This is a genomic window from Undibacterium sp. SXout20W, assembly GCF_049340285.1.
In the GTDB taxonomy this organism is placed as follows: Bacteria; Pseudomonadota; Gammaproteobacteria; order Burkholderiales; family Burkholderiaceae_D; genus Undibacterium.
The window spans coordinates 1-57,671 of record NZ_JBMPPH010000012.1; the positions used below are offsets into that span (position 1 = coordinate 1).

53 protein-coding genes and 1 tRNA gene are annotated in these 57,671 nt (G+C 44.2%); 34 read left to right on the plus strand and 20 right to left on the minus strand.

The annotated features are described in order from the left end of the window. Nucleotides 1–788: 788 nt before the first annotated feature. The gene (locus tag ACO0K1_RS08395) at nt 789–1,031 is read right to left on the minus strand and encodes a hypothetical protein (RefSeq protein ID WP_423024630.1); all 243 of its coding nucleotides are present in this window, start codon (nt 1,029–1,031) and stop codon (nt 789–791) included. Between the two features lie 463 nt (nt 1,032–1,494). Further along, on the minus strand, nt 1,495–1,848 hold the full coding sequence (locus tag ACO0K1_RS08400) for a CZB domain-containing protein (protein ID WP_423024632.1): 354 nt from the start codon (nt 1,846–1,848) through the stop codon (nt 1,495–1,497). Nucleotides 1,849–2,322: 474 nt separating this feature from the next. Here ACO0K1_RS08400 and ACO0K1_RS08405 point away from each other — a divergent pair, with 474 nt between their 5' ends. From ACO0K1_RS08405 to ACO0K1_RS08450, 10 genes are all read left to right on the plus strand, one after another. After that, nucleotides 2,323–4,245, plus strand: coding sequence for a SurA N-terminal domain-containing protein (locus ACO0K1_RS08405; protein ID WP_423024634.1), 1,923 nt, complete (start codon nt 2,323–2,325; stop codon nt 4,243–4,245). A 283-nt stretch (nt 4,246–4,528) separates the two neighbouring features. Next, entirely contained in the window at nt 4,529–5,968 is a 1,440-nt protein-coding gene (gene ccoN, locus ACO0K1_RS08410; protein WP_423024636.1) for a cytochrome-c oxidase, cbb3-type subunit I, read from the plus strand. Nucleotides 5,969–6,009: 41 nt separating this feature from the next. Next, nucleotides 6,010–6,627, plus strand: coding sequence for a cytochrome-c oxidase, cbb3-type subunit II (ccoO, locus tag ACO0K1_RS08415; protein WP_423024638.1), 618 nt, complete (start codon nt 6,010–6,012; stop codon nt 6,625–6,627). A gap of 45 nt (nt 6,628–6,672) precedes the next feature. Continuing rightward, nucleotides 6,673–6,819 carry a cbb3-type cytochrome oxidase subunit 3 gene (locus tag ACO0K1_RS08420; protein ID WP_186914101.1) on the plus strand — a complete coding sequence of 49 codons (147 nt, stop codon included), beginning with the start codon at nt 6,673–6,675 and terminating at the stop codon, nt 6,817–6,819. A gap of 2 nt (nt 6,820–6,821) precedes the next feature. Next, nucleotides 6,822–7,826, plus strand: coding sequence for a cytochrome-c oxidase, cbb3-type subunit III (ccoP, locus tag ACO0K1_RS08425; RefSeq protein WP_423024640.1), 1,005 nt, complete (start codon nt 6,822–6,824; stop codon nt 7,824–7,826). A gap of 33 nt (nt 7,827–7,859) precedes the next feature. After that, nucleotides 7,860–9,272 (plus strand): cytochrome c oxidase accessory protein CcoG, encoded by a 1,413-nt coding sequence (gene ccoG / locus ACO0K1_RS08430; RefSeq protein ID WP_423024642.1) that lies wholly within the window; start codon nt 7,860–7,862, stop codon nt 9,270–9,272. 8 nt (nt 9,273–9,280) lie between these two features. Further along, nucleotides 9,281–9,817 (plus strand): FixH family protein, encoded by a 537-nt coding sequence (locus tag ACO0K1_RS08435; RefSeq protein WP_423024644.1) that lies wholly within the window; start codon nt 9,281–9,283, stop codon nt 9,815–9,817. Nucleotides 9,818–9,979: 162 nt separating this feature from the next. Further along, entirely contained in the window at nt 9,980–10,237 is a 258-nt protein-coding gene (locus ACO0K1_RS08440) for a hypothetical protein (RefSeq protein ID WP_423024646.1), read from the plus strand. Between the two features lie 16 nt (nt 10,238–10,253). Then, nucleotides 10,254–11,657, plus strand: coding sequence for an oxygen-independent coproporphyrinogen III oxidase (hemN, locus tag ACO0K1_RS08445; protein WP_423024648.1), 1,404 nt, complete (start codon nt 10,254–10,256; stop codon nt 11,655–11,657). A 5-nt stretch (nt 11,658–11,662) separates the two neighbouring features. After that, a complete protein-coding gene (locus ACO0K1_RS08450; RefSeq protein ID WP_423024650.1) occupies nt 11,663–12,430 on the plus strand; it encodes a sulfite exporter TauE/SafE family protein in 768 nt (255 codons plus the stop codon). A 47-nt stretch (nt 12,431–12,477) separates the two neighbouring features. Here ACO0K1_RS08450 and ACO0K1_RS08455 read toward each other — a convergent pair whose 3' ends face one another. The 9 genes from ACO0K1_RS08455 to trpS all read right to left on the minus strand — a co-directional run bounded on the left by ACO0K1_RS08455 (nt 12,478) and on the right by trpS (nt 21,543). Then, nucleotides 12,478–12,804, minus strand: coding sequence for a flagellar basal body protein (locus tag ACO0K1_RS08455; protein WP_423024652.1), 327 nt, complete (start codon nt 12,802–12,804; stop codon nt 12,478–12,480). Between the two features lie 108 nt (nt 12,805–12,912). Continuing rightward, on the minus strand, nt 12,913–14,853 hold the full coding sequence (locus ACO0K1_RS08460; RefSeq protein WP_423024654.1) for an MASE3 domain-containing protein: 1,941 nt from the start codon (nt 14,851–14,853) through the stop codon (nt 12,913–12,915). Nucleotides 14,854–15,187: 334 nt separating this feature from the next. Further along, nucleotides 15,188–16,027, minus strand: a complete 840-nt coding sequence (locus ACO0K1_RS08465; protein ID WP_423024656.1) for a universal stress protein — start codon at nt 16,025–16,027, stop codon at nt 15,188–15,190. Between the two features lie 132 nt (nt 16,028–16,159). Beyond that, nucleotides 16,160–17,044 (minus strand): helix-turn-helix domain-containing protein, encoded by an 885-nt coding sequence (locus ACO0K1_RS08470; protein ID WP_423024658.1) that lies wholly within the window; start codon nt 17,042–17,044, stop codon nt 16,160–16,162. A 32-nt stretch (nt 17,045–17,076) separates the two neighbouring features. Further along, entirely contained in the window at nt 17,077–17,460 is a 384-nt protein-coding gene (locus ACO0K1_RS08475) for a response regulator (RefSeq protein WP_423024660.1), read from the minus strand. 158 nt (nt 17,461–17,618) lie between these two features. Continuing rightward, a complete protein-coding gene (locus ACO0K1_RS08480; protein WP_423024662.1) occupies nt 17,619–18,260 on the minus strand; it encodes a response regulator in 642 nt (213 codons plus the stop codon). A gap of 117 nt (nt 18,261–18,377) precedes the next feature. Then, entirely contained in the window at nt 18,378–18,824 is a 447-nt protein-coding gene (locus ACO0K1_RS08485) for a universal stress protein (RefSeq protein WP_423024664.1), read from the minus strand. A gap of 265 nt (nt 18,825–19,089) precedes the next feature. Further along, nucleotides 19,090–20,328, minus strand: coding sequence for a winged helix-turn-helix domain-containing protein (locus tag ACO0K1_RS08490; protein ID WP_423024666.1), 1,239 nt, complete (start codon nt 20,326–20,328; stop codon nt 19,090–19,092). A gap of 192 nt (nt 20,329–20,520) precedes the next feature. Next, nucleotides 20,521–21,543: a tryptophan--tRNA ligase gene (gene trpS / locus ACO0K1_RS08495; RefSeq protein WP_423024668.1), complete on the minus strand. Its 1,023-nt coding sequence runs from the start codon at nt 21,541–21,543 to the stop codon at nt 20,521–20,523. A gap of 333 nt (nt 21,544–21,876) precedes the next feature. Here trpS and hemC point away from each other — a divergent pair, with 333 nt between their 5' ends. The 5 genes from hemC (at nt 21,877) to ppa (ending at nt 26,738) form a co-directional block, all read left to right on the plus strand. Then, on the plus strand, nt 21,877–22,824 hold the full coding sequence (hemC, locus tag ACO0K1_RS08500) for a hydroxymethylbilane synthase (protein WP_423024670.1): 948 nt from the start codon (nt 21,877–21,879) through the stop codon (nt 22,822–22,824). A gap of 11 nt (nt 22,825–22,835) precedes the next feature. Further along, complete coding sequence (locus tag ACO0K1_RS08505; protein WP_423024672.1) at nt 22,836–23,609, plus strand: uroporphyrinogen-III synthase; 774 nt, start codon at nt 22,836–22,838, stop codon at nt 23,607–23,609. Then, nucleotides 23,606–24,784 (plus strand): uroporphyrinogen-III C-methyltransferase, encoded by a 1,179-nt coding sequence (locus ACO0K1_RS08510; RefSeq protein WP_423024674.1) that lies wholly within the window; start codon nt 23,606–23,608, stop codon nt 24,782–24,784. The genes ACO0K1_RS08505 and ACO0K1_RS08510 overlap by 4 nt, the downstream gene beginning before the upstream one ends. 3 nt (nt 24,785–24,787) lie before the next feature. Continuing rightward, a complete protein-coding gene (locus tag ACO0K1_RS08515) occupies nt 24,788–25,984 on the plus strand; it encodes a heme biosynthesis protein HemY (protein WP_423024676.1) in 1,197 nt (398 codons plus the stop codon). Between the two features lie 223 nt (nt 25,985–26,207). Beyond that, nucleotides 26,208–26,738: an inorganic diphosphatase gene (gene ppa, locus ACO0K1_RS08520; RefSeq protein ID WP_423024678.1), complete on the plus strand. Its 531-nt coding sequence runs from the start codon at nt 26,208–26,210 to the stop codon at nt 26,736–26,738. Nucleotides 26,739–26,870: 132 nt separating this feature from the next. On the opposite strand, the gene ACO0K1_RS08525 is transcribed toward ppa, so the two are convergent. After that, a complete protein-coding gene (locus ACO0K1_RS08525; RefSeq protein WP_423024680.1) occupies nt 26,871–27,911 on the minus strand; it encodes a serine/threonine protein kinase in 1,041 nt (346 codons plus the stop codon). A 71-nt stretch (nt 27,912–27,982) separates the two neighbouring features. Further along, the gene (locus tag ACO0K1_RS08530) at nt 27,983–29,149 is read right to left on the minus strand and encodes a GNAT family N-acetyltransferase (protein WP_423024682.1); all 1,167 of its coding nucleotides are present in this window, start codon (nt 29,147–29,149) and stop codon (nt 27,983–27,985) included. A 27-nt stretch (nt 29,150–29,176) separates the two neighbouring features. On the opposite strand from ACO0K1_RS08530, the gene ACO0K1_RS08535 reads away from it, so the two are divergent. From ACO0K1_RS08535 to ACO0K1_RS08545, 3 genes are read left to right on the plus strand one after another with little or no spacing between them, the layout of a single operon-like run. Then, entirely contained in the window at nt 29,177–30,790 is a 1,614-nt protein-coding gene (locus ACO0K1_RS08535) for an NAD+ synthase (protein ID WP_423024684.1), read from the plus strand. A 15-nt stretch (nt 30,791–30,805) separates the two neighbouring features. Then, nucleotides 30,806–31,144, plus strand: coding sequence for a P-II family nitrogen regulator (locus tag ACO0K1_RS08540; protein WP_423024805.1), 339 nt, complete (start codon nt 30,806–30,808; stop codon nt 31,142–31,144). Nucleotides 31,145–31,177: 33 nt separating this feature from the next. Next, entirely contained in the window at nt 31,178–32,317 is a 1,140-nt protein-coding gene (locus tag ACO0K1_RS08545; protein WP_423024686.1) for an ABC transporter substrate-binding protein, read from the plus strand. 107 nt (nt 32,318–32,424) lie between these two features. On the opposite strand, the gene ACO0K1_RS08550 is transcribed toward ACO0K1_RS08545, so the two are convergent. Both ACO0K1_RS08550 and trxB read right to left on the minus strand, forming a co-directional pair. Further along, nucleotides 32,425–33,054: a Smr/MutS family protein gene (locus ACO0K1_RS08550; RefSeq protein WP_423024688.1), complete on the minus strand. Its 630-nt coding sequence runs from the start codon at nt 33,052–33,054 to the stop codon at nt 32,425–32,427. Nucleotides 33,055–33,076: 22 nt separating this feature from the next. Next, the gene (gene trxB / locus ACO0K1_RS08555) at nt 33,077–34,021 is read right to left on the minus strand and encodes a thioredoxin-disulfide reductase (protein ID WP_423024690.1); all 945 of its coding nucleotides are present in this window, start codon (nt 34,019–34,021) and stop codon (nt 33,077–33,079) included. 344 nt (nt 34,022–34,365) lie between these two features. Here trxB and ACO0K1_RS08560 point away from each other — a divergent pair, with 344 nt between their 5' ends. The 4 genes from ACO0K1_RS08560 to serS all read left to right on the plus strand — a co-directional run bounded on the left by ACO0K1_RS08560 (nt 34,366) and on the right by serS (nt 40,182). Continuing rightward, nucleotides 34,366–36,699, plus strand: a complete 2,334-nt coding sequence (locus ACO0K1_RS08560) for a DNA translocase FtsK (protein WP_423024692.1) — start codon at nt 34,366–34,368, stop codon at nt 36,697–36,699. A gap of 79 nt (nt 36,700–36,778) precedes the next feature. Then, nucleotides 36,779–37,441 carry an outer membrane lipoprotein chaperone LolA gene (gene lolA, locus ACO0K1_RS08565; protein WP_423024694.1) on the plus strand — a complete coding sequence of 221 codons (663 nt, stop codon included), beginning with the start codon at nt 36,779–36,781 and terminating at the stop codon, nt 37,439–37,441. Continuing rightward, nucleotides 37,442–38,752, plus strand: a complete 1,311-nt coding sequence (locus ACO0K1_RS08570) for a replication-associated recombination protein A (RefSeq protein WP_423024696.1) — start codon at nt 37,442–37,444, stop codon at nt 38,750–38,752. A gap of 134 nt (nt 38,753–38,886) precedes the next feature. Continuing rightward, nucleotides 38,887–40,182, plus strand: coding sequence for a serine--tRNA ligase (gene serS / locus ACO0K1_RS08575; RefSeq protein WP_423024698.1), 1,296 nt, complete (start codon nt 38,887–38,889; stop codon nt 40,180–40,182). Between the two features lie 77 nt (nt 40,183–40,259). Here the strand turns inward: serS and ACO0K1_RS08580 are convergent, their stop codons facing one another. Further along, nucleotides 40,260–42,137, minus strand: coding sequence for a GGDEF domain-containing protein (locus ACO0K1_RS08580; RefSeq protein WP_423024700.1), 1,878 nt, complete (start codon nt 42,135–42,137; stop codon nt 40,260–40,262). Nucleotides 42,138–42,416: 279 nt separating this feature from the next. On the opposite strand from ACO0K1_RS08580, the gene ACO0K1_RS08585 reads away from it, so the two are divergent. The 11 genes from ACO0K1_RS08585 to ACO0K1_RS08635 all read left to right on the plus strand — a co-directional run bounded on the left by ACO0K1_RS08585 (nt 42,417) and on the right by ACO0K1_RS08635 (nt 48,560). Further along, nucleotides 42,417–42,506, plus strand: a tRNA-Ser gene (locus tag ACO0K1_RS08585). Nucleotides 42,507–42,671: 165 nt separating this feature from the next. Continuing rightward, complete coding sequence (locus ACO0K1_RS08590; RefSeq protein WP_423024702.1) at nt 42,672–43,937, plus strand: tyrosine-type recombinase/integrase; 1,266 nt, start codon at nt 42,672–42,674, stop codon at nt 43,935–43,937. 19 nt (nt 43,938–43,956) lie between these two features. After that, nucleotides 43,957–44,142: a hypothetical protein gene (locus tag ACO0K1_RS08595; protein ID WP_423024704.1), complete on the plus strand. Its 186-nt coding sequence runs from the start codon at nt 43,957–43,959 to the stop codon at nt 44,140–44,142. A gap of 429 nt (nt 44,143–44,571) precedes the next feature. Beyond that, nucleotides 44,572–44,784, plus strand: coding sequence for a helix-turn-helix transcriptional regulator (locus tag ACO0K1_RS08600; RefSeq protein WP_423024706.1), 213 nt, complete (start codon nt 44,572–44,574; stop codon nt 44,782–44,784). Then, complete coding sequence (locus tag ACO0K1_RS08605; RefSeq protein ID WP_423024708.1) at nt 44,781–45,011, plus strand: hypothetical protein; 231 nt, start codon at nt 44,781–44,783, stop codon at nt 45,009–45,011. The genes ACO0K1_RS08600 and ACO0K1_RS08605 overlap by 4 nt, the downstream gene beginning before the upstream one ends. Before the next feature lie 2 nt (nt 45,012–45,013). Next, nucleotides 45,014–45,442, plus strand: coding sequence for a CHC2 zinc finger domain-containing protein (locus ACO0K1_RS08610; RefSeq protein ID WP_423024710.1), 429 nt, complete (start codon nt 45,014–45,016; stop codon nt 45,440–45,442). Then, nucleotides 45,426–46,628, plus strand: coding sequence for an AAA family ATPase (locus ACO0K1_RS08615; protein ID WP_423024712.1), 1,203 nt, complete (start codon nt 45,426–45,428; stop codon nt 46,626–46,628). Before ACO0K1_RS08610 ends, ACO0K1_RS08615 begins: the two co-directional genes overlap by 17 nt. Then, complete coding sequence (locus tag ACO0K1_RS08620) at nt 46,625–46,996, plus strand: hypothetical protein (RefSeq protein WP_423024714.1); 372 nt, start codon at nt 46,625–46,627, stop codon at nt 46,994–46,996. The genes ACO0K1_RS08615 and ACO0K1_RS08620 overlap by 4 nt, the downstream gene beginning before the upstream one ends. A gap of 3 nt (nt 46,997–46,999) precedes the next feature. Further along, on the plus strand, nt 47,000–47,689 hold the full coding sequence (locus ACO0K1_RS08625; RefSeq protein ID WP_423024716.1) for a hypothetical protein: 690 nt from the start codon (nt 47,000–47,002) through the stop codon (nt 47,687–47,689). Between the two features lie 77 nt (nt 47,690–47,766). Further along, nucleotides 47,767–48,186, plus strand: a complete 420-nt coding sequence (locus tag ACO0K1_RS08630) for a DUF5681 domain-containing protein (RefSeq protein WP_423024718.1) — start codon at nt 47,767–47,769, stop codon at nt 48,184–48,186. Next, the gene (locus ACO0K1_RS08635; protein WP_423024720.1) at nt 48,183–48,560 is read left to right on the plus strand and encodes a hypothetical protein; all 378 of its coding nucleotides are present in this window, start codon (nt 48,183–48,185) and stop codon (nt 48,558–48,560) included. The genes ACO0K1_RS08630 and ACO0K1_RS08635 overlap by 4 nt, the downstream gene beginning before the upstream one ends. 169 nt (nt 48,561–48,729) lie before the next feature. Here ACO0K1_RS08635 and ACO0K1_RS08640 read toward each other — a convergent pair whose 3' ends face one another. Both ACO0K1_RS08640 and ACO0K1_RS08645 read right to left on the minus strand, forming a co-directional pair. After that, nucleotides 48,730–49,146 carry a hypothetical protein gene (locus ACO0K1_RS08640; RefSeq protein ID WP_423024722.1) on the minus strand — a complete coding sequence of 139 codons (417 nt, stop codon included), beginning with the start codon at nt 49,144–49,146 and terminating at the stop codon, nt 48,730–48,732. Nucleotides 49,147–49,494: 348 nt separating this feature from the next. Further along, a complete protein-coding gene (locus tag ACO0K1_RS08645; RefSeq protein WP_423024724.1) occupies nt 49,495–49,776 on the minus strand; it encodes a tyrosine-type recombinase/integrase in 282 nt (93 codons plus the stop codon). Between the two features lie 589 nt (nt 49,777–50,365). On the opposite strand from ACO0K1_RS08645, the gene ACO0K1_RS08650 reads away from it, so the two are divergent. Beyond that, nucleotides 50,366–53,587, plus strand: coding sequence for a PAS domain S-box protein (locus tag ACO0K1_RS08650; RefSeq protein WP_423024726.1), 3,222 nt, complete (start codon nt 50,366–50,368; stop codon nt 53,585–53,587). 97 nt (nt 53,588–53,684) lie between these two features. On the opposite strand, the gene ACO0K1_RS08655 is transcribed toward ACO0K1_RS08650, so the two are convergent. Together ACO0K1_RS08655 and ACO0K1_RS08660 are read right to left on the minus strand one after the other, a co-directional pair. Next, nucleotides 53,685–54,599 carry a YihY/virulence factor BrkB family protein gene (locus ACO0K1_RS08655; RefSeq protein WP_423024728.1) on the minus strand — a complete coding sequence of 305 codons (915 nt, stop codon included), beginning with the start codon at nt 54,597–54,599 and terminating at the stop codon, nt 53,685–53,687. A gap of 267 nt (nt 54,600–54,866) precedes the next feature. Next, nucleotides 54,867–56,486 (minus strand): methyl-accepting chemotaxis protein, encoded by a 1,620-nt coding sequence (locus ACO0K1_RS08660; protein ID WP_423024730.1) that lies wholly within the window; start codon nt 56,484–56,486, stop codon nt 54,867–54,869. Nucleotides 56,487–57,671 lie beyond the last annotated feature (1,185 nt).

Genomic DNA, 57,671 nt, shown 5'->3' on the forward strand with positions numbered 1-57,671 from the left:
CGCTGGTCTGGTGCGACGCGGGATTGGAAATTGAAGGACGAGGTCTGGCTGAATCCGAAACGAAATCAGGCAGAGGAACTAATGCTAGCAGCATGACTTGACGCGACATCTTTGTTGACAACTACCGCCTGTGGTTTTCCAACTTTACCATTCTCACCTACTTACCAAACGTTACGCTGCATAATAACAATATGGTTTGCTACCTGCTAAGGGGGATTTACAGTTATCAGTTTTACCTGAATATTTTTAACCTGCCTTCATATTAGCCATTCGCATTAGCAATTAATTGAATCGTTCACTAGACCGTTAATGTAAAAATTGCCTTACCATTCAGCAAGACAATTAAATTTATTTGGAATCGGTGTATTGACAATATCCTGAAATTCAATATGATTGAATTGTCTTTGGTACTATATTTATATTGTATTTTTCTAAAATGTCAATAGATAAAGTGTTGGGTTCAGGTGGTGCTGATCTAACGAAAATAAAAAAACCAGTCTTTATTGACTGGCTTTTTTATTTAAATGTTTATATTTATTTTGGAGTAAATATGTTTGTGCAACTATGGCAGTAAAATCCATTGTCATGCATGTTTTTCCACGCTGGATATTTTTCAAGATAATTTTTTTTGACTTTTCTGCCTTTATTAAATATCCAATAAAGTATGGGAATAAATATCAGTGAAATAATAATCGGACCAGTCATTGATCCATGTTGAATAATTCCACCTTTTCCATCGGATAAGCCTACACTAAAATCGTAACTATGAGTGCCCAACACGTAATACATTAGACAGAGCATTGCAAATCCAATCCAATCCAATACGATTTGCCGTATGGCTCTTTTGGTGGACTCAACATAGTTGCAAGGTTCGTTTTATTCACATTAAAAGTTGATCCTGAAACAATACCACCTCCTGAGCCAGCAGCAATGCCAGTAAATGATCCTGTGCTTGTGGATGTGCCTGATAACAAAATTGCACGGACTGCTTGAGCCTGATCACTGCCACACTTTGAACATTCAATTCCCATTTTTTGCTCCGTTTCTAGCGGTGAAAATTTAAAAAATAAAATCTTATCATGTTACTTGTGGAAAACGTACCAAATTATCATTTGGTTGACTTGTTTACTTGATGGCAAAAAAACATGACAACTTGTTGCAAAAAAACTGCTAAAATTCAACACTTGTTTAGCAGTGGTAACAGATTTGGTAGCAGTTTTTCTGTTTCCTTTTATTAATAATGTTGCTAAGTCCTTGATTTTATTGGTTGGAAAAGTTGATGGGTGAGTTTTTTTCACTGTCCCGTCCGCTCCGCCAGATTAAAGAAAAAGCGAGTTGCTTGTGCGACTCGCTTTTTTTTGTCCTCTTGTTTGGCTCATTTTATGAGTGAGCACGCCTCTCATCGAGAGGCTGCTGAATCTTTCAATGAGGTCAGAATCTTGACCTCATCTTGGTCAAATCGTCAACGTATTGGTTAGTTGCCTTGTGGGAGCATTAGAGTTGCGCCTCTTTTTTCAAGCGCATGATCGCTACGCCAACTGCACTTGACGTTGAGGTGTATGGTGTGCCGGTACCAATCATCGTCTCTGCTTCAGCATATTTTTTTGCATTAATGGCTGAAGCGACTTTTCCTGCTTCTTTATGAAATAATGCGTGTTTTGTTATGCAGTCTTTAAAGCTCTCCAACGTGCCGTAACTTGCTTTACCGCTGCCATTTAGCCACTTGCCCAGATCGCAGCAGTTATCTTTGCTGATGGTTGTTGCATCAAGTTGTTCTTGTTTTGAAATGGCACCTCTAAATTTTGTCTTCCATTCAGAATGTTTTGCTACTGCACTGTTTAGGTCCATGTTTGTTCCTCATTTATAAAATTAATGTTGTTTTATTATTTCAGGATGACAAAACCAGTTTTGGATCTAGATCAATGGAAGCAGTATTTTTTTACAATTGGATTGATGAGAAATTTCCTGGGTCTGACCGTTTCTTTATTCTTTGTCGTTGATCGACTTGTGGTTAAGGTTTGACGTCTGAGCGGTCAAAAATTGATAATTCCCTTTTAATATTGATATCTACGAGTAGAACAATGCGTAAAAGGCTGCTAAAATCTTTCTTTGTTTAGTATTGGCGCCAGATAACATTAATTTTTTTGTTAATATCTGTATGCTTTTTTTAGTGGTGTTGCTAAGACCTTGATTATGTTGGGGGAGAGCTAATTTTCACGATCCCGTCGGCTCCGCCAGATAGTCGAAAAGGCGAACGAAAGTTCGCCTTTTTTTGTATTCGCAATTTGAGATTGTTATTCTTAGTCATACGATCGGTTGAACATGTTTGAATATATTCGTACCCATCAGCGTTTAATGCAATTTTTATTGTTGCTGATTATTTTTCCTTCGTTTGCTTTCTTTGGTATTGAAAGCTATACCAGATCACAAGCTGCCGCAGGAGCAGCGGTCGCAACCGTGGCTGGTCAACAGGTCATGCAAGCCGAGTTGGATGCTGCATTACGTGACCAGTTGGATAAATTCCGCCAATCCTATGGCGCGCAATTTGATCCAAAATTGATGAATACACCCGAAGTAAAGCAAAACGTTCTAGATGAAATTATTGCAAGAAAAGTGGTGGCAGCTGAAGTGAAAAACAATAAATTGTCGATCACGAGAGAGATGTTGCAACAGGCAATTCTGGCAACACCAGGCTTGGTGAAGGCAGACGGCAGCTTTGATATGGAGAAATACAATAGTATTTTGGCTTCACGCGGTATGACTCAGGTGATGTATGAACAGGGCTTGCGCCAGGATATGGTCACAGAGCAATTGATCAACGCCGTGCAAAACACCAATATTGTTCCGAAAACCGTTGCTGATCGTATCGCTTTAATTGGTGAGCAAGAGCGCGAAGTGCAATCGTTGATGTTTAAAGCTGCTGATTACGCCTCTCAGGTAAAAGTGACTGATGAGATGGTCAAGGCTTATTATGAAAAAAATTCAGCGCAATTTGAAATTCCGGAAATGATCAAAGCGGAATATGTTGTGTTAAGCAATGACGCTTTGGCAGATCAAGTGTCGGCCACCGATGCTGAAGTTCAGGAATTTTATAAAAATAATAGCAAAGCGTATACAGTTGATGAGCAACGTCGCGCAAGCCATATTTTGATTGCTGTAGCGAAAGACGCTAGTGCAGCAGATAAAGCAAAGGCAAAAGCAAAGGCGGATGCTTTGTTGGTTGAATTGCGTAAAACACCTGGTGTTTTTGCTAAATTAGCAAAAGAAAATTCACAAGACCCGGTATCTGCAGAGCGCGGTGGCGATCTTGATTTCTTTGGTAAAGGTGCCATGGTTAAGCCGTTCGAAGATACCGCTTTTAAACTTGGTAAGGGTGAGATTAGTGACGTGGTTCAATCAGATTTTGGTTACCACATTATTCAGGTCACCGACATTAAGTCCGCGAGTGTTAAAACATTGGACGAAGTTAAGGCGCAAATTGCGTCTAGTATAAAGAAGCAAAAAGCAAGCAAAGCATATTCAGAAGCAGCTGAAACTTTTGGTAATACAGTCTACGAGCAGTCGGATACGTTGAAAACAGTTGCTGATAAGTTGAAGTTGAAAATTGAAATTGCTGACCATTTATCACGCCAGGGTAATCCAGCTCTTCCTGCAACTGTGTTTGCGAATAACCCGAAATTTTTAAAGGCAATTTTCGCTGATGATGTTGTGAAGAAAAAGCACAATACGGAAGCGATTGAAGTTGCGCCTAACACCTTGATTTCAGGTCGTGTTGTCGAATATAAAGCGGCAAGTAAGCGTCCGTTGGACGAAGTGAAGGCCTCTATCGTTGCGAGATTGACGCAATCCGAGTCTGAAAGTCTTGCTGAAAAAGAAGGTAAAGCGAAATTAGCCGCGCTTAAGTCGACGGATGCTACTTCTGGTTTTGGCGACGTAAAAATTGTTTCTCGTTCGAAACAACAGGATGTGCCTCCGCAAGCTCTCGCCCAAATCATGAAGGCTGACACGCAAAAATTGCCAGCGTTTGTAGGTGTTTCTTTAGGTAATACGGGATACGCTGTTTATCGTATTTCTAAAGTGAATGCCGGAACACCAGATGTGGCGAAGCGTGCAGCAGAAGCCCAGCAAGTCGCGAGTTTACTTGGTCAGCAAGAATTGACTTCCTACGTAGAACTATTGAAGAAAAAAGCGAAAGTGACGATCAATAAGGCGGCATTGGAAACACCTGCGCAGCCAGTCCAATAAGGCGATGTAGTTCTTGGATTTTTTTTTGAAGAAATATTAGAAACATTAGAAATATTAGAAATATTAGAAACATTATAAATATCAAAGTATAAAAAAAGCGGTGCTAATTGGCACCGCTTTTTTTTTGCTAAAAATTTAGTGTAGGGATATGCTTTGATGTGTTGTCATATGACCTTGCTTTAGCTGTAGGAAGCTTAGATTTTGGCAACATTTGATATGTATCAATGTAGCAAAGTAGGGCGGTTGTTATTCTGACGGTGTATTTTTACAACAGAGTGAGATCATGACGATAACTAAAGAAAACACATACAACTATCGGGTTGTACGCCAATTTTCAGTCATGGCTGTGGTTTGGGGAATAGTCGGCATGCTGGTAGGCGTGGTGATTGCGACTCAACTGGCCTGGCCTGAATTTTTAACCGGTATCCCCTGGCTTAGCTATGGTCGCTTGCGGCCTCTTCATACCAACGCCGTGATTTTTGCGTTTGGTGGATGTGCATTGATGGCAACATCGTATTACGTCGTTCAGCGCACGTCTAACGTTCGCTTGTTTTCTGATGGGCTTGCAGAATTTACTTTCTGGGGATGGCAGTTAGTCATTGTTGCCGCAGCGATTACTCTGCCTTTGGGTTACACCCAAGGTAAAGAATACGCTGAATTGGAATGGCCGATTGATATCTTGATCGCAGTGGTTTGGGTTGCCTATGCAATCGTGTTCTTTGGAACGCTAATCAAACGTAAGGTGGAACATATCTACGTCGCTAACTGGTTCTATGGTGCCTTTATTATCGCAGTTGCCGTTCTGCATATCGTCAATAGTGCAGCGTTACCAGTATCTTTGTTGAAATCATATTCAGCATACTCCGGTGTGCAAGATGCGATGGTGCAATGGTGGTATGGACATAACGCGGTTGGTTTCTTCCTGACTGCTGGCTTCCTCGGCATGATGTACTACTTCATTCCTAAGCAAATTGAACGCCCTGTGTACTCTTATCGCTTGTCGATTGTTCACTTCTGGGCCTTGATCTTCACTTACATGTGGGCAGGTCCACATCACTTACATTACACCGCGTTGCCAGATTGGGCTCAGTCTCTTGGTATGGTGTTTTCGTTGATTTTGTTGGCACCATCCTGGGGTGGTATGGTCAACGGTATTATGACTTTATCCGGTGCCTGGAGTAAATTGCGCTCCGATCCTATCTTGCGTTTCCTGATTGTGTCTTTATCCTTCTACGGTATGTCGACATTTGAAGGTCCTATGATGGCGATCAAAACGGTGAACGCTCTGTCTCACTATACTGACTGGACAATTGGCCACGTGCATTCTGGTGCATTGGGTTGGGTAGGCTTCATTTCGATCGGTAGTTTGTACTACCTGATTCCCCGGCTGTTTGGTCAGACACAAATGTACAGCAAGCGTTTAATTGAGGTGCATTTCTGGGTTGCAACCATTGGCGTTGTGTTGTACATCGCGTCTATGTGGATTGCTGGCGTAATGCAAGGTTTGATGTGGCGTGCAGTGAACGAAGATGGCACTTTGACTTATACCTTCGTTGAAACTGTTAAAGCAACATTCCCTTACTACGTAATTCGTCTGATTGGCGGCGCAATGTACTTGAGTGGCATGCTGGTGATGGCTTATAACGTTGCAAAAACGTTGATGGGCGCAAAACCAATCAATAACGCGATTCCTGCCTTGCCTGCTGCGCATGCACACGCATAAGTTTGCAGAGAAAAGTCAGAGAAATCAAAAGGAGAAGTTTGATGCGTAATTTTACTCATGATCTGATCGAGCGCAACGTCGGCTTGATGCTGATACTGGTTATATTGACGATCAGTGTTGGTGGTCTGGTGGAAATTGTTCCGCTGTTTTTTCAGAAAACAACCACGCAGCCAGTACAAGGCTTGAAGCCTTACACACCGCTGCAATTGGCTGGTCGCGACATTTATTTGCGTGAAGGTTGCTACGGCTGTCACTCGCAAATGATTCGCCCATTCCGTGCTGAAACTGAACGTTATGGTCATTACTCAGTAGCTGGTGAATCCGTTTATGACCATCCGTTCCAATGGGGTAGTAAGCGCACAGGTCCAGATTTGGCGCGCGTTGGCGGTCGTTATAGCGATAACTGGCATCGTGATCACTTAACTGATCCGCGATCGGTAGTGATTGAATCTAACATGCCGGCTTATCCGTGGTTGGGTAAAACTCAGTTAGTACCAGCAGACATCGTGCCGAAGCTGAAAGCAATGAAAACATTGGGTGTTCCATATACCGATGAAGAAATTGCCGGCGGACCAGCGGAACTCGATAACAAAACTGAGCTGGATGCGTTGATCGCTTATCTGCAAGTTTTGGGTACTGCGATTAAAAACAAAAACTAAGAAAAGTGCTTCCTTGGGTTATCACTTTTTGAAAAGGGGAAAATTATGAATTTCACGATCCTGAGCAGTGTGGTGACGGTGATTAGCCTGTTCGTCTTTCTAGGCATCGTCTACTGGGCGTTCAGTTCCGGTAACAAGGAGCGTTTCGAAAAAATGGCTCGGTTGCCAATTGAAAATGAGGATGGGAAATAGTCATGGCTGATTTCTTTAATGAATGGTGGGGCATAGGAATTGCTATTGTCGTCGCCATAAGTATGGTTGCCTGTGTAGTTTTGTTGTGGTCGCAATCTAAAGTCAAAGTCAAGGTCGGTAGTGATGGCAAGCCTTTGCCTGCAGAAACGACAGGCCATGTTTGGGATGGCGATCTGATGGAGCAGAACAATCCCCTGCCGCAATGGTGGAAATGGTTGTTTTATCTCACAATCGTTTTTGGCGTTATCTATTTGATCGCTTATCCGGGTTTTGGTGCGCGTCAAGGTTCCTTGGGTTGGAGCCAGGAAAATGCCTACGAAAAAGAGATGAAGGATGGTGAAGCGCAATATGGTCCTATCTTTAATAAATATCTTGCGATGGATATCAAAGATGTAGCCCGTGATCCACAAGCGCATGAAATAGGTCAGCGTCTTTTCTTAAATACTTGCTCACAGTGCCACGGCTCCGATGCGCAAGGTGGTAAAGGCTACCCAAATCTGACGGATAACGACTGGTTGTATGGTGGTGATCCGAAAACAATTGAGTTGACCATTACCGAAGGCCGTCACGGACAAATGCCACCAATGGGTGCAGTTGTTGGTACAGATGACGACGTGCGTAATGTAGCGAACTATGTGCTGAGTCTCTCAAATTCTGCACATGATCCGATTAAAGCGGCGATTGGTAAGCCTAAGTTTGCTGCTTGTGCTGCTTGTCATGGCATTGACGGTAAAGGCAATCAAGCAGTTGGTGCACCTAATTTGACAGATAAAATCTGGCTGTATGGTGGTGATATCAACACCATTATGGAGACGATCAATAAAGGTCGTAATAACCAGATGCCAGCACATAAAAACATTCTGACGCCTGGTAAGATTCATTTACTGGCTGCTTATGTTTGGAGTTTGTCTAATACGGGTACGGCGAACGTTTCTGATGCTGATACCAATGCACTTAAGCAAATCTCTGCGGCACCTGCAAGTGATACAAATGCAGTTGTTAAGTAAGAAGTTGGTTTTAATTAAATAAAGAAGCAATAAATGAAGCACATCCCCATTATTCCAGTACCCATCGAAGAGGCTGAACTCGCCTTATTTGAAGAACGTAAAAAGATTTATCCACGTTCGCAGAAAGGCTGGTTCGCTTCCAGGCGCTGGATAATGGTGGTTTTGACGCAATTGCTGTTCTATGGCACTGTCTGGCTGGGCTGGAATGACAGACAGGCAGTGTTATTCGATTTGGTATCACGTAAGTTTTATATTTTTGGGCTGGTATTCTGGCCGCAAGACTTTATTTATCTGGCTGTTTTACTCGTTATCTCTGCGTTGTCTCTATTTTTGTTTACCGCGATAGCAGGGCGCTTGTTTTGCGGCTATGCATGTCCGCAGACCGTCTATACCGAAATCTTTCTCTGGGTGGAAAGTAAGGTTGAAGGCGACAGAAATGCACGTATTAAACTCGATGCAGGCCCATTAACTGCACGAAAATTTTCTCTGAAATTTATCAAACATTTCATTTGGTTAATGATCGGTTTGTGGACAGGTTTCACTTTTGTAGGCTACTTCACGCCGATCAAGCAATTGACCTCAGAGATTTTCAATTTAACGCTCGGTCCCTGGGAAATATTCTGGCTCTTGTTTTATGGCTTCGCCACTTACGGTAATGCCGGATGGTTACGTGAACAAGTGTGCAAATACATGTGTCCTTATGCACGCTTTCAAAGCGCGATGTTTGATAAGGATACCTTGATTGTTACGTACGACACAGAGCGTGGCGAACCGCGCGGATCACGTAACAAAAAAGTTGATTTTAAGGCAAAAGGACTTGGCTCCTGCGTTGATTGTGGAATTTGCGTTCAAGTGTGTCCGACGGGGATTGATATCCGGAATGGTTTGCAATATGAGTGTATAGCCTGTGGCTTATGCATTGATGGCTGTGATCAGGTGATGGATAAAATGGGTTATGAACGTGGCTTGATTCGATATACGACTGAGCACGCTTTGACCCGGAAGTTAGATCAAAAATCCATGTGGGCGCGCGTTTTCCGTCTCCGCACCTTAATTTATTCCGGCATTTTGTGTTTAATCATAGTGGCGACAGCGGTCGCGTTGTTCAACCATGTACCACTGAAGGTTGATGTCATTCGTGATCGTACTATGCCAAAGATTACTGATATGGGAGCGATAGAAAATGTATATCGTTTGCATGTCATGAATACGCAAGAATCTGCACGACGCTACAGCGTAGAGATCGTCGGCCTGCCAGGCGCCACAATCTTGAATAATCAAATTGTCGATGTGAAATCAGCCGATGCGGCAGCGGTACCCATCAGAGTGCGTGTACCAGCGAATATCCTGCAACCAGGGTCTAATCGCATCCGCTTTGAGATCAAAGATCTGGATACGCCAGGCGTTAAAGTGATAGAAAAAGCTGTATTTTTAGTCCCGAGATAGGAGATGTAATGGACGCCGTTCTGACTTTGAAGAAAAAAGATAAATGGTATAAAGAACCTTGGCTACTTTTAGTTGTGGGTGGGCCTGCTGTCGTCGTATGCGCTAGTATTTTTACAGGTGCTTTGGCGTTTCTCGGCGCTGATAAAGTTGTTGCAGATGATTATTACAAGCAAGGCTTGATGATCGACAAAGATATTCAACGTGACGCTAAAGCACGAGACTTGCAACTAAGTGCCACGCTGAACTTTGACTCAGCAACAAGCAAAATTCGCATGAAATTGCAAGGTAAAGGGACTTTCCCTGATTCGTTACAGCTCAGCCTGGCAAATGCGGCAGTGGACGGTATGTCGGTATCTGAAATTATTCGTCGTTTGCCTATGCAGCAAGTTAGTCCTGGCGTTTATGAGGGCGATTCAAAACTGATCTCGAATATTTCTTCGAGTTCTGTTAAATTGTTTCATCTCAAGTTGGAAGCGTCAGACTGGAGATTAACAGGCGATTGGTTTGAGCCAGAGCAAAAGGTTGCGCAGCTAAAAGCATCATAATTGGGGCGCTTCCCTAAGATTTGTTGACTGGTAAGTTATAGGGCTTATGACAAATTACCCAGTAATACATAGTGACGAAGGCAGTACGATTACAGCCTGAAGCTATAACACAACTGAGGGATTTTTTATAAGTCCTCACATAATCATTAGAAGGGGACGAGATTGGAACATACTATTTCCGCACATCGCAAAGCACACGTGCGGCCCATGTTGATGATCGTGTTGTGGCCTGCATTTTTGATGGCTTGTGCTGCAACAGGATTGTTTTTTAGTCTCGTCGATCCGATGGAGCTTATCGTGCTAGACGAACGCCTGCAAATGCATATTTCTGGTGTCTACACGATAGGTTTTTTTGCATTTTGGTTGCTCGGAATACTTTCTAGTGGATTGACTGCATTACTTGTACAAAAAGCCCATTAGACTTGAACCGGACCTTATGAATACCAATGAATCAGCTGTTTTTCCAGCGATAGAAATACCAGAAGAATTAATTCGTCGTTTTGATTCTTTCGGTCCAAGATATACTTCTTACCCTACTGCGGATCGGTTTCATGCTGAGTTTTCCGCTGATTCATATATCTCCTATTTGAAACAACGCGACAGCTTGAGCAACAAGCCACCGTTATCGTTGTACATTCATATTCCGTTCTGCGCATCACTTTGCTATTACTGTGCTTGTAATAAGGTGATCACCAAAGACCACGGGCGTTCTGCGAAATATCTGGTCTACCTTGAAAAAGAATTGCAGCTAGTAACCGCGCATTTGTCGCACCGCGAAACCTTGAGCCAGTTGCATCTTGGCGGTGGCACACCGACGTTTTTGAGTCATGATGAAATGCGTCAGTTAATGGCGATGCTGCGTCAGCATTTTGACTTCACGGCGGATGCGGAAATTTCCATCGAAATTGATCCACGCACTGTGACGTCAGAGACTTTGCAGATTTTGCAGGAAATCGGATTTAATCGAACTAGTCTGGGCGTTCAGGATTTTGATCCGGAAGTGCAAAAGGCAGTGCATCGCATTCAGGCATTTGACATGGTTGCGCATACCATTAGCGAGAGCCGTCGTTTTGGATTTGAATCGATCAATTTTGATCTGATTTATGGTTTGCCAAAACAGTCCTTGGAAAGTTTTGCGACAACTTTGGATCAGGTAATTAGCCTGTCGCCAGATCGTATCGCTTTATACAATTACGCACATTTACCCACAAGATTTAAGCCACAACGTCGAATTGCTGAAGCTGATTTACCATCGGCTGAACAACGACTTGAAATTTTTCTGATGTCTTTGCGTCGTTTGCTTGCGGAAGGCTATGTTTATATCGGTCTCGATCATTTTGCTAAACCGGAAGATAGTTTGGCAAAAGCGACATTGGACGGCAGCTTGCATAGAAATTTTCAGGGATATACGACACGTTCAGACTGTGACTTGATTGCACTTGGTTTGTCTGCGATTGGTAAAGTTGGCAATTCCTATGTGCAAAATTTACGTACCCTCGATGAATATTATGCTTGTCTCGATCAAAATATTTTGCCGGTAGAAAAAGGCTTTGATCTCAACCAGGATGATTTGATGCGTCGCCAAATCATTATGGACATGATGTGCAGTACCGGTGTTAACTTTGATGCAGTCGAGGAGCAATTTGGAATTAGCTTCAATAATTACTTCGACGCCGAATTACAACAAATGCGGTCATATGCCTCAGAAGGTCTGGTTGGTATTGATAGCCAGGGTATCAAAGTACTTCCTAAAGGACGTTTGTTTGTGCGGGCGTTTGGTATGGCTTTTGATGGTTATCTCGCCAAACAGACAGCCGCGAAATATTCACGCCTGATTTAGCCTTTATGCTGACCTTGCCTTTGGCACTTGCTGCCCTGACTGCCGGCGTCGCTGGTGGCGTGCATTGTATAGGTATGTGTGGTGGTATCTCCACTTTATTGAATCAAGCCGGTACGCACCACCAAGAAAAGATTATTCCAATTAAGGCCGCAACCACGCGGCGAAAATCAGGTGGTTCGGTAGCGATACGTTCATCCTGGTATTTTCAATTGATGTTGCAATCTGGGCGTATATTTACTTATATGCTCATTGGTGCATTATTTGGCGGTCTCGGTAGTGCTGGGATGATACTGCGCCCTTATTTACCAGCACATCAAATTTTATTTGTGTTTGGTAATCTCGCTTTGGTTGCTCTTGGTTTGCGAGTTCTGGGAATTCAATTACGTTTTCATTGGTTAACGAATATATTTGCGAAATTGCAGCAGGGCATTTTTAACCGTATGCCTGCACTTAAAAATGGGATCAGGTTCCCATTTTTGTTCGGTATGGTTTGGGGATGTTTGCCATGCGGATTGCTGTACAGCGTTATTCCGTTTGCCTTGTTATCAGGTGATTGGTTTTCGGGCGCACTATTGATGATGTTATTCGGCTTGAGTGCTTTGCCACATTTACTATTGAGTCAGGGTGTTTTCAATATGGCGAGCAGGGCAAGAGTCCCGCATTGGTTGCGAAATACAGGAGGCCTTTGCTTGATTTCAATTGGTGTACTCGGTTTGTGGTATTTTGACATGCACCGGATGCCTTCTTTTTTATGCGTACTGCCATCGATTTAATTCGCCTGACGTGCAAAAAACTTGAAAATTAACTTCGGTAGAACGTGCTAGGCTTTAATATTCAATAAAGTTCCCAATACCTGATCAGCCGTTTTAACGACTTGCGCATTGAGCTTAAATCCGGCGAGATACTGGATGGAGTTCACCGTTTCAGTCGCCAGATCAGTTCCACTCGGGGTTTCTGCAGCAGCAGCGTCGGCGCCCGCTTTGCTGATATTTACAGTCACACCGCTCACCGATCCTTGCTGAAAAGCCGCAACTTCAGGCTTGTAGCCGTTGGTACTTGCATTGGCGACATTATTTGCCGTGCTGTCTAAGGCGGTTGCATTTGCAATCATGCCTGATAAGCCGCTTGATAATGATGAAATTGACATAAAAACTCCTTACAAAGGTGCTTTGGCGAGAATAACGAACTATTCTCACCACCTGAAAAAGCATAGTCTTTTTTTAGGGTAATTTCGCCGTAATTTTTGTAATATAGTTTAGTTGTCCAAAGGTAATTCTATTTTCAGTGTAGTTCCTTCGCTACTGTCACTGACAACGCTAAATTCTCCTTGCATGGCTTTGACCCTCTCGCGCATCCCAACCAAGCCAAATGATTGTGTTTTATTCATATCTAATTCATTGATACCTTTACCATTGTCGGTGATGGTAAAGCCTAATGTATCGTTGGATCGATGAAATTCAATCTGCACGTAATTAGCTTCGGCGTGGCGTGCGACATTCGTCAGTGATTCTTGAATGATCCTGAAAATCCCAGTGCTCCGCGCGTCATCAAGCGTGAGTAAATCTTCATCAGCAATTAACTCACAGTCAATTTTATGACGTTGCGAAAAGTCTTTTTGCAGGGTTTGTAACGCAAAAAATAAGCCCCCCTCATCCAGTGCGCGTGGTCTTAGATCGGTCGCAATTCGTCGTAAAGTGGTGATTGCAGTCAAGATCAATTGATCCATGCTGTTGATCGTTTGTTGATTATGTTCGACCAACTGCTGATCTCGTTGTAGCAAAGATAAATCCATTCTTAACGCTGCCAATAACTGTCCGAGGTCATCGTGCAATTCCCGTGCAATATGCTTGCGCTCTTCTTCTCTGATACTTTGCAAGGTATTGGATAACTGGCTTAATTGGGCGTGGTACGCTGCCATTTTCTCTTTGGCAACTTTTCTATCGGTGATATCTCTAAAAATGACGGTGTAAAAACGTTCGCCTTTTTCCAGTTGATGCGCGATGGACGCTTCTATTGGAAATTCTTCACCATTCGCTTTGCGTCCTGTTACATAAAAATCTTCGAAATGCGTTCCCATTTTGCGACGCGTTGTTCCTGCCTCACCAAATTCTTGCATGTGTTTGCCATGGTTTTCGCGATGGCGCATTGGTATAAGCTGGCTCAGTGGTGTATTGATGAGACTGTTAATCGGATAACCAAAGATCACCGCGGCAGCAGGGTTGGCAAGAATGATATTTTGCGCTCCATCGACCGTAATGATTCCATCAATGGCCGTGTCTATCATGCGACTTAGCCGCTCTCGTTGGACAAGTAACTCTTCTGTCGAATTGACAAGATTGGCCGTGGTTTCAGCTAATGCTTGATAAGGCGTTTGAATATTGACTGCAACCATACTTCGGTAAATGGCGATCGCCGCCAATAATTGTAGCGAATGACCTATGACGATATCAATATCGCGAGTAGAAGAGTAGAGGGAAAAATAGACTTCGGACATTGCCATTAAAGCACTGGCAAAAAAGAGCGGAACACGGTCAATATGAAGTCGTTCGGCAGACGTATCTGACTGAAAACGCAATGCATGCTTATAAAATAGAAATGCGGTTAAGCAGTTAATCGCCACCAATCCCATTTCGTAGATAATTTTAAAAGAAGTTTGTCCGCTATCAGCGCTGAATGTAAGTGGTAATACTTCTGGGGAGGCAAATATGATTGCCGCAAAAGTCGCCGTGCATGCGATGCCGATGGATAGAATGGAATAGCAATGTTTTTGGCTAATATCTGAATCTGTGGGATCCAATGCCAGTCCCAGAAGGGTAACGGCAATAATGGAACGTGAGACCAACCAAAAACTCAAGGATTTATGCATATCGATGGCAGTTTCAAATCCCGGCATTCCCTGAAAGCTGATGGAATGAAAAAAACCAAGGATTGCCGTGCACAAAAAAGCAACCGCTAAAATCGCACTACTTTTTTTTCGCGTGTCGCCAAATGCGTTCCAACATACGATGAAGACCGACGCAAAAATGACGATCGTCACCGTTTCTAAAAAGGTATGAACTGGAAGCGGTTGTGCAACACTAATATGCGAGAGTGGTTTCTGGTTGAACCAAAAAAAAGCGGATATAAGCAGCAATATACCTGCTAGCCATCGTGTTCGCGTGAGTCTTAACTTGGTATTTGTAATCGACGGTGACATGTAGTGCTTTTTAATGGTGATGGTTGAAAACGACGTTGTTAGAAAAAGGCCAGGGTTTGGGGGCAAATTTTCATTGATGTGATCTGCTACTGCGCATGCCGGGTCTGTTCGTGCGACATCAGAACGTTACAGCCATCTTATTTTAACGGTAAATTGCAAAAAAAGTATGTTGTTGATAAGCAAAAAGGCGTTCGATGGATCGAACGCCTTTAAGGATAGTTACTTTAATGATTGCGCACCATCTGAATCGAATCTTACTGATTTTGACAGAATCGATATGTCGGAAATATGCCGGAAATATGTTGGAAATAGGTCGGAAATCAGTTCGACAGAATTAATGTGACATGAAGACTGGCACGGTCATACTTTCAAGTATGGTTCTGGTTACGCCGCCCATAATCATTTCTCTGAAGCGGGAATGGCCATAGCCGCCCATGACGATCATGTCGCTATCAAGGTCGTGTGCTAATGAAAGAAGCGCATTCCCGATATCCGTCGATGTTTTATGCACTGACACTTCAACGCGGATGCCATGTCTTGCCAGATAAAGGGCAATATCTGCACCAGGTTGTTCGCCGTGAGCATCAGGCGTCGATTTCGTATTGAAAATTGCTACCTGCACCAAATCTGCTTTTTTGAGCAAAGGAATTGCATCTGTGACGGCTCTTGTCGCCTCTCTGCTGGCGTCCCAGGAGATCAATGGACGTTTTGCGACCGAGTGAAAATCGCCTGCATAAGGAATGATTAAGGCCGGGCGACCTGAGTTCATCACAATATACTCAGGGAAATCGGGCAAGACCGATGGTGATGGTTCATCTCGGTTGGTTTGGCCGACAATCACCAGATCGCTATAACGTGCTTGCAAGCCAATGCCACCACCTGCTTCATCATTTGCAATCGATGATTCGAAGGAAGGGACGCCGATATGATCGACAATTTTATTGAATTCATCGACCGCTTTTTCTGCGCGTTCTCTGAGAAAGTTCAAGTGAATAGTCAAATTTGGATCACTGGCGCTAATATTTCCATCTTGATAAATGAAGCGCGAAACGCCAGTAACGGCGGTGCCGATCAGATGCGCTTCTTCGCTACGGGCGATTTCAGCCGCAAATTTGACCCTTAAACTAGAACGGTCAGATTCATCCACATGGACAAGTATTGTTTTATATGACATGACATGGCTCCTGGGTTTGCCGCAGGGATCAGCTAAAAGTAATTGTTCGTTAGCTGGATTACCCTGCAAATTATTATGAATATAAAGACGAAACTTCAGTACGTTTTGAATCTGATGTTTAGCTTAGTTCATTTATGCTGCTACTGCTGATTCTGTACTCCATTGTGGCAATAATTTTTTGCCAACCAGGACAGAAACTTTTTCACTGACTTTGCTGCGTGTTTTAGCCGGTGGCAAACGGCGCAAAGTTTTGAGTGTTGCCGTATCGAGCAAACAAATTTCACGTTGTTCTACACTGATTAAGCCCATTTCATTAAATGCAGATAACGTGCGGCTCACAGTTTCCAGAGTCAAGCCAAGATAGCTGCCAATTTCGTGGCGTGTCATACGCAGGTTGAAAGAGCGACCAGAGTAACCTAATTGACTGAAGCGATCTCCCAAATTTGTCAAAAAGCGGGCTACTTTGGCTTCAGCACTTAAGGCGCTTAACATGCCGATCATTAACTGTTCACGCACCAGTTCGCGGCTCATTACGCTAAACATGGCGTGCTCCAATTCAGCGTAAGTATGACCCAATGCTGTAAACGCTTTATATGGCAACAAAATAACATCGCAATCAGACAAGGCGACAGCCTCAGATGCATGGTGTTGTGTGTGAATGCCATCAATGCCAAGCAAATCACCTTTCATCGGGAAGCTTAAGACTTGCTCGTTGCCATATTCGTCGATCAGAACTGTTTTCAAAAAACCTGAATTGACGATGTATAAGGTATCAAAGCTTTGACCTATCGTATGCACGCGCTGACCTGCTTTGAAGCGCACATGCTGAAACAGGATTTCTTCGTCAGATGAACTGGCAGGTGCCGGAATATGCAATAAATCACAAACTTCGCGCAGGTTAGACCACAAATTACCGTGACAACGCCATCCTGCTTCATTGCTGTTTGCGGATAAAAGAGCTTTGTTTACTGGTGTGCTCAGGCTTGATTGGCGGTTTGAAAGCACTGCTGTAGTCATGTCAGTCTCCGGGGAGTAAGATATATAAAATGTTAATTGAGGTGATTTGGGAAATTCGGTGCTTGCCAACGATGCAAAAAATCGGGAATCCGCTCAAAATCAGTCGATTTGTCCAGAAAACCATCGGCACCAGCACGCATGGCATGTTGGCGATTGTCTTCAGTGGAATGATTCGTAAGTACGACGATTTTTACAGAAGGTTTTTGTTGCTTGATGCTTTTTAATAATTGCAAGCCATTACCATTGCCTAATTGAAGGTCGAGAATGATGGCATCCGTTTCGGTATTGAGTACTTTGTCAAAAGCAGTGTCTACATCACCCGAGACGCCGATGACATGGATTCCAGGTACTTCTTCAACGAACCGGATCAACCGGTTCTGAATCAGTACTGAGTCTTCGACAATAAATAAATTCATGATGCGTAGGATGATGAACACCGCTTTGTTTGCTTGTGTTCATTATCGTTATTTCATGCATTGATTTAAATCAGGCAATGCTGATTTGATCTATCGGATTAACTGACGATGATGTAGGAGTTTTCCTACAAGAAGAGGGGGGCGCTGGAAAAAATTGCTTATGCGTTAGGTGTAAGCAGGTGGTGCGCAACAGCGTACTGCACCAGATCGGACATGTTATTCATGCTCATTTTCTGCATAATGCGCATTTTGTGGGTGCTGACCGTTTTTACACTGAGATGCAGTATGTCGCCAATTTCGGTAATAGTTTTACCTTTGACTAAATGCGTAAATACCTCGAATTCGCGATCTGATAAATTAATGTGAGGCAAGGTGTCATCTGCAGGCATTGCATTCATCGCCAATTGTTCAGCGACCTCGATACTAATATAAGGGCGACCCGACGCGACTTTGCGTAAAGCAGTCACTAACTGCGTCCCCGCACTTTCTTTGGTTAAGTAGCCACGAGCACCAGCACGAATAGCACGAACCGCATATTGCTCTTCTTCGTGCATGGTTAAGATCAGAATTGGCAGTTTAGGAAACTCATCTTTGATTTGTCGAATCAAATCCACGCCGCTGCGTCCGGGCATGGACAGATCCATCAGTAAGACGTCAAAACTGACATTCCTTACCTTCTCAAGCGTATCAAAGCCATCAACTGCTTCTGCGACGACTTGAATGTCGTCGTTTCCATCGAGAATGCGCTTTAAGCCTTCACGCATGATGGTATGGTCATCGGCAATCAGAATACGGATCATTGAATTGGTGCAGAGTAAAATTGCATTGCAAAAAAAGTTGCAAGGTCAATCACTATTGTACTGTACTACCACGTTCAAAGATGTTGTATCTAGGAAAAAAGTCATTTTTCAATGATTCTAGGTTCTATGTACTAAAACAGGAATATTGCATAAAGATAGGACTTTGGTTGTCGTGCTTCCTAGTAATAAATTACCAACACCGCTACGGCCATGCGAGCCCATAAAAATCAAGTCGCAACCGTATTGTTGTGCAGTATAGACAATTTCTTTTGCGGCTGAATCGTTGAATTGCACAATTCCTTCAAAGCTGACTCCTGCCTGACTTGCCGCTGTTTGTGCGGTTTCAAGATAGCTTGCACCGAAACTACGCATCGCAGCCTGATATTCTTCTTCTGTTGGCGTATTCGGTGGAATGATATCGATATAAATTGGATATTGGTAGTTGCTGGCAACAAATACGGCTACGACTTTGGCATCGATTTGTCTGGCAAATTCAATGCCGGCATGAATAGTGGCGTTAGCGAGTTCTGAGCCATCGGTAGGTAGGAGAACTTTAGTGTACATACAATGTCCTTTCAAGAGATGGAGATTTGATGAGGTCATCATGCGCTATTGAGCTTAGTATCTATTTGATAAAGAACAAATTTTCCTTCATATGGCGCTTCATCATTGCTTTGTCTGACGCGGTGAAAGTCTAACGCGACATTGCCGTGGATACGGCTTCTTAGTCCTGGGGCGAATGCATGAAGTCCAGGTAAAATCCACGATTACAGCCAACTCGTAACGGATAGATGGCAGTGTTGAATCGTTAATCAGAGCTTCGAGTGAGCTAGTTGCACAAGGCAATTAACTGCTTTTTAATCGCATTTGTTGGTGCCGTGGTGATCTGAATGCCATCGCATTGATGCCAGGTACCGAATTTGATAAAGATGTTAGCCAGGTCTTGCAGCAGAGTGGCACTGATGCGTGTTTCTTGTTCCAGAAACAGGGATTTTATTTCCAGGATTTTTGTTTGTCGATGTGCCTTCGCATCGACTCTGCCTATCAATTTTCCATCTCGCAGAATTGGTAGGCAAAAGTAGCCGTATTGGCGTTTTTCTGCTGGTGTGTAGCACTCTAAGCGATAGTCGAAGTTAAATAACTCTGAGGCACGTTTTCTGTCCCAAACGACGGGATCGAAAGGTGATAAAAGGCGTACGTTGCTGGACTTTAGCTTGTTGTCGACCGCAAGTTCTAAGGCGGCCAGGTGGTCGGGATGCACGTACAGATCTTGCTCCCAGCCTTGAATTCTTGCTTTGATTAATTGACCTTGATGTGCCAACGTCTCTGGAGTACAAGCATTGGATATTTTTTTCATTCGAAAATAATCCGCGACCCAGCTCGCTTTTGCGATCCCTAGCGCTTTGACTGCACTTAAAACTTTATGGCGTTCACTTTCCTGAGATTCTGGTAGGTGAAGAGCATCATCCCATGTTGGATGTACCCGTTCTGTCAGATCGTAAAATCGCTGGAAATGCTGGCGTCTTGCGACCATGAGCTTGCCACTCGTAAATAAGACTTCTAAAGAGCGTTTTTCTGGTTTCCAGCCCCACCATCCTTTACGCTCACCTTCTTGGCTTTCTTGGCGCTCAAAATCGATGGAACGCACTGCGCCGGTTTTGACAATATGCTCGTGTAGTTCCTGGATTTCATCCCGATGCGAGGCCAGCCACTTGTGATTGAATTTCCAGCCTAAATTTTCTGGATTCAACATCTGGCGACGGTAATGCCCATAATCTTCAATAGGTAAAAAACAGGCTTCGTGCGACCAATATTCAAATAATTTGCCTTCCGCCAATAGTTCATCGAGCCATACTGACTGATAATCACCTAATCGACTCCACAGCACCAGGTAGGGGCTACGCACGACTACATTAATGGTGTCGATTTGAAGTGCGTGCATTTTGTGGATGCAGCTCAAAACGTCTTGTTTGTTTGCTCTTTTGGGTGTCGCACCAAGCAATTGTTGTGCATGTAAATGCAATGCTCGGGCAGCTGGTAGGCTAAGATGGTAATCCAAATGCTTCATACCATGTCCCTCGTTGATATGGATGGCAAAAGAAGGGATAAATCAATAAATCAATAAATTAATTAATAAATTTAATTCATAAATCGACTAAAAAAGCAGTCAAAAAATAATCATAAAGTAGGAGCCTCAAACGATACCAAATTTCGTTCGTTTGAGGCGAAAGTCAACTTATTTTATGCTTGCGATGTCTGCTTAAAAGTGCTTCAAACCGATTGCAGCTTTTACTTCATCCGTTGTTTGCGCCGCAATCTCACGTGCTTTACGAGTGCCATCCTTGAGCATCTGTAAGACTTGACCTCGGTCTTTTGCAAACTCTTCGCGACGTTCACGTATGGGAGCAATCAGATCTTGTAATACGCCTTCCAATCTTGCCTTGACAATGCTGTCACCAAGCCCTCCGCGTACATAATGATCTTTCATCGCCTGAAGACTTTCTTTGTCGTCATCAAAAGCGTCGAGGTAAATAAAAGCTACGTTACCTTCAAGATGGCCAGGGTCTGCAACGCGTAAATGCAGCGGATCGGTGTAGACGTTGCGCACCGCGGCTTTGATTTCAGCGGGGCTGGCACCCAGGTTTATTGTGTTACCTAAGGATTTACTCATTTTTGCTTTTCCATCAATGCCCGGGAGTCGGCCGATCTCTGGTACGAGTGCCTGACATTCGACCAGAATATCCTTGTTGACGAGGCGATTAAAGCGACGAACGATCTCATTCGTTTGTTCTATCATCGGAATCTGGTCTTCTCCGACTGGCACCAGGCTAGCTTTGAAAGCAGTGATATCGGCTGCCTGACTGACGGGGTACGTCAGAAAACCTGCAGGAATATCCCGTTCAAAGTTTCTCAAAATGATTTCTTGTTTGATCGTTGGATTGCGTTCAAGACGTGCCACTGACACCAGGTTCAGATAGTAGAAGGTCAGTTCGGTCAACTCAGGAATTTGCGATTGAATGAAAATCGTTGACTTTGCAGGGTCGATTCCAACTGCTAAATAATCTAAAGCTACTTCCAGCACGTTATTGTGAACTTTTGCCGGGTCATCCATATTGTCAGTTAAAGCTTGTGCATCAGCCAGCATGATGTACTGCGCATATTGATGCTGGTATTTGACGCGATTGCGCAAACTGCCGACAAAATGACCTAAATGAAGTGGCCCGGTCGGGCGGTCACCAGTCAAGATCAGGTGGTTTTTATTTTCAGAGGTACTTGCTTGCATAGGTATTCCATCACTTTCGTGCTTAAAACGTCCTTAAGACTGACCGAACAGGTACTTAAGTCGTGAATTTCGGGTTACTGTCTTGGGGTCATTACCGTATTTTGCGTAAAAAAAGCCGCTCAATTTTTGGCGGCATCTTTAAAATCTGCGTCTAATTTAGACACTATGATGCCGTTACTCAAGAATATGTGTCAAGTTTGAGGAGATTTGTCAAAAACTCTGTGGATTTTACAGTGTCTTGCCTTCAGACTCATGAGTCTGCAATGGTAAAATTAGAGAAATCTGCATTACCCTGCGTTGAATTACCGTTTACGTAAAAGAAAGATCAAGATCTTGACCGCTTTTTCCCCGAAAAAATTAGTTATAGCCTCCCGCGAGAGTCGTTTAGCGATGTGGCAGGCAGAGCACGTTCGTGATCGACTTGTCAGTTTGTACCCTGATTGTGTTGTAGAGATTTTAGGAATGACTACCCGAGGTGACCAGATTCTGGATCGCGCCTTATCAAAAGTGGGGGGGAAAGGTCTATTCGTTAAAGAGTTAGAGGTTGCCATGGCGGATGGTGTCGCAGACCTTGCTGTGCACTCGCTTAAAGATGTTCCTATGGATTTGCCTGACGGTTTTGCGCTGGCTGCAGTGATGGAGCGTGAAGATCCCCGCGATGCTTTTGTTTCTAATCTCTACGATTCTTTAGCTAGTTTGCCAGAAGGCGCTATCGTCGGCACTAGCAGTTTGCGCAGACAAGCGTTAATTTCTGCGCGCTTCCCGCATTTAGTGATTAAGCCTTTGCGTGGCAATCTTGATACACGTCTACGTAAATTGGATGAAGGTGAATATGCTGCGATTATTTTGGCTGCAGCAGGTTTGAAGCGTCTGGGTTTGCCCCAACGTATTCGCGCTTTTCTGCCACCTGAGGACAGTTTGCCAGCGGCCGGGCAGGGTGCCATGGCAATTGAAATTCCAAGCAATCGACCTGAACTCGCTGCTTGGTTAGCGCCATTGAATCATTTGGCAACATCGCAGGCCGTGCACGCTGAACGGGCAATTTCAAAAGCATTTGGCGGAAGTTGCCAAATTCCATTGGCCGCATTTGCGCAGGTTGATGGTGCCGAAATGCATTTGCGCGCCATGGTAGCAACGCCAGATGGACTGCGATTAGCAAAGGCGGAGCTGGTTGGTGCATCGGACGAAGGTATTGCGTTGGCACATAAAATTACAGAGTTACTTTCTGCGCAGGATGCGGAAGAAATTTTAGCCGTCTGTAAAGCGCAGTCGGCGGACTGATCGAGTAGCAGATGTCACTCAAAAAGGTGATTATTACCCGGCCGTTGGCGCAAGCGCTTGAATTTGCTGAGAAAATGCGGCCTTTGAATGCCGAAGCGATCATTTTCCCGTTGATCGATATTCATGCACTCGATGATCAAACGGAGTTACAACAAAAAATATGCGAATTAAGTCAGTATTCTTTAGTTGTCTTTATTAGTCCTAATGCGATCGATGCCTTTATGCCCCATGTTGGCGTGTGGCCAAGTCAGTTGCCAATAGCAGTGATGGGTGAGGGTAGTAAGCGGGCGCTGGGGAAATTTGGTTTGACGAACCTGACAGCAAAGATTATTAGTCCAGCCAATGAGCTGAAAACAGATTCAGAAACCTTACTTGAGGTGCTTGATTTAGCTTCTTTGGCTGATAAGAGGGTACTTGTTGTGCGCGGAGATAGTGGGCGGGAATTTTTATCGGATACCTTGCAAAAGGCTGGTGCCAAAGTTCAACTGCTTACAGCTTACAGACGCTCGGCGCCTGATCTGAATTGTCGGAAGCAGGAGCAACTCACAAGTTTGCTGGCATCGGAACATGTATGGATAATTACAAGTTCTGAGGCGTTGCGAACACTGATGGGATGGGTCGAAAGGCTAAACTCAAATGACTTCGTGGCAAAAATGCAACATCAAGTTATTATCGTTCCCCATGCGCGTATCGCAGAGACAGCGCAACGCATGGGGTTTCATTTCATCACATTAACAGCATCTGGCGACGAATCGGTGCTGGTCGCGTTACAATCACACGTATGAATGAACAGCAAATAAATTCGGGCGCATCGTCGCCAACATCGAACTCTGATCAGCCGCAAGTACAGGTGACAGGGGCGCCTGTACAAGTCGTGGTGAAGGAAAATAACTGGACTCAGCCAGCCTATCTGCTCTCCGGCGTTTTGGCTGTGCTCCTGGCCGCAAACTGGTGGTCCTCTCAAAACCAGATCAGCGCCCTCCGTGAGGAAGTAGCGCGGCGTTTGTTATCTGCGGATACCACAAGTAGCGAAACAAAAATATTAGCCAAAAATGTCCAGGACACTGCCAAAGAAATTCAAACAAAAGTGATTTTATTGGAAGGCAAACAGTCTGAAGCGCAAAGCCAGCAATTGGCGTTGGAACAGCTGTACCAGGATTTGTCTAGAAATCGTGATGAGTGGGCTTTGGCGGAAATTGAAGAAGTGTTGTCAACTGCCAGCCAGCAATTACAACTTGCGGGGAACGTTCCAGGTGCCTTGATTGCTTTGCAAAATGCGGATGGTCGCCTGGCGAAGTCTGATAAACCACAATTTATTGTCATTCGCCGTGCGATTGCCAAGGATATTGAAAAGCTGAAGTCTTTGCCGGCGCTTGATTTGCCGGGTATTGCGCTTCGGCTCGATAGCGTGATCGCACAGGTGGATCGGATGCCATTGTGGGTTGATGAAAAATCGGTAGTGACAGCGACGCCGCCGAAAGCACCGTTACGCGTACTGCCAAAAACTCAAAATAAGCAAGCATCTCAAAAAACAGGCAAGTCCGAGTCCAAAGCGGTGGAGGACGAAAGCGATGTCACCTGGAGTATGCGCCTGCAAGACGTTTGGCAAAGTTTTTCTAGCGAAATGTGGGGTGAGGTCAAACAATTGGTTCGTATCCGCAGTGTCGATACGCCAGACGCTCTGCTATTAGCACCTACGCAGTCGTATTTCGCCCGCGAAAACCTCAAATTACGTTTATTGAATGCTCGCTTAGCCTTGCTGTCGAGAAACGAAGCCGTATTTCGGAGCGATATCAATGCTTCACAAGATGCTGTTGCAAAATATTTTGATACGCGAGCGAAGCAGACTCAAACTGTACAGGCATTATTGGTGCAGGTTCAAAGCAGCAATTTGTCCATTGAAATGCCGAACTTATCCGGGAGTTTGAATGCGGTACGTAACTACAAAGTGAAGCCTTAGTGTATGCGAATTTTTATCCGGCTTCTGATCCTCTTCGCGCTTGCTGTTGGTCTCGCGATTGGCGCACGTTTTAATCCAGGAAACGTGGTTCTTTTCTATCCACCATACAGGATAGATTTATCGTTGAATTTGTTTTTGTTTTTACTGGTCGTCGCTTTTGCGTTGATATATTTGACGATGGGAGCGATTGTTACGGCCAGAAAAATGCCTAAAAAAGTGGCTGCATACCGTCAAGGTAAACGTGAGCGTGACGGTAATAAAGCACTGCGAGAAGCAGTTAAAACCTTGTTTGAGGGACGATTCGGCTACGCCGAAAAAGCTGCTATTCGTGCTACTGAGTTGTCCGACAATGCGGGTGTGGCGGCCTTAATTGGGGCTCGTGCGGCACACCATATGAGTCAGTTTGATCGCCGCGACGCATGGCTGGCGGGTATCGAGCAAGATCAAGCTTACAAAGTCGCGCGACTCGTCACATCAACTGAATTGCTTGTGGATCAGCACAAGTCAGAAAAAGCACTAGAAGCTGTTCGGGAATTACATTTGAACGGCAGTCGGCATATCCAGGTGTTACGTTGGGCACTGAAGGCTAATCAACAAGCGCGCAAATGGCCTGAAGTACTGAAATTAGTTCGAACCTTAGATAAACATCATGCGCTGCATCCGGCATTGTCACTCCGGTTGAAAGAATTGGCGTATGAAGATTTGCTGAAAAATCATGGTCACGACGCAGAGTCAATCCGTCGCGTCTGGTATGAAATCCCGGCAAATGACAGAAAATCTGCCTTCGTTGCCTATCAGGCCGCTAATGCGTTTAATGCACGGGGTTTGTTTGATGACGCCCGTGTGATCGTTGAAAAAGCCCTGCAAGAAGAATGGGATGAGCGGCTTCTGCGGGCTTATCGTGATGCTGCGGCCATCGAAGGCTCTGCGGCGTTATTGTCGCAAATTGATCATTGCGAAAAATGGACTCTGGAGCATCCCACTGACCCTGAACTTGCTTTGACTTTAGGTGTTTTATGTTTGCGTCAAAAGTTATGGGGGAAAGCGCAAAGGCATATGGAGCAAGCATTATCTGATGCTATTTCAGCAATTACCGTGCGCGAAGCGAACTTAAAACTGGCACAATTGCACGAAGCTATCGGCCAGCTTGACGAAGCTGCCTATCATTATCGCCAATGTGCGATTGCCACAACACTCTAAAGTGAACCGGCAGTATAACATCCAGTGTCATCGGTTAAACCCAGACACTGGCGCTGTTAATTTTTTATCGAGATAGCTATTCCTGGCAAGGTTAGCGTAAGTTCCCTACTTTAAAGTTCCAGTATTGCAATGCACAATTCGACCCTGAAAGTCGATATAATCTCGCCTGAGAAAAATGAGTACCAATCTATTTACTGAGTGATATTTACTGAGAAAGAGTGACATGAGCTTGAATAACGTTTCCGCAGGTCGTGATGTGCCAAATGATTTCAATGTCGTTATTGAAATTCCTATGAACGCTGATCCGATCAAATATGAAGTGGACAAAGAATCTGGCGCGATTTTCGTTGATCGTTTCATGGGTACTGCCATGCATTATCCGTGCAACTACGGCTATGTGCCGCAAACGATCGCGGGTGATGGTGATCCAGTGGACGTTTTGGTTATTACCCCATTTCCATTGATTCCTGGTGTTGTTGTTCGTTGCCGTCCAATTGGTGTTTTGAAAATGACGGATGAAGGCGGTGAAGATGCCAAGGTATTGGCAGTTCCTGTTGATAAAATTTTGCCAATTTATACACACTGGCAAAAGCCCGAAGATATGAATGAGTTGCGCTTGCGCCAAATTCAACATTTCTTTGAGCACTACAAAGATTTGGAAAAAGGTAAATGGGTTAAAGTTGAAGGCTGGGGTGGTCCAGACGAAGCGAAAAAAGAAATTCTCGACGGTATTGAGAACTTTAAAAAACTGTAATACTGGCTTTTCATTAGCTTCAAAATAAAAAACGCGATCCTGGGATCGCGTTTTTTGTAGCCATTAACGATGAAATTAGCGCAAAAGCGTGCAAATTTCTGAGCCTGTGAGCCTGTAATTGAATTTTTGAAATCAATGTAAAAATTTGGACGCTATAAGAGCCCCGATGGCAACAATTACGGCAATACTGCTTAATAAAAGCAGTGAATTTACGCCTTCTTTTTGTTTTTTTACGCCCTCGGTAGACGACTTGCTCCTGCCTCCTTTTTGCTTGAGTTTTTTGTCTCTCTCCAAAAAACGATACAGTGCTTGTGACATTTCCTCTGTACTTTGATAGCGCAAAGTTAAGTCTTTTTGCATTGCTTTCATCACAATTTTGGATAGTGACTCGGGTATAGATGGGAGTACCTCAGACGGCGATTTTGGTGATTTGTGCGCAATATGATGTAATAATTTGTCAATGACATTGCTTTGAAATGGCTTATTGAGAGTTAGCATTTCATACATAACTGCACCAAGAGAATATACGTCAGTCAGCGCGTTCACCTGCTTGCCCAATGCTTGTTCTGGAGACATGTAGTTTGGCGTTCCAAGAACATTATTGTTGAACAACGTCACGTCATTTGGACGATTTTCGTCTATCAATCGATTGGGCGCACGAGCAATGCCAAAATCAACTACTTTTGGGTGATTATTCGGCAGAATGAAAATATTTCCTGGTTTAATATCACGATGAATCACGCCATTGGTATGAGCGACCGTCAATGCATCAGCAATTTTCTGAATAATGGTCGCCGTTTCAATAATGTCAAAACTTTTACCTGAGGCAAGCAGTTGTCGTAAATCCTGGCCAGGTAGAAATTCCATGGCAATAAAAGTCGTTCCACCTTCGCTGGATGCATCATAGATAGTGACAATGCTTGGGTGCGAGAGTCGTCCTGCGGCGCGAGCTTCGTTGATGAATTGCTGTTCTCTTTGCTTCTTATCACCTGCATTAGGGCTGGAGTTGAGAATTTTGACGGCGACATCGCGGTCGATCACTGGATCATGGCCACGGAACACCGTGCCGTTCGAGCCTACACCCAGTTTCTCAGTGATGTAAAAACGACCGATCCGCTTGTTTATTGGGCTAGGCGGAAGAGGAGTGGTCGCTTTGTTTGTATTATTTTGCATTTCAGAAGAATGCCTTGAACATTGCTAAATTTCAAGTAAACGTCCTCTTTTGTTATGCTTTTTTTATGGGATCACTTTTTTTGATCACTTTTATAAGGCGTATGTTGATGTAATTCATCGATGTATAACTCAATGCCGTTCGTTTCTCTTTGGAGATAGAGGGCAACTGCATCGCTAAATTCAGGGCGCGCTAACAAATGCGCAGACCAGGTTTTTTTTGGTAAAAATCCTCGGGCCATTTTGTGCTCACCTTGGGCGCCACCTTCAAATAGTTTAATTTTCTTCTGTATGCAAAGTTCTATGGCCTGGTAATAGGCAGTTTCAAAATGTAGACAAGGAAATGATTGTATGCAACCCCAATATCTGCCATATAGCCTTTCTTCGTCATGAATGAGAAGTGACGCCGCAATTTTTTTGCCCTCTTTGTAGGCAATAATCAGAGAAATGTTATCCGGCATTTCTTTGCCGATTTTGAGAAAGAATTCGAGACTTAAATAGGGCGACGAATGATGGTTGGCGTAAGTCAAGTCATAGCATTCCGTAAAGAAACGCCAGATATTTTCATCTGCATCGCTGCCAGAAATGTGGCTAAAGGTGATACCTTGCTCGCGCACCTTGCGTCGTTCGGCGCGGATATTTTTGCTTTTTTTGGCTGAAAGCGTCGCTAAGAAATCTTCAAAATCTCGATAATTTTGATTTTCCCAATGGAATTGCACTCCTGTACGCATTAAAAAGCCAGCATCCTCATAGAGTGCAACATCATCTTCCGGAAGAAATAGCGTGTGATTTGAGGAAAAATCCTCTGTTACCGTCATTTCTTTCAGAATATTAATCATCAGCCGTTGAATATTTATGTCGTTTGCTATCGCACGGCACCCTGTGACCGGTGTAAATGGAATCGCCGAGAGTAACTTTGGATAGTAAGAAAACCCATAGCGCTGATAGGCTTCAGCCCATGCCCAATCAAACACATACTCGCCATAGGAATGCATTTTTTGGTAGAGAGGATAGGCACCTACTAGCGTCGAATCATCCCAAAGAGTGATATAGCATGGTTGCCAGCCGCTGATTTTTGAGGCACAACCAGTTTCGTGCAAGGCGTTCAGGAAGGTATAAGACAGAAATGGATTGCGATGTTCTAGTGAATTAAGTAAATTTTCCCATTGTTCCCGCCCAATCTCAGAAAGAGAACTGATGATAGCCATGCGATAATGCTGCTTGATAGATGTTAATTCCATTTTTGATTCAATTCAGATTGCACGATTATGACCATTAAAGTTGCCATCGCCCAGATGAATAGTTCGGTTGGGGACCTGACCGGAAACGCAGCACAAATTTTTGACTACGTCAGCAAAGCCGCCGCGCAAGGTGCTGATATAGTCGTTACTCCAGAGTTGTCATTGGTTGGTTACTCACCTGAAGATTTATTGCTACGTCAGGCTTTTTACGACAAGACACAGTATGCCTTAAATCAACTTGCTGTGCAGTTGGCGGTTTTCCCGGAGGTGTATGTATTGGTTGGGCACCCGGCCGAGACAGATGGAAGGCGGTTCAATGCGGTTTCTGTGATCGTGAATGGCAAGATTATTGCCAGCTATTTTAAGCATAACTTGCCTAACGACATGGTATTTGATGAGGTACGTTATTTTTCTGCTTCGTCGACACCAGTAGTTTTTAACGTAAAAGGTGTGAGTTTTGGTGTGAATATTTGTGAAGACACCTGGTTTAAAGAGGCTCCACTAGCAGCGAAAAATGCTGGCGCTCAAGTTTTATTGGTACCAAACGGCTCGCCATTTCACATGCGCAAGCAGCATCAACGCATCGAGGTTATGCGTGATAATGTCACTTCAGCTGGCATGTCATTGGTGTATGCGAATCTTGTCGGTGGCCAGGATGAATTGATTTTCGATGGCAATTCTTTTGTGCTGGATACAAATGGCGCCCTGGTTGCACAACTCAAGCACTGTGAGACTGACCTGCAACTCATTGAGTTCGAAGGCGCGCAGCCGCAGCCAGGCAAGGTTGTTCCTACTGAATCAATTGAGGCACAGATTTATCAGGCGTTGGTATTAGGCGTTCGTGATTATGTGACTAAAAATGGGTTTCCTGGTGTATTGCTGGGATTGTCGGGTGGCGTTGATTCAGCATTAACACTGGCGATTGCAGTCGATGCCTTGGGTGCTGATAAGGTGCGTGCGGTGATGATGCCATCCCCTTATACTGCCGATATTTCCTTGTTTGATTCACGCGATATGGTGCAGAGAATCGGCGTTCGCTACGATGAGTTATCCATTGCAGCCTGTTTCGATGCTTTCCGTGCTACCTTAAGCAATGAGTTTGCGGGCTTAAAAGAAGACACAACTGAAGAAAATATTCAGGCGCGGATTCGCGGGACGCTCTTAATGGCTATGTCAAATAAGTATGGGTCCATTGTCTTAACGACTGGCAATAAGAGTGAGATGGCAGTCGGTTACTGCACTTTGTATGGCGATATGGCGGGTGGTTTTGCCGTTATCAAAGATATTGCAAAAACGCTGGTGTATCGCTTATGTGCCTATCGAAACAGTATTTCTGATGTGATTCCTGACCGTATATTGACGCGGGCACCGTCTGCAGAGCTTCGACCAGATCAGAAGGATCAGGATTCCTTGCCACCATATGAGATTTTGGATGCCATCATGCAGCTGTACATGGAAGAAAATAAATCTCGTGCCGACATCGTCGCGGCAGGTTACAGTGAAGAGGATGTTGAAAGAATTACGCGTTTGATTAAAATTAACGAATACAAACGACGTCAGGCACCGATTGGTATTCGCATTACGCATAGGGCTTTCGGTCGTGACTGGCGTTATCCAGTGACATCGAAATTTAGAGATTAAATGAGGGAGAAGATGATGAAACAAATTACAGCGGTAATTAAGCCATTCAAGTTAGATGAAGTCAGAGAGGCGTTGGCAGACGTCAATGTAACGGGTCTGACGGTGACCGAGGTGAAGGGTTTTGGTCGTCAAAAAGGACATACCGAGCTCTACCGCGGCGCAGAATATGTCGTCGATTTTTTACCAAAAATCAAAGTGGAAGTAGTCGTCGACGATAATATCTGTGATCATGTAGTGGATGCGATTATCAAAGCGGCGCACACTGGCAAAATTGGTGATGGAAAAATATTTGTACAAAACGTAGAGCAGGTGATTCGTATCCGCACTGGAGAGACTGGTTCTGAAGCAGTCTAGTGACAGTTAATAGTGCTTTTTGAAAAGGCCAATATGGGCTTTCTGATCAGGTTTTTAGTTATTCTGTTCTCGTTAATATCGCCTATCGCTAGTGCGGAAAATGGTGTTTCAGAACATAAAATTTTGATTGGACAGTCGGCCGCTTTTTCCGGGCCGGCGGCGCAGCTGGGTATTCAACTGAACCTTGGTGCTAAAGCCTATTTTGATCATGTCAATGCGATTGGTGGTGTGTTTGGACGGAAAATAGAAATTGTCCAGCACGATGACAAATACGAGGCTGACCTTGCGGCTGTGAATACCAGACTTTTGATCGAGTCGGAAAATGTATTTGCCTTGTTTGCTTATGTTGGTACGCCTACCAGTAATGCCGCCTTGCCAATTTTTACTAAAGCTAAAGTCCCTTTTTTTGCACCGTTTAGCGGTGCGCAAAGTTTAAGAGAGCCATTCAATAAACTGATCTTTAATGTACGTGCCGGTTACAACGATGAAACTGAGCATCTGGTCGATCGTCTGGTCAATACTGGGCAGAAAAGTATTGGTGTGTTTTATCAGAATGATGCTTACGGTAAGGCAGGTCTTGTTGGTGTTGAGCGCGCTTTAAAAAAGCTCAATTTACCTATTATTGAGACCGCAACCGTCGAGCGTAATAGCATTGATGTAAATAAGGCCGTCGACCGAATGATGGCAAAAAAACCGGAAGTTATTATTCAAATCAGCGCTTATTCATCATGTGCTGCGTTCATCAAGGCAATGCATCGTCGTGGCTATAACGGTCAGTTTTATAATCTTTCTTTCGTTGGTAGTCAGGCCCTATCTGATGCGCTTGCCTCTGAAGGTTCGGGTGTAGTGATCTCCCAAGTCATGCCGTTTCCATGGTCGAGTGCTAATTCGCCGATCGTGGGTGAATACATTAAAGTCATGAAAAAAGCGGGGATCAAAGACTTAAACTTCTCTAGTCTTGAGGGGTATATTGATGCCAGAATTTTTGTTGAAGGATTGCGTAGGGCCGGCCAAAATTTAACCAGAGAGCGATTTATCGCCGCGCTGGAAACGATCAATATGCAAAATTATGATGGCGGCGGATTTGATGTTAATTTTTCACCATCCAATCATAATGGATCAAAATATATTGATATGACGATGATCAGTAAGGACGGAAAGTTTAAAGACTGAGCGAAATCGATCTGAACAAAACCGAATTGAACGTCAACTTTTCAAACACAAATAGGAATTTTTCGTTGTTGTCCGGTAGTAATATCGGCCTTCGAATGTGTTAAAAGTCAGGAAGCTTTGAGTAAAACAATTAAAGCGCCAGAACCGCCATCCGCAGCAGTAGCCTGGCTAAATGCGAGCACTTCATCTTTTTGAATTAGCCAATTTCGCACTTTCTGTTTTAAGACGGGTTCTTTATTGATTGAGCCCAGACCTTTGCCATGAATGATCCGTACGCAGCGAACTCCATTACGCTCGCACTTTCTGAGAAATTCGCCAAGACTATCCCGAGCCTGATCGCGCCGCATGCCATGCAAATCAAGCTGTGCCTGAATAACCCAGTGTCCTTTTCGGAGTTTGCGCACCACATCTGCACCGACACCGATGCGTGTGTAACTGAGGTCGCCATCCGTTTCTAACAAAGAATCAGCATCGAATTCGTCTGACAGTGATTCTTGCAACGCAGATTTTTCATCTGCAAGGTGTTGAAATGGAATTGGTTCTGGGCGCGCAGGAATGGTTTGATGTTTGCTGGCGCTTTTAATCGGCGCAATGTCGCCTATGCTGGAGCGAAAGATATTGGCTTCTACTGCTGCTTTTCTCTCTCGTTCCAGGCGTTCAGCTTGTTCGCGTTGCTGCTGTTCTTGCTGCTTTTTTAATTGCTGCCCCAACGATTTGAGGTCAGCAAAATTTTTCATTGAAGACATCGTCAGGCCAGAATTATTCTTCAAGGTAACGTTGTGCATCCAAGGCAGCCATGCAGCCGGTACCGGCACTAGTAATCGCTTGACGGTAGACGTGATCTTGCACGTCACCAGCTGCAAAGACGCCAGGTACGCTGGTGGCAGTTGACATGCCTTCAGTGCCAGTGCGAGTTTTGATATAGCCATTGTGCATGGTCAACTGGCCTTCAAAAATGCTGGTGTTAGGCTTATGACCAATCGCAATAAACACACCGTGTAAAGAAATTGGCGTCACCACACCGTCGTCTGACTTAATGTTGATGCCTGTTACACCAGAATTGTCACCGGTCACTTCGTCGAGTGTGTGGTTCCATTTGATTTCTACCTTGCCTTCGGCGACTTTAGCCATCAATCTGTCAATCAGGATTGCTTCGGCGCGGAATTTGTCGCGGCGATGGATCACAGTAACCTTGCTGGCAATATTGGACAAGTACAATGCTTCCTCAACTGCGGTGTTGCCACCGCCGACCACCGCAACTTCTTTACCGCGATAGAAAAAGCCGTCGCAAGTAGCACAAGCCGAGACGCCCTTGCCCATGAACGCTTGCTCAGATGGCAGTCCGAGATATTGCGCAGACGCGCCAGTAGCAATAATCAACGAGTCACAGGTATATTCACCTTGGTCGCCAATGAGACGAATTGGTTTTTCATCTAATTTGGTCGTGTGGATATAATCAAAAATAATTTCCGTATTGAAACGTTCTGCGTGCTGCAGGAAACGTTGCATCAATTCTGGGCCTTTCACACCCAATGGATCTGCGGGCCAGTTTTCTACATCGGTTGTGGTCATCAATTGACCGCCTTGTTCAACACCGGTAATCAGAACCGGATTGAGATTTGCGCGCGCAGCGTAGATTGCTGCAGAGTAGCCTGCGGGGCCAGAACCAAGAATGAGTACGCGAGCATGTTTGGAGGTAGACATAGGTTGACCTGCATAAAAAGTTGAACGGGAGGCAAATCGACATTTTTAACACCGATAAGCACTTTAAGAATCGCTTGCAGATGGTGTCTAAGCGAAAAAAATCAAGCAGTAACAATGTACCGGCAGGCCGTTTTTGTGGCATTGCAGCACGTTAAATATGCACTAAACTACGATATAGCCTTTTTTTTCTTACTTTTTACTCATCTTTTGTTCATTAAAGCGAACACAGGGGTAAATTATAGTCTATCCCTAAAAGCTTGGCAGGGCGCACTAAGTTTGGCGAGTGCCCTCTAACATGCTATCGTGTCAGACTTTGGTTGTCTGGATGAACATTTTCCTGATTTATGACTACAAGTAACGAAGCCTATACCCGCAACAACAAAGCGCCGCCACCGCCATTGCCAAACAAAATGGTCGTGTTATTGATGGAGGCACGCTGGATCTTGTTCGCCGCATTAAGTATTTGCCTCATTTTGGTTTTGATCACGTATTCAAAGGCGGATCCGGGCTGGTCACAATCAAGTGTCGTTCCGAAAATCCATAATATTGGTGGTCGATTTGGCGCTTGGCTGGCCGATGTTTTGCTTTACGTTTTCGGTTTTTCAACTTGGTGGTGGTGTGTTGCTGGCCTTAAGCAGGTATGGCAGGCCTATCGTAAGCTGGCAAATCGTTATCTGGTATCTGCCGAACCTGAGCCCGAAGTCACACAAACCGAACTTATCATCCAAAAACTCGGTTTCGCCATGCTGTTGACCGGTAGCATGGGGATTGAATATTTACGAATGTACTCCCTGCGTATCCCGTTGCCCTTGGCGCCAGGTGGCGTTTTAGGCGATTTGATTGGCCGCGCCGCATTCACTGCGCTCGGATTTACCGGCGCTACTTTGGTCTTATTGCTGGTCATGGCGCTAGGGCTCAGTTTGTATTTCCAAGTGTCGTGGCTCACTATTGCTGAAAAAATTGGTACCGGCGTTGAGAGTGTTTTTATTTTTATCACGAATAAGTATTCGGCCGCTGAGGATCGCCGTCTTGGTCAGACTGCAGCCGTAAAACGTGAAGAAGTGGTGGTTCAAGAGCGAGCAAAAATCGTCGAAGCGGCACCTATCCGCATTGAGCCGCAGGTGGTCGCAGTACAGCGTTCTGAGCGGGTAGAAAAAGAGAAGCAGGTATCCTTGTTTAATGAACTGCCGGATACTAATTTGCCACCATTGAACTTGCTTGACGATGCGCCGCCAGTACAAGAAACCGTCAGTATTCAAACACTGGAATTTACCAGCCGTTTAATTGAGAAAAAATTGTCCGACTTTGGTGTTGATGCTAAGGTTGTCGCAGCGTACCCAGGCCCTGTCGTCACTCGTTATGAAATTGAACCAGCGACTGGCGTCAAGGGTAGCCAGATTGTAAATTTGGCACGTGACTTAGCGCGTTCCCTATCGTTGACGTCTATCCGCGTTGTCGAGACGATTCCGGGTAAAAATTATATGGGTTTGGAATTACCGAACCCGAAACGGCAGATCGTGCGTTTGACCGAAATTCTCGGTTCCAAGCTCTACAATGATGGACTGTCGAGTCTGACAATTGCCCTCGGTAAGGATATCGCTGGCAATCCTGTGACAGCCGATTTGGCTAAAATGCCGCATTTGTTGGTCGCAGGTACCACCGGTTCGGGTAAATCTGTTGGTATTAATGCGACGATTTTATCCTTACTGTACAAGTCAGACCCAAACGATGTGCGGATGATTTTAATTGACCCTAAAATGCTAGAAATGTCTGTCTATGAAGGCATCCCACATTTGTTGGCACCTGTAGTTACGGATATGCGTCAGGCAGGGCATGCTCTGAACTGGGCAGTGTCCGAGATGGAGCGGCGTTATAAATTGATGTCCAAGTTAGGCGTACGAAATCTCGCTGGCTATAACGTCAAAATTGCCGAAGCCATCAAAAAAGAACAGCTTATACCCAACCCATTTAGCTTGACACCCGACGCACCTGAGCCGCTGGATAAACTGCCGACCATCGTGATTATTATCGATGAATTGGCAGATTTGATGATGGTGGTTGGTAAAAAGGTTGAAGAGTTGATTGCCCGGATCGCGCAAAAAGCGCGTGCTGCTGGCATTCATTTGATTTTGGCGACGCAACGTCCTTCTGTTGACGTGATCACAGGCTTGATTAAGGCAAATATTCCGACGCGTATCGCGTTTCAGGTGAGTAGTAAGATTGATTCGCGCACGATTCTTGACCAAATGGGGGCTGAAGCCCTGCTTGGTATGGGTGATATGCTCTATATGCCACCAGGTACCGGCCTGCCAGTACGGGTGCACGGTGCCTTTGTTTCAGATGAAGAAGTGCATCGTGTCGTTGAGTATTTGAAAGCACAAGGCGAACCCAATTATATTGAAGGCATTCTGGAAGGTGGCAGCTTGGAAGAGGGCGGCGAAGCTGGTGCTGCAACCGAAGGTGTGGGTGGTGGTGAAGCCGATGCTTTATATGATCAGGCGGTAGCGATTGTATTAAAGAATCGCCGTGCTTCAATTTCGTTGGTGCAGAGACATCTACGGATTGGTTACAATCGCGCCGCACGTTTGTTGGAACAAATGGAGCAAAGTGGGGTCGTATCTACCATGCAGTCCAATGGTAACCGGGAAATTTTGGTGCCTGTTGGCAATGCTGAATAAACGCTGATTATTTAATCTTCAGTATCCAGCATTTTGTCCCGACTGCTTGGAGACGAGTCTCAATCAAATAGGAATTATAGTGAACAAGCAAAGTATATTCTGTCGTCATTTAGCGGCCTGTCTGGTCGCAGCAAGTGCACTGGTCGTCTTTTCTACGAGCGCCCATGCATCGGCAGTCGAACAATTTAAATCATTCATTAACAATTCAAAAAGTGCTAAAGGGGCCTTTACGCAGCAGCAGGTGAAAGTGGTTGATGGCGTGCCTAAGATTACAAAAACTTCCAGCGGATACTTTGTGTTTTTGCGTCCTGGTAAGTTTATTTGGGCGTATCAAAAGCCCTATGAGCAACTGCTGCAAGCCGATGGTGAGAAACTCTATATCTATGATAAAGATTTAAATCAACTGACTATCAAAGAGTTAGGCAATGCGCTGGGCTCCAGTCCGGCTGCAATCTTGTTTGCTGGTGCAGGTACGGCTGATTTAGAAAAGAATTTCACTCTGAAAGACGTTGCTGACAAGCAAGGTCTGGAATGGTTGGAAGCAACAGCTAAAGAAAAAGACAGCCAATTTGAGCATATCGGTATTGGAATGAAAGACGGCGTTCCCTACGCTCTGGAATTGCGCGATAGCTTCGGTCAGGCATCCTTGATCACCTTAAAGAATCTGGAAAAAAATCCAGCCATCAAAGCTGAACAGTTCAAATTTATCACCCCGGCCGGGGCTGATGTGTTTCGTCAATAAATGAATAAAGCATACCCGATCAGTCATCAACAAACACCATTGGCTGAGCGCATGCGCCCGGCTACTTTGCAAGAGGTTATTGGGCAGCAACATTTGCTCGGTGAGGGAAAACCTTTACGCCTGGCTTTTGCTTCTGGTGAGCCGCATTCGATGATTTTGTGGGGGCCGCCAGGTGTCGGTAAAACGACTTTGGCACGTTTAATGGCAGATGCGTTTCAATGCGAATTTATCGCGTTGTCAGCCGTGCTGTCAGGCATTAAAGACATCCGTGAAGCTGTTGAGCGGGCGCAAATCGTGCAAGCTAATTCACGTCGTCGGACCATTTTATTTGTCGATGAGGTGCATCGCTTCAACAAGAGTCAGCAAGATGCGTTTCTGCCGCATGTTGAGAGCGGTTTATTTACCTTTATTGGGGCAACGACAGAAAATCCGTCATTCGAAGTCAACAGCGCCTTATTGTCTCGTGCTGCTGTGTATGTATTAAAGTCCTTGACGGAGGATGATCTGGCAGCAATGGTAGATCGTGCTTGCGAACGCGAACTGGGTGGTTTGCAATTGACACCTGAAGCTAGATCAAGCCTGGTTGCCAGTGCCGACGGTGATGGACGCAAATTACTCAATAATCTCGATATTGTGGCACACGCTGCCAATGCCAAGCAAGTTGTTCTGGTCGACGCGTTGTTGCTAACAGAATGCCTGGGTGATGCATTACGACGCTTTGATAAAGGTGGCGATGCATTTTATGATCAGATTTCAGCATTGCATAAATCGGTGCGCGGTTCCAGTCCCGATGGCGCATTGTATTGGCTCGTGAGGATGTTGGATGGCGGTGCTGATCCGCGTTATCTGGCGCGGCGCATTGTCCGGATGGCGGCAGAAGATATTGGTCTCGCCGATCCACGCGCATTGCGCATTACGTTGGATGCCGCAGAAACTTATGAACGTCTGGGGTCGCCAGAAGGCGAGCTGGCGCTGGCAGAAGCTGTGGTGTATCTGGCCTGTGCGGCAAAATCAAACGCAGTGTACAAGGCCTATAACGAAGTGCGTGCCTTGATCGCCAAAGATAAATCGCGCGTGGTGCCAGAGCATTTACGCAATGCGCCGACCAAATTAATGAAAGAACTGGGTTACGGCAAATTGTACCGCTATGCCCATGATGAACCTGACGCCTATGCCGCCGGGGAAACCTATTTACCCGAAGGTCTGGAACATCATTCATGGTATCGCCCGGTACCACGTGGCATGGAAATTAAAATCGGCGAAAAACTAGCATTTTTGCGGCAATTGGATAAAGATGCTTCTAAAACGTAGATGCCTCTAAAACGTAAATTATTGCTATAAAAATAATTTTTAAGCAAACATTCCGCTTTAAATTTAGGGGAAATCGGTCAGGCTTGTTACAATAGACGATTGGCTCCATTTCAAAAACCTGGCATTAAATTACTATGATAGACATTCAACTCCTACGCAAAGATATTGATAGCGTTGCGGCGCGTTTAGCGACTCGCAAATTTCAATTAGACGTGGCTAGCTTTAATACGCTGGAAGCAGAGCGCAAACAGATCCAGTCTCGTACTGAAGAATTACAAGGCAAACGCAATACCTTGTCCAAGCAAATCGGCATGCTTAAAGGCAAAGGCGAGGACGCGTCCGCAGTGATGGCCGAAGTCGGCGGTATTGGCGATGAGTTAAAAGCGTCTGAAGTGCGCTTGGCCGAAGTGCAGCAAAGCATGACTGCATTTTTGCAGGCGATTCCGAACCTTCCACACGAATCGGTGACGGTTGGCAAAGACGAGTCCGACAATGTTGAAGTGCGTAAAGTTGGTACGCCACGCAGTTTTGATTTTGACGTCAAAGATCATGTTGATATCGGCGCGGCTTTGGGCTTAGATTTTGATACGGCAGTCAAGCTGACCGGTTCACGTTTTTCAGTCATGAAAGGCGGCATGGCACGTTTGCATCGTGCATTAGCGCAATTCATGCTCGACACACAAACATTAGAAAATGGCTATACCGAGGTCTATACGCCGTACATGGTGAATGCAGATTCGATGCGCGGCACCGGTCAATTGCCTAAGTTCGAAGAAGATTTGTTTGCCGTAAAAAAAGGCGGACAAGAAGGTGAGGGCGAAACCCTGTACCTGATCCCCACTTCAGAAGTAACCTTGACTAACACCGTACGCGACGAAATTGTCCCTGCTGACGCTTTGCCAATTAAGATGACAGCACATACGCCATGTTTCCGTTCTGAAGCGGGCAGCTATGGCCGCGATACACGCGGCATGATACGTCAACACCAATTTGATAAAGTTGAAATGGTACAGATCGTTCATCCTGACCATTCGATGGCTGCATTGGATGAAATGGTGGGACACGCAGAATCGGTATTAAAAAAATTGGCGTTGCCTTACCGCGTCGTCAGCTTGTGTACTGGTGATATGGGTTTTGGCTCTGCTAAAACTTTTGATCTGGAAGTCTGGCTGCCAGCACAAAATACTTATCGTGAAATTTCGTCGATCTCAAATATGGAAGCATTTCAGGCGCGTCGTATGCAAGCCCGTTTCCGTAATGCGCAGGGCAAGCCAGAAATGGTGCACACCTTGAACGGTTCTGGATTAGCAGTGGGCCGGACCTTGGTGGCCGTCTTGGAGAACTACCAGCAAGCTGATGGCTCTGTGATCATTCCTGCTGCTTTGCGGCCGTACATGGGTGGAATAGAAGTGCTGCAACCAGCAGCTTAAATTCATAAAATCGCTTGCGAAAAGTAAGCGACAACCCAGAAAAAAATCCCGCAAAATGACAATAATGCGGGATTTTTTTATCTAATGACGCTGGATTCATTCTCCGCACGCCGGTCGACAAATAAGCTGTTGCCATGAATTTTTTTGGCTTGTTTTTTTGCATCTGACGCTGCGATAGAAATTTGATGATGCGAGTAAAATTTATTCAAGCTCGATTTCACCACGCCAAGTGATAGCGAAACCAACGGGTAAAACACTTTTTTCCCTTGTCGGTCTTCGCTTAGATAACCGCCGCGCTCACGATCTTCATTACTATAAAAGTAGTGAATTTCTTTTTCAAAAGTCAGTAGGATATCTTTGCAGCGCTGCTCCCAATCCTCGCTGCGAAACAAAATAATAAAATCATCACCGCCAATATGGCCAATAAAATCAAGTTGTGGATCACAATGCTGCTTCAGAATTTCACTCGTCAATTGAATGATATCGTCACCGCGACGATAACCATACACATCATTAAATGGTTTGAAATGGTCGAGGTCGCAATAGCAGGCGCTAAAGTCATGTCTCTTTTCGAGTAAGTCTTCGATGTGTTGATTGATCGGCACATTGCCTGGCAACTGCGTTAGCGGGTTCGCATAACGTGCAGCGGTAATTTGCATTTGCGTAATCTCACGCATCAAATCGGGGCCTGTACAAATGCCAAGATATTGCCCCTGATCGGTGATGATAATACCGTTGATCAGGTGGTCAGGATTGGTCTCTACGATGATGTGACTGACATCTTGCATACTGGTGTTTTTATCGACAACAACAGCATGCGCATCCATAAATTCTTTACACGATTTTTTGCCATAAAGTTCGCGCTGATACGGACGCGCAAAGCGTTCAATCATCTGATAACGATTGATGATACCAATCGGTGTGCCGTTATCAACGACCGGAAGAAATTGTAATTTTGGATTTTGCAAAAAAATTTCGTCAACCTGGTTATTCACCATCTTCGAAGGAATGGTTGGCGATGTTTTAAGAATTTTTTCGATGGCAATTGTTTGCTCAAAATTCGATGAATTCTTCCGCATCGAATGCGCATTATGTGCCGTCAATACTTTGGCAACTTCGGCGGAAATAGCCCTTGTTGGGGTCGGATGTGGCCGCGCAATATGGTATCCCTGACCGCACGCTACACCAAGATCTCGCACAGTCAATAACTCGGCCTGGGTTTCTATCCCTTCAGCAATGACTCGCGTGCCTGATTTTTCGGCAATACACTGAATCGAGCGTACAAATTGGGCCTTGACCTGATCATGGTCGATGCCCTGTATAAAGTGCATGTCAATTTTGACGTATTCAGGTTTTAGTTCAGACCATAAGCGCAGACTGGAAAAGCCTTCACCAAGATCATCAATGGCAATTTCAAAGCCCATCTCACGGTAATGAAACACGGCGTCGCATAACAAACCATAATCATGAGTCGGTTGGTACTCAGTCAGTTCAATGATCACCCGTTCAGGATTGATACCGAGTTCATGGATGTAGTCCAGCGTTTCGCCATAGCGAACATCGCGTTGGATTAAACATTCCGGGCTCACATTGAGAAATAATTTGCCAGGTAACTTTTGCGCTGCAAATTGTTCAAGCACCACGCGCCGACATAAATGCTCAACGGTCACCGTCAGATCATTCTCAGACGCTGCTTTGAATAAATTGATAGGGGAGTGCAGCGGACTGTCCGATGGCCCACGGATGAGGCCTTCGTAGCCGAGGATATCGCCATTTTGCATTTCGACAATCGGCTGAAAACGCGCGGTCAGCATGCGTTGTTCAATGATACGCTGTAGCTGCGACAGCACCGTATTCACTCCCGCATCATTGGCAGCGGAAATACTTTGGTGATCGTCACCTGTGTGGGGTTGATTGAAATCGGGCATAAGATTTGCCGCTAGTACACTATCCATTGAAGCCATTCCTAAAATACAAAAAGCCGCGCTTCATAGGTAATGGAGGGCGGAAATAAGATGCTACTTGGAAATATAGTTAAAAAATGTTACATCTTGATGTCAAAGTTGATGTATAGAAAGATTTAATTTGTATCTCCGGTGAACCCCTGCAAAGCCAACTACGGTCAACTTTTGCCCCATCAATGAAAACTGACCGGCGAAAATCTTGGCATGCTAGGAAACAATAGATTTCTTTGCTATAATCGACGGCTTCGTTTTACACGAACAACCAAAGCCGGAGAGGTGGCAGAGTGGTTGAATGTACCTGACTCGAAATCAGGCGTACTGTAACAGGTATCGGGGGTTCGAATCCCCCCCTCTCCGCCATGAACATGTATTTAGCAGTACGTAACAGCACTTAAAGTCGCCCTTCTAGCTATAGAACGGCGACTTTTTTGTTCTCTATGCTCCGTAGTGGTGTATTTACTTCCGCATCTTTAGCATCCATACTTGGTTGCATGGAAGTACAAACAACACCGCGATGGATGCAAAATGCCCAAACTAGCGACTCCACTGACCGATATTCAGTGCCGTACTGCCAAGCCAAAAGAGAAAATTTATACAATCGCTGATGGTCAGGGCATGTATCTTGAGATTTTCCCTTCCGGTGCGAAGAAATGGCGCATGGCTTATCGACAAGCCAATGGGAAAACCAATCGTCTGACATTCGGTAGTTATCCTGAAGTGACACTTTTAGATGCTAGAGCCAAACGACTTGAAGCACGGAAATTACTTATTATTGGCACAGACCCTGCAATTCATCGCGACCAAATCAAACAACTGTCAACAGATGCCGCGCTAAATACATTTGAAAAAATCGCGCGCGAATGGCATAACACACGATTGCCTGCATGGAGTGCATCAACTGCTAGGGAGACTATCAATCGACTGGAAAAAGACATATTTCCAGAAATTGGTAAGCTGCCAATTGGCAGTATTACACATCAACAAATGATTGCCGCTTTGCGCAAAATTGAACAGCGGGGAGCAGGCGAAGTTGCTCATCGTTTGAAAGCAACCTGTGCACGTGTATTTAGTTATGCAAATCAACACGGTATTGATAATCGAAATCCGGCGGCAGACTTAAAAGAAGTATTGAAGCCAATTAAAAGTAAGCATTTCGCGGCAATCTCACCGGATGATTTACCTGCGTTCCTGAATGCGTTAAAAGAGAATAACGCGAGACTTTATTTGCCAACTCGCTTTGCAATACGCCTAATGCTGTTGATATTTGTTCGTAGTAGTGAGCTACGTACTACCCCTTGGAGCGAAATTAATCTTGAAGCAGGTGAGTGGGTAATCCCTTGGCAACGCATGAAGCGCGGCAAACTCACCATGAATCCTGACACCACTGACCATCATGTTTGCTTATCTCGTCAAGCATTGGAGTTATTGCGCGAACTGCATAAATTTACTGGTGGTAGTAAATACATTTTGCCCAACCAACGTGACCATGAGCAGCCTATGAGCGGCGATGCAATGCGCATGGCAATCAATCGAATGGGCTATGAAGGTTTGATGACCACACATGGTTTCCGCGCACTTGCAATGACCACGCTCAAGGAAAAATTGGGATATCAGCATGATATTGTGGACAGACAGTTAGCCCACGCTCACAAAGATAAAATTGCTAGTGCTTATGATAGAGCACAGTTTTTAGAGGCCAGAAAAGCAATGATGCAACATTGGGCAGATTACTTGGATGAAGTGGCAGCGGGTAAGGTAGTAGAAGTAAATTTCAACAAATCGGCAGCATAACCAACAACAAGGCGACCAAATGAACACGACTAATCAAGAATCTTTAGGCAGTGATGCAGTGTTACAACAAAAAATTGCTCAACTTTCCGCTTTGTCGCACGTATTGAGTGATGAAGATTCGGACTGGACAGACTTAATTAAAAGGCCACTTCGTGAACTTAAGGCAACTCTGGGTGCCGAGATTGCAGCATATTCAACCCTTTGATTATTATTGAATTATTAGGCTAAAAGGATTTAATTCGTATCCATTTAGTGGCAACTTATTAGTATTAATGGCGTATCTGAAAGATAGTCTTAGATTCTAAATGGTAGCTGGTAGATACACTTTTAATCCTTTAAATTCAATGACTTACAAAATATATTTCGAAAAATACATTGATAGAAAAAAATTAAATGTTAAAGTCTCGTTATGGAAGTTTATGTACTTGAAACTTCCGTAAAGTAGAAAAGGTGAAGCCACCAATACTCCTAATATTGATGGCTTCGGGTTCATTTTAATAACTACCGCGACAGCAGCACAAAATGAAATGTGGATAAGCCATAAGGCCTTTTCACGTCCCTGAGCATAACAGATACTTTTTTACGCGTCTATTACGCTTAAATCTTGTGCTGCCTTTTACCAGAGAGGCAAAACATGTCAATGCATCAACTTGTAGCATTAATCAAAATCGCCAAAGTCAGTGAAATGACAGGCTTTGAAAAAACGTTCATTTATAACGAAATGGCCGCTGGCCGCTTCCCACGCAGCATAAGTGTCGGAAGTAAGGCCGTGCGCTGGGTAAGCACCGAAATTGACCAGTGGATTAACGAACAGATTGCATCCCGCGATTCAGGGATGAAATCATGAGCAATCAACCATCCAGCATTTCACCAATGGCCGATGTAATCACGTCCAATATCATCGGTCAAGAAACGGCGACGATGTTTTTAGCGACTGTTCAAAGTCATTTCGCTGACCCAGATACTTTATATTCTGAATTTAAATTTCTCATTCCAGAAATCACCGATATAAAAACGCTGTCCACGATACGCGGGTTTTGCCGTGCAATTCAGAAGCATATCGAAGTGAGATAGCCATGAGCATTGAAACCTTACTTCAAGCTTTGGACAAAGTTAAAAAAACTGGTGTGGATAAATGGCAAGCATGTTGTCCAGCGCACGATGACAAGTCGCCTTCTTTGGTAATTCGTGAATTAGAAGATGGGCGCGTAATTTTGCATTGTTTTGCGCTCTGTTCTGCCGTTGAAATTTTGGATGCAATCGGATTGGATTTTAGTGCTTTATATCCACCAAAGCCGACTAATCATCACTATCCATTAATTAAGAAGCGTTGGAACTCAAGCGATGTTTTGAATGGACTGGCCTTTGAAATTCTAGTTGCATATAACTGTTCAACCGTCATGGCTTCAGGTGAATACTTAAGTGAAATTGACCATGCGCGCTTACTGTTATGCGCTTCCAGATTGCAGGCCGGATTAAGGATATTAAATGCTAACTACAACTGAACGTGGTGCTTTGCAGCTTGATTCAATTTCTGAGAAATCTCTTAATCGTAAAGTCGATATTTTGTGTGGTTCAACAATAAAACCAGTTGCAATTACATGGCTTTGGTTTAACTGGATTCCAAGTGGCAAGCTTACAATTTTGGCTGGTGCGGCGGGTACAGGGAAAACTACATTAGCTTTGGGATTGGCTGCAGTTTTGACTTCCGGCGGGAAATGGCCTGATGAAACATCATGTGCAAAGCGAGGAAATGTTTTGATATGGTCGAGCGAAGATAATCCAGAAGATACGCTTGTGCCCCGTCTAATTGCGTCTGGTGCTGATTTGAATAAAATCTTTTTTATCAACGGTATTACGGAAAATGGGGAAAAGTTTCCGTTTGACCCTGCACAAGATATTTCATCATTAAAGATTGCTGTTGCCGAAATTGGCGGTGTTTCGTTATTGATTGTTGACCCAATCGTTTCCGCTGTTGCTGGCGATATGCACCGCGCTAATGATGTGCGCCGGAGTTTACAGGCACTGGTTGATTTTGCGTCCGAAAACCAATGCGCTGTTATCGGAATTACTCACTTTGCCAAGGGTGGTGCAGGAAAGTCGCCACAAGACCGCGTAATAGGCTCTCAGGCGTTTGGCGCACTTGCTCGCATGGTGTTGGTTACAGCTAAAGAGGAGGACAGCGAGAAACGTGTTTTAGCCCGAGCAAAATCTAACATCGCACCTGACAACGGCGGCGTTGCTTATAACATTGCGCTGAAAACGATTGATGGCGGCATTGAAACAACATGCGTAATGTGGGCTGGAAAAATCGAAGGCACTGCGCGTGAAATCCTTGGTGACGTTGAAATTACCGATGGTGAAGATGGTAGCGAAAAACAAGATGCTGAACAGTTTCTAAAGGATTTACTTGCAGGTGGTGCATTACCTACTAAGCAGGTCAAGGCTGATGCGGATGGAGCTGGTTACGCATGGGCAACTATCCGACGCGCTCAAAAATCACTTGGAATTATTGCTTTCAAAGGTGGAATGAATGTTGGGTGGAGTTGGGAACTTTCTGAGCAAAATTACCGAAGGTGCTCAAAAAATCCCGAAGATGCTCATATAAAAAGTGTGAGCATCTTCGATAAAAATGAGCACCTTCGCACGAAAAGCAACACATTCAACGAACCAACGGAAGTAATTTTATGACAACGCAAAGTCTGATTAACGAGTGCTTAGAGGCTGGCGTTTCTATCCAGTTGGACGGTATAAATATCAAATTACGTGGTGCACCGGAAGCAGTTAAATCTTTGTCGAATAAGTTACGACCACATAAAGCTGAGCTTTTGGATTATCTCAGCGAAGGTGAGTACACCCCATATGTCTGTGGAATTACTTCTGCCCATGTGACTGAACTGCACACGCTCATTCAACGATTCTCAACGCTTTACAACTTTACGGAAGAAGCCACGCAACAAATTATTCAAGCTGCAAAGTGTCAAGCATTGGCAGCCGTACCAGAGTCAATCCGGTACTTTCAAAATGAAATCCAGAATCACTCTAAATTAAGGAATTAAATTATGTCATTCAATAACGTCTACAACAGCAACAACGCTTCTGACCTAATTGGTCAGCAATGGGACAGCCAGCTTCAACAAGCAGCACTTGATGAAGCCGATAACCAAAGAGCATCAGCATCGCTGGAGGGTGTTAAAAACGCACTCAGCGACCATTTCGATGAAGATACAGCCATTAAATCAGATGTAGACCTGAATGAAAATGGAAAGAAATCACGCCGCATTGCGTTAATCAAAAAAACGGATGGAAAAATTACCGCACTGACTGGCCGCCGCATCAATGATTTGAAGGAACGTGCTGCAATTCAAGCCAATGCAGTTGCTAATAGTGTGAACATGACCCCGTCACAGTCAGACACCTTAGAAATGATTCACCGCAGAGAACTTGCATCGGAAATTGACCCACTTACACGTCATGTTGAACTTGAAAAGATGGCTCGCGATGGTTCTGACGACCTTACATTGCACGCTTGCTTGACTGCCAGCAAACTGAAGCCTTTAACGACACCCGCTGAGGCAGCGACTCTCCGCGATTTAATGGCTGCACGACTCGCACCAAATCATGCTGATGAACTTCAAAAGACGCGAAATCATCTTGCTTTGCTAGAAAGTGTCAAGAACGTTGCACATCATCAAATAGCTAGCCAACATGAACGAAGCTATCTTGGTATCGATGCTATTCCCTATGCTTAACAAATAGGCCAACAGTCCAACAGTTTTTATCGACTGTTGGACTGTTCTGTTTTATCAGTTACTTAACAGGAGGCTAAATGGCCGAAATAAAGAAAAAAAAGGGATGGGATGCAGGTGTCAGTGGCAATCCAAAAGGCAGGCCAACTGGCACGGGGTCAGTTGCCAAGTTGCGGAAAGTGATTGAACAACAGATACCGGAATTATTGAATGTGTTGATGCAAAAGGCGATGGCAGGCGACGTAAGTGCGGCAAAGTTGTTGATTGAGCGCGTTTTGCCACCACTCAGACCAGCAGAACAAACGCAACCTATCAAACTACCCGCTGAAGGATTGACTGAGCAAGGTAAAGCTATATTGGCCTCTGTTGCATCTGGTGAACTGGCAGCCACTCAAGGTGCTGCATTGATTGGTGCCGTTGGTAGTTTGGCGCGAGTTGTTGAAATTGACGAGCTAGCCAAACGGATTGCAGCCTTAGAAAAATTGGAGCCAATAACATGACACCAAATGAAATGGTACGGCGTTTAAACGTTCTGGAATTTCGCCGTACTTATGGTGCATCTATTGCCAAAGAAAATGTGGTACAGGCTGCATATGGTCGCATATTTGAAGCATTGCGCACGGCATTACCTGAATCAGAACCAGAGGGAATACCGCCTAATACCCGCGAACACTATGAACAATCAATTTACTTTGAACAATCAATTTACTTTGAAAAATCAATTACTCAACTTGACGAACGAATTACGGCAGGGACGTTAACAGAAAATGATAATGCTGTGTTCGCATCTGTGAGCGATGTTGACTTATTCGATGCGAACACAACGGCGATGAGCGTTGTTCAAACAATGGCAAGACTGTACCGCCGATATTGAGTGCAGTAGTTGACTTTCACTAGCAACAATTGAACCACTGAATGATTATTATCCAATGCCGAAGGTGGCTTTACTGATGTCATAAATCGCACTAATTAAAAAAGCCCCCCCAACACAATTACATTAAAAATCCAGTTGGAGAAGGCGGGTAGTTTATGATGCCTGTTTGTTAATCAACTGGGTAAGCGAGCTTGTTCATCAGTTCAGCGAACGTACTCCAATCAATCCGTTTTGATTTTTGACGGTTTCTGCCTGTCCAATAAAACGAACCGCTACCAACTTCTAACGTGCCAAGTTTTGATTTATTTGCAAATAAATCCAGCGTGAGTGCTGATTTAGCTTTGGCTAGTTCTAAATTTGTAAGAGTGGCTTTTACTGAATGGACTGGCTTGTTAGTCACTGCTACTTCGGCTTTGGCATTTTTTGGTGAGTCCTTAAGTTTTGCTTTTGGTGCAGTCATCGAAGGTGATGCGTTTCGAGTTGTTTTTCGGACAGGTTCCTCAGTTGGAAATGGCCACGCTACATTTGGGTCAGAAACTTTACGTTTCGCGGGTGCCGTTTTTGTCGACTTTGCTTTTGTGACCATTTTTATTCCTTCATATTTAAATATTATCAATATAGCACCATATCGAATGCACCATAAATCAATAAAGCTATTGATAAATAAACTTTAATATATAAATATTATCGGTGATTTAAATGGCAACTTTTGAAAGACAAAATTTTCTCGATCGATTGATGGTAAGGAAAGAATCGTTCGTCCATAAGTGCTTCCATTTATGAAATAAGAAATGGTGATAATCAATATATATGCGGGTTTCAAGACATCTTTCGACTTCCCCCCTCCGCCAGTATTCATGCGGGTTTCCGCTGATTTAAAAAGATCGCTAAATGCGGTCTTTTTTATTTTGTGGCGGTAGAAATTTGTCATCCGTCATCTGATCTTAAAAATAGCCTTCGTCAATGTCTCAGTCGCGAGGTGACTATACCTTTTTGTCCTGCGCTGATCTTTATGTCCAAGGATTGCGCCTACAGTGAATAAATCGACATCGTTATTAATCAGCATCGATGCCGCTGAGTGCCGCAGGTCGTGGAAGTGCATATGATTAAATCCAGCTTTATCCATTGCTCTACGAACAATTCTTTGTAGACAAATCCTACTTGAACTAAAAGGCAAGTATTTCACAATGACATTTAATCGAGGATGAATCGGCACAACGCAATTCTGACTTATGCCCTAGCTTCTTTGCTTGCGCAATTTCTCGCTACTTGTCGCATCTGATACATCAACTTAGTCGCACGGATTCATGCGTTTAAGGTCACGTTTTGATTTCTATGGGGCTTCGCAAAGCGAATGTCCTAGCATCTTAACGACAGGCACTTTACTTTTTGACACCTGACTCAACAATGCCATATCTGAAGAAAAGTGCTCTGGTTTTCGGACGTAGTGCCATAAGGAAAATAAAAAATTTTACGATCAATAGCCAAAAAATTGGCTGAAATTGAAAGTCAACATTAGCCGAAATCTGTTACGGCTTTTGTCTGGGGAGAAATTTTTTATATTTGTTGAATAAATTGATAATTTTGAAACTATGAACTATATTGAAACCACATTGATGAAAAAATAGATCATTAGAAATAGAGGCTTTTGCAAAAATATTGAGCTTAGAAAGTATTCCAAGAGAGATTCCAAAGCGGAAAGTAATATTGCTTTTTTGGGGAGGTACTGCAACCGTTCAATAAAATGAAAACGCAAAAAATCTCAGTTCTCCCGATGGTTTCAAATGAGTTATGGAGGGTTAAACATGCAACGCTTTGTACGCCCACGATATATTTCGCAATATACTGATTTTCGTATTGATATTGTGGCAATGTTCGATCCTAAATTGAGACATACCTACGTTAACTCAGTCATTGAAAATTTCACTGGCCTAAAACCAACGGATTTCATTGGAAAGACGAATTCCGAATTAGGTATGCCTCAAAACTTAGTTGCACAGTGGGATGAAGCGTTGGCGCACGTGTTTCGTACTGGTGAAACAAGAGACCTGACATTTACATTCCCGGGACCCGACGGCAATCGCGACTTTCATTCACATCTGATCGCAGAAAGAGATACGTCTGGAAAAATTGTTTCCGTGATTTCTTTTGCGAGAGACGTGACGGTAACTGAACTTTGTTTGAAATCAAAAGTAGCCAATAAAAATGAGACTGAGCTCATACAAGCTATTCTCGACTCGGTAGATGATGCCGTAATTGGCAAGACGTTAGACGGAATTGTGACAAGTTGGAATGCTGCAGCGGAAGTCATGTTTGGCTATCAGGCAGAGGAGATGCTTGGTAGATCAATTTTGCGTTTGTTTCCACCAGATCGGATCGATGAAGAAACTTTCATTCTTGAAAAGCTGGAATATGGTGAAAAAATCGACCATTTTGAGACAATTCGCGTCCACAAAAGTGGTCGAATGATACATGTTACTGTGACAAGTTCGCCGATATGTAATGCGGATGGGGAAATTATTGGCGCATGTAAAATCGTCAAAGACATTACGCCATTGATGATCGAGCGGCAACGATTGGAATTAGCATTGGCGGCGACAAATAGTGGCCTTTGGGATTGGGATCTTACCACCGGAAAAATATATCGATCTGACTTCTATTTGAAAATTACTGGTAACAAGCCCGACCAAGATACGCACGACTTTGATTTCTTCAAGCGTACGATACATTCGGAAGATGTCGAAAAAACGCTAAAAACTATTGAAACTTACCTCAAAGGTAATACGGAATATATCGAGTTCGACTATCGCTTAGCGACAAAGTACGACGACACAGATAGTTGGGTAACAACTCAGGCAAAAATTGTTGAACGTGATTTGCATGGCCGCCCATCAAGAATGGTCGGCACGTTAACTGACACGACCCAAATTAAAAAGACGTATGCAAATCTAATCGATCGCGAAAAACGTCTGAGTCGAGTCATTGATGGATCTGAACAAGGATATTGGGATTGGAATATTCAGACAAATTCGTTACAAGTTAGTAATCGATGGGCATCGATGTTGGGTTATGCGTTGGAGGAAGTTGATGTTACCAATGGAAGGTATGAAAAATTAGTTCATCCTGATGATCTTGTCTCGGTCATGGAAAATGTTCTGAAGCACATTCAGGGGAAGTTACCCAATATTGAGCAAGAGATTCGTTGCATCACCAAATCTGGCGAATGGAAATGGATACTCACGCGGGGGCGCGTTGTTGAGTGGGATGATGAGGGTAGTCCGCTTATGTTATCGGGAACCCATACCGATGTTACAGAGCGAAAAAAATTGGAAACATCTATGCGGGAAGCCGCAACGGTTTTTGAGAACAGTTTTGACGCCATTGTGGTCGTCAACACAGATGGAATGATATCTCGTACAAATCCATCATTCAGCAGGATTACTGGCTATGCGGCTGAAGAGGTTTTAGGAAAGTCATACAAGTTACTCTTTGCAGAAGCGCCGCAACGGCGATTTTATAAACAACTGTATTCATCTTTGAGACAGAATAAATATTGGACTGGTGAACTTCAAGGGTGCCGAAAAGACAGAGTAACTTATCCATTGTCGTTGTCCATTTCTAGTGTTGTCGATAATAAAAATAACGTAGAGCATTACATAGGTTTTTTCTCGGATATTAGTCGCATCAAAAAGCATGAAGCGGAATTGGATCGCGTAGCACACTATGACCCGTTGACTGGCACACCAAATAGACGCCTTTTATTCGACCGTCTCCAGCAATCCATTGTGAGAGCGGAGCGATACAATAAATCGTTGGCAGTTTGCTACATCGATCTCGATGGATTTAAATACGTCAATGATCATTACGGGCATCAGGCCGGCGATGATTTACTTGTCGCGATTGTCACCAATCTTAAGCAGGTACTAAGGGCGGAGGATACACTTTCGCGACTTGGTGGTGATGAATTTGTTTTACTCATTAATGACTGTGAACGACTGGAGGAATGTTCAATCATATTAGACAGAATATTAAATACCATCAAAATACCTATCACCATCGACAAGAAAGTCATTAGCGTTTCTGGAAGTATCGGAGTTAGCTTATACCCGAACGATCATTCGGATGCTGACACCTTGTTACGTCACGCTGATCAGGCCATGTATCGCGCCAAAGAATCTGGGAGAAATCGCTATCATTTATTTGATCCGGACAGCGATCAAAAGGCGCAACAACAACGAGAATTTATTAGTCGACTTAATGAAGCTTTAACGAATGACGAACTAAGCCTGTATTATCAACCAAAAGTAGACTTACGAAACGGTGCAGTCGTCGGCGTCGAAGCACTGATACGCTGGCAACATCCGCAACGGGGCTTACTAAGTCCTGCTACATTTCTTCCGCAAGTAGAAGGTAGTACTGCCGAATATCCTATTGGAAAATGGGTAATATCAACCGCTTTGCGTACAGTGTCGAATTGGATTGCAGAGGGCTTTCCCATTAAAGTTAGCGTCAATGTGGGGGCAAATCAATTGATGCATCCTGATTTTCTGAGTGATTTGCGGTTAATGCTAGCAGAGTATCCCGACGTGCCTGAAGGGTATTTGGAATTAGAGGTTCTTGAGAGCGTGTCAATCAGTGATATGCCGAGAACGGTTCAAATTCTTGCGGAATGCCATAAAATTGGCGTCAGGCTATCGCTAGATGACTTTGGGACAGGATATTCTTCACTAACATACTTACGACAACTACCAGTGGATACCCTCAAGATTGACCAGAGTTTTGTGCGTGATATGTTGACGGATTCAGACGATCACGGAATCGTAGATGCAGTCATTCATCTTGCGGGTTCATTTAAGAGACAAGTAATTGCAGAGGGCGTAGAAACTCTGGAGCACGGCGCTGAACTTTTGAAGATGGGTTGCTACTTAGTGCAAGGCTACGGAGTTGCCAGACCGATGCCAAATAAAGCGCTTAAGGGCTGGGTTGAGTCTTGGATTGCTGAACGCAAATGGGAATTTTTAAAATAAAATGGATACTCAATACTCAATACTCAATACTCAATACTCAATACTCAATACTCAATACTCAATACTCAATACTCAATAATCAATACTCAATAATCGATTATTGAGTATCTAGACTTGGCGCCATATGAGAGGTTGATACAGTTGATACAGTTGATACAGTTGATAGTTTTTTGTGTGAGCCAAAGGTCTTGGCGTAGGCCCAAGTAAATTCTGCACCCATTAAAAATATCTGAGCAGAGTAATAAACCCAGACGAGGAGGGCGACTAATGAACTTGCCGCACCGAAACCCGATGCGAGTCCACTCTTGCCGATGTATAAACCGATCAGTGATTTACCGACGGTAAAAAGTAATGCTGTGAACGCTGCGCCTATCCAAACATCAGACCAGGCAACTCTGGCACGTGGCATAAATTTGTAGATCATGGCAAATAAAGTGGTCGTGAAGGCGAAGCTGACTAGAAAATTAGTCACCGTTGCAATGATTTTCCAGTGGGTAAAAAAAGAGCCCCACCATTTACCGAATGCTGCCAAGGCTGCGCTGGCCACTAAGGACACCATCAGTAAAAAGCCGATTCCCAAGATCATGCCAAACGAAAGCAACCGGGCTCGCAGCAGGCTCCAGATATTACTTCGATAACGTTTTGGGGCACGCCAGATGCGATCAAGTGCATCCTGTAACTCACTAAACACGCTGGTTGCGCCGATTAATAAGGCGATCGCTCCCACAATGATCGCCAGAATGTTTCCGTTAGGCTCGTGGGCGCTTTCAAGTAGTGTTTCGACCGCCTGGGCACCTAACGGCCCCATCAAATCCTGTAGCTCGCCGACAATTTCTCCACGAGCTGCTTCAATGCCAAAAAGTTGACCAGCAATCGCAATGACGATCAACAATAACGGTGCGATCGAAAATAAAGTGTAATAGGCAAGTGCCGCTCCCATCGACTGTGCATAATCGTCAATCCAGGAGCGACCGGCGGTTTTTATCAAGGTCCAGATATTATTGAGACGCATGGAGATACTTCATATTGACTTTGAGAAAATTGCCATTCATATATCTATCCCATAAATATCTTAAATGGTTTATATTCAAGCATTTTTTTACACCAACTATCTGGGTGACATGGTTGCATAGTCGCCGATCAGCTGCACGATGTCCATTGTATTTTATTGAGATTTCTCTCGCTATTAGGCGAAATACAGTATGACTCTGCACCGTATCTGACGGTGCAGGTTTTAGGTTAGCTCGGGGCGGAAATTAAATCCGCTCGCACTGTAATGCTAAGCTGAAAAATTGAGCGCCAAGCGTTGTGGGGCTCTCAAAGCGAAACTGCTACCCGTTGCAGGCAGTAGTTTAAACACACTGACTTCGCTCATTAAGTGTGCGGCCTGTTCCTGCAAGCTTGCTGCCGCTGCCGCTGCTTGCTCTACTAAAGCTGCATTTTGTTGTGTGACTTCATCCATCTTAGTCACGGCGTGATTGATTTCCTCAATACCAAGACTTTGCTCCTGACTTGCAGCCGCGATTTCACTCATGATATCCAAAACGTGTTTAACGGAGGTCACAATATTGTCCATCGTTGCGCCAGCCTGATCGACTAATTCGCTGCCGGTATTTACTTTTTCGACCGAATCTTCAATGAGGGCTTTAATTTCTTTCGCGGCGCTGGCAGAACGATGCGCTAAATTGCGCACCTCTGCGGCGACAACAGCAAAACCGCGTCCTTGTTCGCCGGCACGCGCGGCTTCTACCGCCGCATTGAGAGCGAGAATATTGGTTTGAAAAGCGATGCCATCAATGACGCTGATAATATCGACAATTTTTCGCGAACTATCTTTAATTGACCCCATCGTTTCTACGACGTTTTTGACGACTATTCCTCCGCTCACTGCCACATCAGATGCTGAGACCACCAGTTGATTTGCTTGTCTTGCATTGTCAGCATTTTGCTTTACCGTACTCGTCAGTTCTTCCATTGCGGAGGCAGTTTCTTGAAGCGAACTTGCTTGTTCTTCGGTTCTTGAGGACAGGTCCAGGTTCCCTGTGGCGATTTCTTCGGACGCTGTTGCCATTATTTCTGTGCTATTTCTAACTTTTTCTACGGTCATCGCTAAGCTATTGTTCATTTCACTTAATGCTTGCAGAAGTTGACCTGGCTCATCGGAAAAGTTGCTTGAGATGTCGCTGGTCAGATCACCTGAGGCTACAATCTTAGCGATTTTGACAGCGTCATTGAGCGGATGAACGATACTTTGTGAAATGAGTATGGCGCCAATAATCCCAATACTTAAAGAGATGATTAAGATCGCTAGCAAAAGTATACTTGCCGTCGTTATCCTATTTTTTGATTCAGTTTCAAAGGCGTCTGAGCGCTTATTCGTGAGATCGACTAATTTGTTGATGGCGGCAAGATGTGTCGCGTAGCTAATTTTCATTTTCTGCATTGCCGCCGTCATCGCGTCTTTGTCTTGCTTTTGCGCGGCAGGGATGAATTCATTGAATGCCGTATTGTAGAACGCTTGTGCAGGCTCATGAGCCTTATTGAGAAGTGCATCAGCAATATCGCTGTCCAAGCCTTCTTTGCCCCAAAAAACATGGCGGGTGTCGTAGTCGTTCTTTAATTCCTTGAAATGTCCGATCAACTTTTCTTGTTCTCCTGGATCTTCGGTTGCCATGATTTGGAATACAACTAAGTATGATTCGAGGATATATTCTGGTGGCGGCAAGACGTCAGCGATAAGATCTTTGCCTTGTACTATGCGTTGATATACAGGGCCGCCAACTTTTAGCTCATCTAAGGTTTTGAATGACCATGCGCCGTAGATAATGAAGCCGGCAGAAAATAGTGCGATAAGAACTGAAAGTCTTTTTGATAACTTGAGGCGACGTAATAAGTTCATGGTTAAGCTCCTTGAGATGCAGTGCGAGTACAGTGCGTAGTATCATTCCTAAGAGAAAGTTTTTCCACAGGGAAATTTATCTTTTTGCAAAAAATTACATTTGGTCGCTTACAACTTAATTTATTAATGTTTTTTAATATTGCTAATAATGAAATACTTTATTCAAAGGCGTTTTACTCAGAAAACTAGAGAAACTTAAAAAACTTAAAAAGCTAGGGAGACTAGTGGATCTAGAGATGCTATAGGTGCTAGAGGCGCTATAGGCGCTAGAAGCGCTAAATCATTGTTGCAAAGACGTTCACTCAAAAAGCCACAAACAAGTCGGTTTTATGCATACAGCTCGAATCACTTGTTACCGAATATTTATTACTTGTGGGCCACTAAGAACAGATTATTTCTTGTTTATCCAAAACGATGTCCGCTGGCTTCAAAGAGAAAACTTCGGCATTTCTCGCTAATGTTGGCGATGGTCTCATCGTAAAAAAACTATAATCTTGAAACAATGATGTGAAGAGTCACATCCATCTTGAGATGCAAGATGGCGAAGGAATGAATTTTTCTAGGCAACCTGTTAAGTGTTTATTCAGGTGCAACTCTTTTCATGTTTATACCAAAGCACAGTCTGGGTCAAGGAAAAAATAGACAGCGACTCTTTGCTCCAATGAGATTGTTAAAGGTAATGTCAGGATTGTTTAAAAATTAATCGAACGGTCTATAAAAATCCGGCGATAAAAAACCATCTTTAACCCTCAGAGTGACGCTCATCTGGGCCAGCCGGATACAATTGAAGGCCTTAATTTACAAAATGGCTTGCAGAGGGACCGAGGGCATGTACCTGTTTATATCAAAATTTTAAGGTCGTTTGCCAATGCTTAAGCAAGCACAATAGCCGATGTAAAAGAGGCGATCCGGATACAAGACAAAATCACAGCATCCCAACTTATTCATACTTTAAAAAGACTCGCACGAACGTTTGGGTTGATCAATTAGCTTTAGCCGTCTCCAAAGTTGAGGTGTGCCTATCGAATATCGATGATTTAGCTATGTTATTGATTGCTCTGGAGGCGTTGGTGCACAAACTCTGTGCAGTGCTGCGCTCTGTGATTTGGCTAGTGTTTCGGGAAAAATCTAAAAATTCCCATGCTGTCATTTGCGGTCATTTGTTCACTTTATATTGAGGAATGT

Coding starts and splice junctions, on each gene's coding strand:
- ACO0K1_RS08545 (WP_423024686.1), top strand. CDS start 31,178: ATGGGCTTTCTGATCAGGTTTTTAGTTATTCTGTTCTCGTTAATATCG.
- ACO0K1_RS08610 (WP_423024710.1), top strand. CDS start 45,014: ATGAGCATTGAAACCTTACTTCAAGCTTTGGACAAAGTTAAAAAAACT.
- ACO0K1_RS08635 (WP_423024720.1), top strand. CDS start 48,183: ATGACACCAAATGAAATGGTACGGCGTTTAAACGTTCTGGAATTTCGC.
- ACO0K1_RS08605 (WP_423024708.1), top strand. CDS start 44,781: ATGAGCAATCAACCATCCAGCATTTCACCAATGGCCGATGTAATCACG.
- ACO0K1_RS08515 (WP_423024676.1), top strand. CDS start 24,788: ATGCGAATTTTTATCCGGCTTCTGATCCTCTTCGCGCTTGCTGTTGGT.
- ACO0K1_RS08420 (WP_186914101.1), top strand. CDS start 6,673: ATGAATTTCACGATCCTGAGCAGTGTGGTGACGGTGATTAGCCTGTTC.
- ACO0K1_RS08580 (WP_423024700.1), bottom strand. CDS start 42,137: ATGGATAGTGTACTAGCGGCAAATCTTATGCCCGATTTCAATCAACCC.
- ACO0K1_RS08450 (WP_423024650.1), top strand. CDS start 11,663: ATGCTGACCTTGCCTTTGGCACTTGCTGCCCTGACTGCCGGCGTCGCT.
- ACO0K1_RS08535 (WP_423024684.1), top strand. CDS start 29,177: ATGACCATTAAAGTTGCCATCGCCCAGATGAATAGTTCGGTTGGGGAC.
- ACO0K1_RS08615 (WP_423024712.1), top strand. CDS start 45,426: ATGCTAACTACAACTGAACGTGGTGCTTTGCAGCTTGATTCAATTTCT.
- ACO0K1_RS08655 (WP_423024728.1), bottom strand. CDS start 54,599: ATGCGTCTCAATAATATCTGGACCTTGATAAAAACCGCCGGTCGCTCC.
- ACO0K1_RS08455 (WP_423024652.1), bottom strand. CDS start 12,804: ATGTCAATTTCATCATTATCAAGCGGCTTATCAGGCATGATTGCAAAT.
- ACO0K1_RS08530 (WP_423024682.1), bottom strand. CDS start 29,149: ATGGAATTAACATCTATCAAGCAGCATTATCGCATGGCTATCATCAGT.
- hemN (WP_423024648.1), top strand. CDS start 10,254: ATGAATACCAATGAATCAGCTGTTTTTCCAGCGATAGAAATACCAGAA.
- ACO0K1_RS08490 (WP_423024666.1), bottom strand. CDS start 20,328: ATGAAGCATTTGGATTACCATCTTAGCCTACCAGCTGCCCGAGCATTG.
- ACO0K1_RS08640 (WP_423024722.1), bottom strand. CDS start 49,146: ATGGTCACAAAAGCAAAGTCGACAAAAACGGCACCCGCGAAACGTAAA.
- ccoG (WP_423024642.1), top strand. CDS start 7,860: ATGAAGCACATCCCCATTATTCCAGTACCCATCGAAGAGGCTGAACTC.
- ACO0K1_RS08525 (WP_423024680.1), bottom strand. CDS start 27,911: ATGCAAAATAATACAAACAAAGCGACCACTCCTCTTCCGCCTAGCCCA.
- ACO0K1_RS08590 (WP_423024702.1), top strand. CDS start 42,672: ATGCCCAAACTAGCGACTCCACTGACCGATATTCAGTGCCGTACTGCC.
- ACO0K1_RS08660 (WP_423024730.1), bottom strand. CDS start 56,486: ATGAACTTATTACGTCGCCTCAAGTTATCAAAAAGACTTTCAGTTCTT.
- ACO0K1_RS08650 (WP_423024726.1), top strand. CDS start 50,366: ATGCAACGCTTTGTACGCCCACGATATATTTCGCAATATACTGATTTT.
- ACO0K1_RS08405 (WP_423024634.1), top strand. CDS start 2,323: ATGTTTGAATATATTCGTACCCATCAGCGTTTAATGCAATTTTTATTG.
- ccoO (WP_423024638.1), top strand. CDS start 6,010: ATGCGTAATTTTACTCATGATCTGATCGAGCGCAACGTCGGCTTGATG.
- ppa (WP_423024678.1), top strand. CDS start 26,208: ATGAGCTTGAATAACGTTTCCGCAGGTCGTGATGTGCCAAATGATTTC.
- ACO0K1_RS08400 (WP_423024632.1), bottom strand. CDS start 1,848: ATGGACCTAAACAGTGCAGTAGCAAAACATTCTGAATGGAAGACAAAA.
- ACO0K1_RS08540 (WP_423024805.1), top strand. CDS start 30,806: ATGAAACAAATTACAGCGGTAATTAAGCCATTCAAGTTAGATGAAGTC.
- ACO0K1_RS08625 (WP_423024716.1), top strand. CDS start 47,000: ATGTCATTCAATAACGTCTACAACAGCAACAACGCTTCTGACCTAATT.
- ACO0K1_RS08570 (WP_423024696.1), top strand. CDS start 37,442: ATGAATAAAGCATACCCGATCAGTCATCAACAAACACCATTGGCTGAG.
- ACO0K1_RS08435 (WP_423024644.1), top strand. CDS start 9,281: ATGGACGCCGTTCTGACTTTGAAGAAAAAAGATAAATGGTATAAAGAA.
- ACO0K1_RS08485 (WP_423024664.1), bottom strand. CDS start 18,824: ATGTACACTAAAGTTCTCCTACCTACCGATGGCTCAGAACTCGCTAAC.
- ACO0K1_RS08560 (WP_423024692.1), top strand. CDS start 34,366: ATGACTACAAGTAACGAAGCCTATACCCGCAACAACAAAGCGCCGCCA.
- ACO0K1_RS08465 (WP_423024656.1), bottom strand. CDS start 16,027: ATGTCATATAAAACAATACTTGTCCATGTGGATGAATCTGACCGTTCT.
- ACO0K1_RS08510 (WP_423024674.1), top strand. CDS start 23,606: ATGAATGAACAGCAAATAAATTCGGGCGCATCGTCGCCAACATCGAAC.
- ACO0K1_RS08550 (WP_423024688.1), bottom strand. CDS start 33,054: ATGAAAAATTTTGCTGACCTCAAATCGTTGGGGCAGCAATTAAAAAAG.
- ccoP (WP_423024640.1), top strand. CDS start 6,822: ATGGCTGATTTCTTTAATGAATGGTGGGGCATAGGAATTGCTATTGTC.
- ACO0K1_RS08470 (WP_423024658.1), bottom strand. CDS start 17,044: ATGACTACAGCAGTGCTTTCAAACCGCCAATCAAGCCTGAGCACACCA.
- ACO0K1_RS08460 (WP_423024654.1), bottom strand. CDS start 14,853: ATGTCACCGTCGATTACAAATACCAAGTTAAGACTCACGCGAACACGA.
- trpS (WP_423024668.1), bottom strand. CDS start 21,543: ATGCAAGCAAGTACCTCTGAAAATAAAAACCACCTGATCTTGACTGGT.
- ACO0K1_RS08600 (WP_423024706.1), top strand. CDS start 44,572: ATGTCAATGCATCAACTTGTAGCATTAATCAAAATCGCCAAAGTCAGT.
- ACO0K1_RS08595 (WP_423024704.1), top strand. CDS start 43,957: ATGAACACGACTAATCAAGAATCTTTAGGCAGTGATGCAGTGTTACAA.
- serS (WP_423024698.1), top strand. CDS start 38,887: ATGATAGACATTCAACTCCTACGCAAAGATATTGATAGCGTTGCGGCG.
- ACO0K1_RS08630 (WP_423024718.1), top strand. CDS start 47,767: ATGGCCGAAATAAAGAAAAAAAAGGGATGGGATGCAGGTGTCAGTGGC.
- ACO0K1_RS08395 (WP_423024630.1), bottom strand. CDS start 1,031: ATGGGAATTGAATGTTCAAAGTGTGGCAGTGATCAGGCTCAAGCAGTC.
- ccoN (WP_423024636.1), top strand. CDS start 4,529: ATGACGATAACTAAAGAAAACACATACAACTATCGGGTTGTACGCCAA.
- ACO0K1_RS08480 (WP_423024662.1), bottom strand. CDS start 18,260: ATGATCCGTATTCTGATTGCCGATGACCATACCATCATGCGTGAAGGC.
- trxB (WP_423024690.1), bottom strand. CDS start 34,021: ATGTCTACCTCCAAACATGCTCGCGTACTCATTCTTGGTTCTGGCCCC.
- ACO0K1_RS08475 (WP_423024660.1), bottom strand. CDS start 17,460: ATGAATTTATTTATTGTCGAAGACTCAGTACTGATTCAGAACCGGTTG.
- ACO0K1_RS08620 (WP_423024714.1), top strand. CDS start 46,625: ATGACAACGCAAAGTCTGATTAACGAGTGCTTAGAGGCTGGCGTTTCT.
- ACO0K1_RS08505 (WP_423024672.1), top strand. CDS start 22,836: ATGTCACTCAAAAAGGTGATTATTACCCGGCCGTTGGCGCAAGCGCTT.